We start from the raw sequence: 46,627 nt of genomic DNA on the forward strand, positions 1-46,627 counted from the left end.
AAGTTTCATTATCGAACCGCCGTATACGAGACCCGTACGTACGGTGGTGTGAGGGGTGCACTCCGTCATTAGATGGCGGAGCCATCCACTCGATTGTGTGTTCGTGTTTTATCTAAATGACAGTAAACTTTCCATTTTTTTTCTAAACCAATCAGTTGAAGAAAGTTCCTGCTGTTCCAATTGAAGTTTCGATATAATTGTTCTATCAAATTCAGTTTTTAAACTAAAGGATTTAAGAAATTCTTCGATTTCATCAGATTTCAAGTATTTACAAACGATTTCATCACTCTCTCTAAATTTATTATCGGGTACTTTAAATTCTTGATAACCATTTCTCGAATTCCTTAATTTTATTAGAATTGAGTCATATTTTGAATTTTTCTGTTTTATAAGTTCTTCAACATAAAGTTCTTTATTAAAACCTTCCTTATTCAGTTCTTCAATGTTATTTGGATGATATAAATAATTTTCAAAACAGTAATATTCAAGAATTATGTAGTTGCTATATGAATTTTGAATTTTTTTAATCTCATTATCTGTTAAAAAATCTCTGTCTCTGATTCCAAAATGAATTTGATTTGCCACCACTTTAATAAACACACTATTGCTATTGTTTTCAGCTATAAAATGAATATTTTCAAAGTTTAAGTTGTTAAAAAAAACAGAATTTTGATTTTCACAATAAATAATTATTTTTTCATTTACTTCTGGCACATTTAACCTTTCTAGTTCTTTTACTGTATCATCAAATTCTTTTTTTACTTCCTGATATTTGGAAGGGTTGTAGTACTTATTGTGAATTTGAACTTGTAAGTCATTTATGTATTTAGTTTTACCTATAAATGCTGATTTTATAAATGAGCCAAAGGTTTTTGAACTCTGTTTAAATTCGATTTCGGCTTTATTGATTTGTTCATTAAAATCATTAATACGATTTTTGAGTTGGTCTTTTTTAGTTTTTAAGAATTCTTGCTGTCGTTTAATCTCTTGGATTTTATTTTTTCTTACAAATTCAAATTCTTTTACAATTTTGCTGTTAGTCTCTTCTCTAAACTCCTCAATTTTCTTTGTTAAAGCACCTATTTCATTCTTCACTAAATTTAACTCTCCTGATAAGTTTTCTTTTTTCTCCGTTTCTTCTGATAGTAGCTTTTTAGCAATCTCATATTTTTTAAATAACTCTTCTTTAATTAATTCAGCATTTTCCTCAATTGTGTTACTAACTTTAATTTTTTGTCTTAATGCTTTATTTGTTAAAATTTCAGTTACTAGTTCACTATTAAATTTCTCACTGTCTTCATACTGGGACATAGACCTTAAAATTTCCATACTTATTTTCTCAGAGTCTCCATCAATTTCTCTGAATAGAAAAGGTAATCTAAAATTCCCAAGAATCGCATTTTCAAATTTCTCTGTTCTAGGAATCCAAAATTGAAGCATTGAAATAAACTCATTGGGGTGAAGACAAACACTTATTTTTGTGTTTACGTCATTATATTGTTTGAATTTGTCGTATTCAAGGAAGCTAAAATCTAGCGTTAAAATCCAATTCTTGACATCTTTGGGTGAATCTATGTAAGTTGGTCTTTTGTCTTTTACGTAATGCCATAATTGACAATCATGATTGAATTTATCGTATATCTTTTTTTTATTTATTTCCTTTTCCTCATTAGAAAGCCCTTTATATCTATCTGCTTTATCATTACGTTCAAAACGATATTCTACTTGTTCAAGCAAATCATCAACTACTCTTTGGTCAGTTGAGTAATTATCCATATTATCTTGCTGAATCTCAAGGCCTTTTTTTCTGATGTTAACAGTGAAATTATCAAGATAGGGGTCGAAATAATCATCTATATTGAGCATTGTTTGCTTTTCATGACATTTTTGGAAGTATCTTTTAATTATACCCGAAAAATCATCAGTGTTTTCAGCTGCAATTGCTTGGTTTAGTGATGGTTTTGTTCTTTTTAAATAATCTTTAAATCGTTTTATTAAATTCTGAAATTCAAAAATTGTTACTGGAAGTACATAGAATTTCACTTTTACTTTGTTCTTAATCTCATTGATTAATTCGATAAGTGAAAATGCAGCTTCATTGGAAGGGTTGTCGTGTAAATCAAGTAAAGTGAGTAAAAAATTTGTATCAACAAATATTTTCAGATTAACTTGTGATTTGGATAAGGCATATATTTCTTCTACAGCAGATGTATTTAAGTTTGCAGATTCAATAAAAAAATAGGCATTTAATTGGTGTAAAATATAATTTTTTACAAATACATTTTTAAAGTCGAAATAGTTTAAAAGTAAAGCGTGAACTAATGATTTATTTCCGTTATATCTATTTACAAATTTTTGAAATTGTCCATATTGCTCAATTGAAATAGTATCTTTTCCACTAATTAATTCATATGTTTTTGCTCCAATTTCTCGAATAAGAGGTATAATTAAGTACTGATTTAAATCATCCCATAATTTCTTTGCTGACGTCTCTGGGTAAAGTTTATAACAAAGTTCATTAAACCTTTTTTCTGCTTCGAATTCAATCTCTTTTTGTTTTACAAAAGAGGCTTGAAATTCAGAATAGACTTCCTCTGATAAAATAAATAAATCATCAAAAGCAGGTATTATTTGCCTTTTACTTTTTAAGCTTTCTATTTGAGTGGAAATTCTGTTTTTATCAAAACTGCCATTTAGTTCTGATTTTAAGTTTTTAAAAATATCACTTTCATTTTGAGGTGAATTTTTATTTACGCCAAAAGTTGAGATAATAATATTTTGAATAGATTTTTCCCACCAACCACTTTCATTTAGTTTGACATGATGTACAAGTGAAATTATTTCAGAGGAAAGTATTTTATTCATATTTTATCTTTTATTTAGTCGGTTTTGTACATGACACACAACGGTCAGCGGTATGATTCAGTAGGCGGTAACGGTTTTCCAACCGTTATGGCGCGTGTTTTTGCAACTATCTTTGCTAAATGAAATGGTTTCCAATCGTGCTGACACTGTCTTGGTTTAGTTTTGGTTATACAGATTTTTCTTGGTTCTAAGTTATTAATTATTTTACTCTTACACTATCCGTGGAATGGTGCAAAAACCGTGACACAGCCTATTGATTATACCGCATGTTACCGCCAGTTTATTTTATACGATTAAATTATCATCATCTTTTTTATCACACATAATCCAAACTAGTCATAGTAAACTGATTTTTCGCCATTTATTACTTTACTATATAATTGTTGAATCTGAGATTTCAATATTCTGTCCTCTGATAATTCAGGTAAGTTATCAATCTCAAAGAATGCAACATCCTCAATATCAAATCCCTTTGCAGTTTTGTAATTCTCAAGCTTACATAAGAAAACAATCTTATAAACGTAGAATGGCTGTGGTGGATGCGGATGATTTCTCTTGTCGTAGATAGCTAGGATTCTTTCGGGTGAAGCAGTCAGCCCAGTTTCTTCTTTGATTTCCTTAATTGCCACTTCTGATGGTGTATAGCCAATATCGCCCCAGCCACCAGGTAAAGCCCATTTCCCATCATAAGACTCTTTAACTAATAGAATCTGCTTCAGTTCATTTAATGCAAAAGCTCTAATATCTACTTTAGGAGTTGGATAATCCTTTTCTGGTTTAATAAATGACCTTAGTGATTCAATTTCTTGAGAAGAAATGTCACTTAACAATTCCAAACTTATTTCCCTAAGTTCTGTATATCTTTCCTCATCATACTTGTTCTCAGAATATACTAGACCTGCATCTGCAAGACTCTTTATTCTTTTGATAAGGTTTAATTGTTTTTCTTGTTTTTGAGTACTCATTTTCTGTAAATTGGCGGTAACAATTGTATATAATTACTAGTGTGTATATTCCTATTTTGTCTACACCACTAATCTAGTGGATTTTTTATATTTCTAAAAGTATTTGTAGCTACATGGGTATATATTTCCGTCGTCTTACTGGATCCATGTCCCAATAGCACTTGTATTTGTCTTAGGTCCACACCAGATTCCAATAGATGCGTCGCGAAACTATGTCGTAAAACATGTGGGGTTACGGATTGTTTTATTTTAGCTTTTATTGCTGCTTCTTTAACGATTTTAAGTACACTTTGAGCACTGTACCTACCGCCTCTCTGGCCTTCAAACAAATATTCGCGAGGCTTCCACTCCCTAAAATATATACGCAGGTCTTCCAAAACAGTCTGGGATAAAAGGGTATGTCGGTCTTTATTACCTTTCGAGCCCTGTACTCGGATCAACATACGTTTACTGTCTACATCTGCCAGTTTTAAGTTTAGCAATTCACTGCGACGGAGACCTGAACTGTACAATAATTTAATGATACACTTATGTTTTATATTATTGGTACTGCCAATTATGGACAGCACTTCTTCCTTGGAAATAACGGTTGGCAGTTTAGATTCTTTTCTCGGTCGCTCTATCTCATAAAACCGATTGGGCATGCCTAAAACAACCTCATAGTAAAATTTAATAGCGTTTATACATTGATTGAGATAGGAATTGGAAACATTCCGATGAACAAGTTTTTGTAGGAATGCCCTAATATCGCTTTCGTTTATTGCACTTAGTTCTTTGTCCTTGTAATGATTTATGAACATTTCGAAAAAGGAAACATAGGTCCGCACAGTACTATTGGCGTACCTTTTAAGTTCCAGTTTTAATAAATATTCTTCAGGACATAGTCTGTATTCAGGTATAGGATTTCTTTTCCTGAACCACTCAACATCTACTTTGTCATTATGGGTGTTGATAGGTTTATTTAACAAAAACCTGTTGTAATTGATCCAGACGATTCCTTTGAAAGTATTGAAAATTATACTAAGATTGGTCTTGGTATTGGGGATATAGGCCATATTATGTTCCTTGCTCCATTTTGGATTGGGAAGGCCCTTGACCAATCCTTGTATGAGCTTATCAGGCAAAAATTTAATTCCGATCATCTTTTCATTCCTGATCATCAGATGGTAAAGCGTTATGGATTTAGCCGGATTCATATAGCAAGTTTAGTGAAGAATTAGATTTTAAACGGTATATTATACCTATAATATACGTTTACAAATGAATAATGATAGATCGTGTCCCGTATGTGGTATAGTGGTAAAAGGAAGATCTGACAAGATATTTTGTTCTCCAAAATGTAGATCTATAGACCAATATGAACAACGTCAGAAAACCGAAACTTTTTATATTAGGGTGGATAGGCAATTGAAAATAAACAGAAAACTACTCAAGAAATATAATAGGTCCGGGATTACTACCATAAGAAAATCTGAATTGATCATGGAGGGATTTGACCCCCAATTTTTCACCCATTATTGGAAGAACCAAAAAGGAGATGTCTACCTTTTTGTTTACGAATATGGTTTTTTGAATAAAAGACATAATGGAAAGGATAAATATATTCTGGTAATCTGGCAGGATTATATGGAATCTTCCCAAAAATAAATATGATTGGCACATTGAACATAATAGGGCTTATTTGTCAACCGAAATGGTCAGGAGAACATGGTGCCAAGTTGATTTTTCGCTTTAATTACCGCAACTGTTAAAGGAAGGGTCAACCAAAAGAGCTTATAGCAGAAGTTCGACAGCTTTATCCAAAACATTGCTTCCCAGCTCTTTTAAGTACACTTGGGTCGTGGTCAAATCTTTATGCCCCAAAGATTCGCCGATAACATCCGTAGCTACTCCTTTTTGTTTTAAACAATTGGCAAAACTATGCCGTGCTACATAACTGGACAAGGATTTTTTTATACCACATAGTCTGGCTATTTCTTTTAAGTCTCGATTATATTTGGCCAGGGTTTTCTTTTTGCGATGTTCGATCTGGGACGGGGTAAGACCGTCCTTTAATATGATGGGAAATACATATTTAGTGGGCAACGAATGTTGTTGATAATAATCTAGGATTTCTTTTACCGGTGGAAGAATGGTTATAACAAACCTGCCCTTGGTTTTGTTACGAATATAAGAAACTGTGGTTGCATCAATATCTTGCCATTTGAGGACCATCATATCCGTATAGTTCATCCCTCTGGTATAGAAGCTGAATACAAAATAATTTCTGGCATCTGTGAGATGGGGATATTTGGATACGTTGAATTTGATGATTTTGGTTACCTGATCATAGTTCAATGCCTTTTTAATGCCCTTGCCCTTTAGTTTTGATATCTTATAGGTCTTGAAAGGATGGTCAATGTCCTTTATGATGTTACGTTCTATGGCCTTATTGTACAAAGCTCTCAAAGTGCGTTGCTTAATGCTGATTCCTCCATCCGTTCCGCCTCTTGATCTTAGCCATGCTTCATATTTATTCAAAAAGGTATTGGTAATGTCCTGGAACTTTATTTTTCTATGGCCGCAAAAGTTTTTGACCGATTTCATGGTCTCTTCATACATGGTGGCATTTCCCATTCTTCCTGCGAGTTTCAATTCAGAAACTATTTCTTCCCAAAAAGGAAAAACATTATCGTTTGCAGGATTGCTGTCGACCCGGAAGCGCTGACCAAAATCGTCCAAGTTGAAAAATTCTCTTTCAAATTCAAGTTCTGCATAGACCTTTAGTGCCCGGTCTTTTATTTTCAACAGCAGCCTATTGTTTTGAATGTAGTTGGTATTGTTTTTATTAAAACAACCAGTATGGGTATCCCATTCCCTTTCAGTGCTTTTAAAAATGGTGTTGAAGTATTTTGTTTTTCTATCTTTAGTGATTCTTAGGCAGACAGGATAAGTGCCATCGGCAAGGCCTTTTTTCCTCAAAACAATCTTGATACTGGACATAGCATTTAGTTTAATGGGTACAACATAGGTACAACAAATTGGATTTTAGAACCATATTTGATGACGACCGATATAAAACTACAAATTATAACTAACTGATAATCAATCTAAATGAAAGTTAAAAGCACTAAATGAAATGCAATTTTAATCGTCTGTCACGCAGGGGGTCGCGGGTTCGAGTCCCGTCCGGACCGCTAAAAGCCTTCAACGCAAGTTGAGGGCTTTTTTCGTTTGTAAATATTCGGTCATTTTCTTTAGGTTATTGCGGGATCAAGGGATCAGGAACAATTGTTGTCAATCTGTATAGGAAGAATTGTTTACTTGTGTCGCCATTGCTGACTTCTTTTATATAGTAGTTTGATTGTAATTAATCATTATCCTCAATTTAAGTCGCGCTATTACAATGTGATGAAATATTTGTATATTGAAATGACAGAATTTTCAAATAAATGTTTATTAGACTACCATTCAAATTTAGCAGTAATATTTTATCCCATTGGTTTTTCTTAAAATGAGATTTGATGCACATGTACATTTCAATACTTTAAATGAAGCGTTTCTCAATTATGGAATCGAGAACGGGATGCGCTTTCTATCCATTGTTACGGATATGCCGTTTTTTCCTTCCATTAAAGATCAGCTTACCACCATTTTAAAAATAAAGAAGATTTATCCGGACCAAATTGATTTTGCTACTACTTTTTCATGCAACGGTTGGGGAGGTTCCAATTGGCTCTCTAAAAGCCTTGATAACATAGACAGATCCATGAATTTGGGGGCAGTCGGAGTTAAGGTTTGGAAGAATATAGGAATGTCCTTAAAAGATGATAAAGGTAATTATGTAATGATAGACCATCCATCTTTTGAGCCGATCTTTCAATTTTTAGAAGATAATGATATACTTCTTTTAGGGCATAATGGAGAGCCTAAAAATTGTTGGTTACCAACGAAGGATATGACAGTGGAGTCGGATAAGGCTTATTTTATGGCACATCCTGAATATCATATGTATCATCATCCAAAAGTACCTAATTATGAAGCGCAACTTAGGGCCAGGAATAATCTACTAAAAAGACATCCAAATTTGCGATTTGTTGGGTTGCATTTGGCAAGTCAGGAATGGGACACCAACGAAGTAGGCGCTTTTTTGGATCAATTTCCCAATGCTATGGTAGACCTTGCCGAAAGGATATGTCATTTGCAGTACCAGACAATAGACCATAGGAAAAAGATATATGATTTTTTTATCACTTATCAGGACCGTATTATTTACGGATCTGATATTGTAGTAGATAATAGTCTCACAGATGATGTTCTGATCCAGCACATGAATGAAAGATACCATAACCACAGAAAATATTTTACGGAAAATGAATGGATGACGGTTCAGAAGGTAAATGGAAAGTTCAAAGGTTTAGGGTTGCCAGTTTCCGTAGTTGATAAGGTGTATAGTGGTAATGCCTTAAAAACATACAAATAACATATCTCAATAAGGAATTAAAACCTAAAAGCACCTTGGAATGAATTTATATATTTGAAATTATCCTATTATTTTGGAAGTTGGACTATCAACTCACCAATTCGTTCCGAAATTTCGGCAAATTTATCTTCTTTGGTCAACCAATACAGATGTTGGGAATCCTCAGAGGTATCCCATAGGTTATAAAAATATCGAATGCCGTTGGGCTCACTATGTAACCCTATTTTTGGAGTGCCATCGGTTCCCAAAGTAAAATATTCCGGCTTTTGATCTCTGTAAATGGCATAGTACACCGTTTCCAAATCGGCAAGATGATGGTCCCAATCTCCATATCTTTCTCGGTAAATTCTATACGCCTCCCTGACTGGGTTGTTTTCAGGTGTATTCATCAATTCCTTCCCCCTATGATAAGGTCTGGGGATAAAGTTACCGGCAACATGGATTGGCCTGGGCCAATGTTCAAAAACTTCCATTGAAGCCATGGCCGCAGTATGGTTAATCTGCTGACCGCCCAAGTTCATGCTAAGTGGTAACATAGTGTCTTTGGGGAACCAGGTCCTACCAATAATTATTAAATCCTTCACTTTTTTCCGGACCAATTCCATCCCTTGGTCATCCTTGATAAGATTTTTGAGATTCAGAAGATAACCAACGGAAATGATAACTACGGAGTTGTCCGGCTGTTGTTGTAATATTTCTTTGTAAAGGTCCACAGCATCAGGTACATCCTTTCTTGTGTCAACATCATGTGCAAAGCGAGTATCCTTTACAATAGGCTGCGTATAGTCTGTGCAGCAATTCAAAAGGATTGCTATGTCCCTAGAATAAGTATCATCTTTTTTATAGGATCCAATTGGCAAATCAGGGTGGCCGTAATATGTGTTTACTGCATCAATGTAGCCCACACTGTAATCGTCGGAGGTATTATGCATAACGGCAAGTAAATCGACCTCGCCGTTGTCTTGAAATGCATGTAACATTGCAAGAGCCCCTGCATCGTCACAGTCGGTTTCCATATCCGTTTCGTAAATGATCTTAATCTGTCCAAAACACAGTGAACTTATTAAAGGGAAGAGGAAGAAAACGGCTTTCTTGAAAGGGGTATAGGAGGTTGATTTCATTGAATTGGAATTAAAGCTAAAATAGTACTATCCTGAAGGAATTTGATCAAAGGAATCCAAACTGTCCAACAATCCACATATTGAAAGCATCAGCGGATTTTTGAGAACAATTGCATATTTTTAGATGCGTTCCTTCTTTATAAATATACGAAAATTTAATACCTGGAAAATTGAAGGTAGCTCCCTATTCCGAACTTTGGCCAGCAGAAGAGACTACATAAGCTTAAATGGGTTTATGTATGATGTAAAGACTGATGGTATTCTTGCCAGGATAGGACTCTTAATTCAGTTCGAACATAACTTTTGGGAAAGATCCTTACTCGGTTTTGTCCACAGGATAAAACGGCTTTTCAATTACTCCTTCATCACTAAATAAGGAAGATTTCTGAATGTCTTGTAGGACCTTTGTAATAAGATGGACTTTGTTATTGATCAAGACACTATCCTGTACCAATCGGATTCCGTGACTGTAATCGGCATATGTTTCACCATGACCCGCGTAGACCGGCTGAATTGGGGTTCCATTTTGGTAATGCCAACCGTAAATAACAACTGGCTTTGACGATTTTTCATAGATTTTGTTGGAGATTATAACATCCTTTTTATGTCCAGCCACCAAATCTCCCAAAGGTGCCTGTTTAAGGGTTTCTTTCCTTTGCCCTTTTAACCTAGTGTTGTGTTCCCACATAACGGGAATGGTTGTCATTTGGGCACTGGGAGGAATGGGGGAGGGAGGCAGTTTTACCGAGGCGTTGCTCCATATTTGATCTACCATTTTTTTGGTCGGGAGGGTAAAACCGATAGCTTTGGCTATTTTCTGGGCGAGGATTGGGGTCATTGGAATCAGGAAATAATCGGTATCCGAGCCAACTGACAAATAATCTGGAAGTACATAATAGGTTACAACATAAGCGGAATCCTTGATGGTTTTTGAATATGAAATCGGAACCAAGTCACGTAAATAGGTTGGGATATTTCCATTCAATATCTCTTGGTAAATTTGATTTTCCCTGTCTTCCAGGCTTAGGGTATCGATCTGATTTTTAAAAGTACTACCGGAAATAGCGTCATTGGCACGTGGAGGGAGGGGTAATTTTTGGGCCTTTAGTATCCCCGAAACAGTCATTGCTAAAAATAAAAGCACGACTGTTGACTTATTTAGTACCGAATAATAAGATTTACTCATTTTTTGGATGTTCCTTATTTACGAATGTATTTGCTTGAATTTGTTTGTTTTAAACAGCCTGGTACATATTGTAATAATAGGTAGCCGCAGCCAGATCTTCCAAGGCATGTCCGACCGACTTAAACATCGTAATTTCCGCAGCACTTTTCCTACCTCCTTTATTTTGGGATGCGAGTTCAAATAAATCGGCCTTAATGTCCGGCTCTTTCAAAATTCCACTTTTTAAAGGAATGACTATATCTCCACTTTCCTTTAAACCACCTTGATAGGTATCAACATACACTTCCGCCTTTTTAACCGTTTCGTCATCTGCCTCCCTCATATTCGGTTTATACGCCCCTACCAAATCCACATATTGACCTGGTCGCAGATATTTTCCCAAAACAAGAGGCGTTTTGGATAAGGTGGCCGAGGAAATAATATCGACTTCAGATATCTTATCCTTAATCGCTTTAATGGGTTGGACGTGGAAGGATGCGTTCTTTAGATCTTCACAAAGTTTAATAGCCTTGGAATAATCCCTGCCCCAAACATAGACTGTTTCAATGGGACGTATACTGGCATGGGCCTGTATTAAATTGGGAGCGAGGGCACCCGTACCGATCATTAATAGTGAGCTGGAATTTTCCCTCGATAAATATTGTGATGCCAAAGCGGAGGCAGCGGCAGTCCTTTTTACGGTTAAACTCTTAGCCTCCAAAAGTCCAAGGACTCTACCCTTTAGGGCATCCAGATAAATATACGTACCCTGAATGGCCGGTAAGTTAAATTGACCGTTTTTGGGACTCACAGTGGCAATTTTTACCCCAGCCTGTTTGCCGGGCTTCCAAGCCGGCATCAATAGCAAGGTGGAATCTTCTTGGACTTCGGGATTGGGAAAATCGTGATGATGTCTCATGGGCACCAAGGTGTCCTGGGCAGAAAATGCAGTCCTCAACGCATTTATAAGATGGGGAAAATTGGTGTTTTGCTCTATAAAATTGGCCGGAATTTGGGATATGTTGTCCATACGGCCAAAGTTATAAAAATAACGGAAAGGTCATAATGGTTTGCACTTGCTGTGCAAGCTGCCGGGATGTTTAGCGGCTGGTTTAGGGGATGTGCCAGGGCTATTTGGATTTGCTGATATGGGTTTGTACATAAAGGCCTTGCCTGCCAAATTGGATAGTTCCCCCGAATACCTTTTCGGCAAGCTGGCCAGTTTGCTATTCAATTACAAATTGTTATAAATAGAAGGAAATTTTGTTCATTAGGCTAGGCTATATCTTATTTCCTCCGGCAAACCTATCCCTTTAAAAAGACAAAGCCTTACGGTTTTCCGCAAGGGGTTGAATTTTGTTCTTAGGCATCATATTTCTAACTGCAGGGGACAAAGCATTTTATTTGGAATATAGGCTTTGCTGTTTATTTGACTCCTGGTGCACTGGCCAGTGTTGTTGCTTAAAAACCACCAAAAAAGAAATAAGGATAGTCTTTTTTGTATCTTGTTGGGAGGTATATGGTAAAAAGTATGTAGGTAGCCCTATGAATAATGGGAGAATGGCCATTGAAAATGCGGTTTTTGATTTTTGCATGTGATTGGACTTACTATGGACGGTTTTATGGCCGTAGATTATATAATTTCTATCCGGCTAGCTTTATTTATAACAATATCAATAATAGATGCAACAGAACTTCGTTAATAAAGTTCAAACATTCGGAACCGCTCCCGTTTTTTTTACGGCCATAGCTACCATTTTGGGAGCCATTATGTTTCTCCGATTCGGTTTCGCTGTGGGACAGGTAGGATTTTTTGGGGCTATTGCCATTATTGTAATAGGCCATGCAGTTACTATTCCAACGGCGATGGCCATTGCTGAGATTGCTACCAACCAGAAAGTGGAGGGAGGAGGGGAGTATTACATTATTTCCCGCTCCTTTGGCTTGGTCATTGGTTCAACCATTGGTATTGCCCTTTATTTGTCCCAGGCCATTAGTGTAGCGTTTTACGTTATGGCGTTTTCCGAAGCTTTTACAATCTTTTTTGAAGATTTGATCGCTTCCCTATCCATGCCAGACTGGCTTGTATGGTTGTTGGGACAGAAACAGACCGTAGGTATCCCCGGTCTAATATTGCTTACTTACGTGATGTTGTCCAAGGGGGCCGATTTAGGGGTAAAGCTGCTTTATTCCGTGGTTGCGGTCTTGGCCATTTCCCTAATTGCGTTCTTTATAGGGACTACTGAATATAGCAAGTCCCATGATTTTAATGCCTTTGAGACCATAGCCGATGTCTTGGAAAGGCCTGATGCCTTTAAAATGGACCCTTCGGCGTCTGAAAAAAAAGACATTCACGTATATGACAGTATTTCGGGAAATAATTCGTTGAAAAATGATCGAGGAACGGAAATTGGTCAGCCCTCATCTAGTAATAGCGACAATGGACTGCCAGAGGCAATAGGTTTTTTCATTGTTTTTTCAATTATATTTCCGGCATTTACGGGTATGACCGCGGGAGTAGGACTGTCCGGTGATCTCAAGAATCCAGGCAAATCAATTCCTTTGGGTACCCTGGCGGCCACGCTCTGCGGAATGATCATGTATTTTTTAATTGCCTGGAAATTAGCTATATCGGCCCCGCCACAGGAATTGGCTGATACTTCCAGATTGATTATGGCGGACATCGCCTGGCAAGGGTGGTGGATAATTCCGCTGGGACTTGCAGCAGCAACAATATCCTCGGCATTGGGAAGTATTATGGTTGCCCCTCGCACTTTACAGGCCATTGCAAGGGATGGTATTTTTCCCACGCCAAAATTTAACCATTGGTTGTCCAGGGGAAAAGGGAATAAAGATGAGCCATTCAATGCCTCTATTATTACCATTTGTATTGCGGGCCTTTTTGTTCTTTTGGGGGCATTGGATAGCGTAGCGCAGATTATTTCCATGTTTTTTATGGTTACCTATGGATCGCTCTGTCTAATTTCTTTTTTGAACCATTTTGCGGCGGACCCCTCGTACAGGTCCAAATTTAGATCCCGTTGGTATGTTTCCTTGTTTGGAGCACTTAGTTGTTTTGCGCTTATGTTTTTTATGAATACGGCCTATGCGCTTTTGGCCATTGCCATGATATCTATCTTGTTCATTTGGGTGGTGAAGAATAATCCCGACAAAAGAAATCTGGCCGTGATATTCCAGGGGGTTATTTTTCAGTTGAGTAGGCAGATGCAGGTTTTCCTTCAAAAATCCAAAAAGGAGCAGTCCCAAAGTTGGAGGCCATCGACCATTGCCATATCACAGGATAGCTTTACCAGGTTTTCCGCATTTCAATTATTGCGTTGGATTGCATACAGGTACGGCTTTGGGACTTATATTCACCATATAAAAGGATATTTGTCCAAAGAGACCAACCAAGAAGCGGCACGCTGTAAGAAACAATTGATTGCCATGGCCGATGTTAGTCATAGTAATGTTTTTATTGACACTTTGGTTTCCCCTTCCTTTACATCAACTGTTGCACAAGTCATACAACTTCCGGGAATTGCCGGAAAGGAAAATAATCTCCTTTTGTTCGAATACCATAAAAACCATCCGGACAACTTGTTGGATATTGTGGATAATTTGGGACTTATCAAATCTGTGAATTTTGATCTTATAATTCTGTCCAGTTCGGAGAGAGGGTTTGGTTTAAAGAAACAGATCCACCTTTGGATTTCCCCTTATGATTTTGAAAATGCCAACCTTATGATACTGCTTGCTTATATTTTGCTGGGACATCCGGACTGGAAGGAGGCTACGATCAATATATACGCGGTTTTTCCTGAAGACTCCATTAATGAGGAACGGGAACGACTGTTTCAGCTCATTCAAGCGGGGCAATTGCCTATTTCCCCTAAAAACATAGAGTTCATCGCCCAAAAATCAGCAATGAGCATAAAACATATTATTAACGAAAAATCCAAGGAAGCCGATTTAACCATTGTAGGTTTTTTAGAGAAGGCGGTGATCCACATGGGAGCCAAGGCATTTGGAGGTTATGGGGACATAGGTAATGTTCTTTTTGTAAATGCGGCTGCATCAAAGGAAATAAAATAAATTTTCTGGAAAAATGCGCTTTTTCGACAGAGATTATCTTTACGAAGGTAACCGATGCCTTGGGTCGGGCATTAACTTCTAGTAGGTTGATATATTGTTTTTTGTACTGTAAAAATACTTTAATCTCAATTAATATTTGAACAAATTTGTTTAGCTTAGGTGGTACGGTGTAATATGGCAATTATGTATTTGTTGTTTTAATTCGGACCATTTACATTTCCACATTTATTAGGTTAACATTCATTGTGGTGCTTAAAAGAAAATAAATTGTAATGGCAGTTCTCTTTCGCTTAAAAATAGTCCCTTCTCTTCTGCTGATTGCAGGTACCCTAGTTCAATGCACAAAAGAATTGCCCCCGGGAGACGCGGATAATGGGGGCTTAATACTCCCAGAAGGGTTTGAAGCGGTTGTAGTGGTAGATAGTATAGGTCCGGCTCGTCATCTTGCGGTTAATGAGAATGGTGATATCTATATAAAAATGCGGTTTGCCCATGAGGAAGGTGAAAATATAGGTCTACGTGATACTGATAATGACGGAAAGGCCGACCAAATAGAACGATTCGGGGTCTTTGATCCAAAAGGATACTACGCCACAGGAATGCGGATCTATAATGATTTTTTGTATTATAGTACGGCAAGTACGGTATATAGGCAAAAATTGACAAGGGGCAAGTTGGTGCCAGAAAGTGAGCCAGAAGTCATGCTTACGGATGATTATCGAAATTCGCCTTTTGGCTATTCGCATATTGCAAAGCCTTTGACTTTTGATGGGGACGGCCATATGTATGTTCCTTTTGGTTCACCAGGAGATGTTTGCCAGTCAAAAGAACATAATAGAATGCCTGGTGCTCTAGGGCAAGATCCGTGTCCAGAGCTGGAGTGGCATGCCGGAATATGGCAATTCGATGCCGATAAACCAGGTCAAACACAGAAAGACGGCTACCGCTATGCCACAGGTATTAGGAGTGTTGTTGGGATGGATTGGAACCTTTACGATAATACCTTATATGCCCTGCAACATGGAAGGGATAACCTGAACCGCAATTGGCCGGAATACTATTCCCCATGGCAAAGTGCAATGTTGCCTTCGGAAGAATTTCTTAGGATAAAGGAGGGGACCGATGCCGGTTGGCCATATTACTACTACGATCATATGCAGGGCAAAAAATTACTTAATCCGGAATATGGTGGGGATGGTAAAAAGGAAGGCAAGGGAAAGGATTACGAGCAACCAATTATAGGATTTCCGGGACATTGGGCACCCAATGACCTACATTTCTATCGTGGGGATCAATTCCCTGAGCATTACAAAAATGGGGCGTTTATCGCCTTTCACGGCTCTACTATCAGGGCTCCTTTTCCTCAAGCTGGCTATTTTATTGGTTTTGTCCCCTTTCACAACGGAAAGGCTGGTGAGTGGGAGGTTTTTGCCGATGGTTTTACCCAGGTCGATAAAATCGTCGATACGGATGATGCAGGATACAGACCTATGGGGATTGCCATGGGACCCGATGGTTCGTTATATATAAGCGAAAGTGAGCATGGTAAAATTTGGAGGGTAATGTACAAAGGGGATAAAAAGAATTTTGGCCCTGGGCAACTTGCCCAAATGGAAGAACTCAAGAAACTTCCCCATATCAAAACGCCCGATGAAGAAAGAGATGATCTTACTCCTCTCAGGGCAGAGGCAGGGGCAATATTATATAATAAATACTGTGGTTCCTGTCATATGGCCAATGGTATGGGAGACGGCAGTAGGTTTCCGCCGATCTCCGGTTCAGAATGGGTCAAAGGGGATCAACAAAGACTTATAGATGTTGTGTTGAGTGGCTTAAGTGGGCCTATCGAAGTGAATGGCAAGGCCTTTGACGGTGTAATGCCACCGGTAGATTATTTGGAAGATGAAGAAATTGCCCAGATTTTGACGTATTTAAGAAGGGAATTTGGGGATAATTCCCCTCCCGTTGGGTCCTACTATGTGAAGCAGGGCAGGTACTTCGCCAAGAAAAAAAAACAGGAAAGTGGCATTTAGATTTCTAAATGTTTTTAACGTAGATGATATGAGTTGGGGGCAGGAAAGAAAGATGAATGGGGTTTGTGTCCAGGCATATTGAACTATAGGCCTTTCAGGGACCAGAGATCGAAGAATTAAAGTTGAAGGTGGCAAATATCCTTGGTATGGATTAACTTTAGGCCTCGAACAAATCAACCACGGAAAATGAAAAAATTAGTACCCTTTCTATTTTTTATTCCAATTCTTTTATTTGGCCAAAAGCAACCGACAGTTGTGAAGCCACTTTCAAACCCTAGTTCAATTTATTTGGACAAGCCTTTTGTTCAAGAATATCACGAGGGGTTTAGTGTTGATGAAAATAATGATGATGCCAATAACGTTAGAGCAATTCAGCCAACTTTGGACGGTACTATCTGGATTGCCACAAAAAATGGAGTCTATCACAAAAAAGCCAACTCCCGGGAATGGAGCATAGCTATCAGCGGGGAGAATCAAGGCCCGGCCTATGACGTTGAAATCGATAAGGATCAAAATATTTGGATGGCTACCTGGAACGGGGTTTATAGGTATAAATTAGAGGCCACTGAAAAAATGGATGGGCCTAAGCCACCTATTGCTAGAATAGCAATGGCAAAAGAAGGTATTTATGCCCTTGGGCCACATGGAATATGGCAGTATAAGGACAATAAATGGTCGAAAAAAGAATATAAGACTGCGAGAAGTATTCGTACCGTGTTGTCCGACAATAAGGGTGGACTTTGGATAGGGACTGATGTTGGTTTATACCATTGTAATGATGAAAGAACTATTGCGTATCAGAAAAATGAAGACCTTATCAGCGCCTACCTAAGGGGAATGGATTTTGATGAAAATGGTGATCTTTGGATTGGAGGTTTAGGTGGTGTTACCATTAGAAACCTAGAAGCCAAAATAGGAGAAAAAGGGCCTAAGGACGGTATGCCCAATGCCAATGTAAATGCCGTTGTAAAAGCCCCCGATGGCAAGATGTGGGTGGGTACGGCGTACGGTATTACAAGATTTGTTCAAGGAGAAAAAGAGTATTCCGTTAGATTGGGCAGGCGTTGGCTGGTATCGGACGAGGTGAGGGATATCGCTTTCGACCAGCAAGGAAATGCCTGGATCGCAACCGCAAATGGGGTGAGCGCCATAAAGAACAGGCAGATGACCTTAGCGGAAAAGGCAGATTATTTTTATGATAAGTTGATCCGTCGTCATGTAAGGGAACCTTGGATCATAGCCAGGTCCAAACTAGTTGTACCAGGAGATACCACATCCATTGAAGCAGACGATGACGATAATGATGGTGAATTTACTTCCAACTATCTGGCCATGGAGTCTTTTAGATATGCGACTACCAAAAATACGGAGGCCAAGGAACGAGCTCGGAAAGCCTTTGATTTTTTACATTTTTTAAGGGAAGTTACCGATGGTGATGGCTTTTTTGCAAGGACCATTGTTCCTGTTTCATGGGACCAAGTGCATGACATGAACATAACTTACAACGCACGCGAATTGGCCGAGGCAATTATAGAAGACCCTAGACAAAAGCCAGTGGAAAAGCGGTGGCATGTTTCCAAGGATGGCAAATGGAAATGGAAGGGGGATACCAGTAGTGATGAAATTTCCGGACATTTATTTGGCTATTATTGTTACTATAACTTAGTGGCCGATGATAAAGAAAAACGTCGTGTAGCGGATCATTTTAGTAAAATAATGGATCATTTATTAAGGAACGATTTTAATCTGGTAGACGTAGATGGGACGCATACCAGATGGGGCGTATGGTCCCCGAATCGTCTAAACCATGACCCTGATTGGGCTCCGGAAAGGGCGTTAAATTCATTGGAATTGCTCGCATTCCTAAAATTTACCCATCATATCACCAAGAAAAAAAAGTATCAAAAAGAATATTTAAGATTGATAAATGAAGAGGGGTATTTGGAAAATGCAAAGACCTTGCACAATACCAACCCGGCATGGGAGACTTATTTTGATATCTTCTTGTCTCTTTACATGTACCCGACCCTTATCAATTATGAAGATGATCCGGCGTTGAAAAAAGAGTATCAAGAGCATTTGGAGCAATGGTTCAATAAGCATAAAAAGGCTAAAAGTCCGATGGTGAATTTTACCTATAACATGCTGACAGGGAGTGCCGAGGAGTTGGATAACTCCATCGGATTTCTAAAGGACACCCCCTTGGACTTGGTAGATTGGCATATAGATAATGGAAAGCGCGAAGACCTTAAGGTTGCGCGGGAACCCATTTTGGAGGATCTTCAAACGGCATTGCGCCCGCCAAGTGAGTACCGGACCATGCGCTGGGATCGGAACCCATATGTCGCTGTTACGGGCGACCCAGCACAGGAAAAAGAACCTGTATTTTGGCTCTTGCCTTATTGGATGGGACGCTATTTGAATTTGATAAAAGCCGATTGATCAATTCTCCAAATGAAACAACGCTCTATAGTTTGTTGGAGCTTGCTTAAAAGAGGGTTTTTTTGACCAATTCAAAATATCTGGCGCTGACGGGAATCGTAGCTTTTTCAATAGTCAAATCCTTTCCCTTTAGTGCGCTTACCTTATTTTTGTTGATGATATAGGATCGGTGTACCCTCATAAAAAATTCTGCGGGTAGTTTTTTTTCCAAAGCCGTTAAGCTCTGATTGCTCATGATTTTTCCTTGGGTAGTGTGGTAAATAACGTATTCGCTATCGCTTTCAATAAAAAGAATGTTATCAAAGCTAAGTTTATGAAGGTCGTATCCGGATTTCACCACGATGGAATCCTCCAATTCTTCATTTTTGGTCGTAACTTTATTTACCGCCTTAAGAAATCGTTCAAAGGTGATCGGTTTAAGAAGGTAGTCCAACGCATTCAGTTCAAAACCCTCCAAGGCGTATTCGGAATAGGCCGTAGTAAAGATAATCTTAGTGCTGTCCTGAATCATTTTTGCAAAATCGGTACCCTTAATTTCGGGCATTTGAATGTCCAGAAAAAGAAGCTCTATTTCTTTTTGCTTTAGAATGCCTATGGCGTCCAATGGGTTGTCGAAATCGGCCACCAATTCCAAAAAAATTACTTTTTCAATATAGGTTTTAAGCAGGCTTCTTGCCAATTCCTCATCATCTACGATTAAACATTTAATGGTTTTCATCCAGACCTATGTGTAGTTGTACTTTAAAAGTAGTCAATTCTTTTTGAATCGTTAAGGTATGCTTTTTGGGATATAGTAGCTCCAATCTTTTTTTTACGTTTTCCAGACCAATTCCTCCAACCTTATCCTTGTTCAATGGTTCTTTTGGAGTGCTGTTTTCAATTTCAAAATCAATTTTTCCGTCATCGGAAAAGATGCTGATTTTTAAAAATGCATCGGATATCTTTTCCAAATTGCCATGTTTTAAGGCATTTTCAACAAAGGGAATGAACAACATAGGAGCCACTTGCACCGCAGGGTTTGCTATCTGAAATTCAGTATGTATAGGATAAGTTTTACTGCTTTTTAGGGTGTACATCGCTAAATAATCCTTTATATAATCTATCTCTTTGCTTAGGGGAACAAAGGGTTGTTCACATTCGTACAAGACATAACGAAGCATATTGGACAAGGTGCTGATACCTTTTTGGGTCTTATCGGAATTGGTAACCGAAAGCGCGTAAATATTGTTTAACGAATTGAATAAAAAATGTGGGTTGATCTGCGATTTTAACAGTTTCAGTTCAGTCTGTAAATTCTCATTCTTATTACGGATGGTTTCTTCTTCCTTCTTTTGGGCAAACAAAAAAGTCTCCACAAAGGTAGCCAGCACGTATGCAATGGACAAAACTAGGAAGTTGATCAAAAATTGAGGTGGCGCAATGGGGCGCATTTTAGGGGGTGGGCCCATCTCTCGGGGAGGAGGTCCTTCAACCAGCCCTCTAAAGGAATCCGAAATAACGGCGGCGCAGATAACGATCAGAACCATGGAGACTATGATAAAGGAAACATACTTTTTTTTGAACAAAAGTGCGGGCGCGGTATAATAGATCAAAAATGCTACAACCAAAATTTGCAGAAGAAAGGAAGGTGCGTTCCTTTGAGCAAAGCGAACATCATCTGTTATTAGCAACCAGGCCATTAGCCAAACTGCTAGCCATAGCATAGTGTGAAAAAGAAAGCGTTTTGTTTTGTCCATGGTACAAATAAACGGAAATATTTTTCATCCCGAGGTGAAAATAGGCCTTCCATAACGGTCCAAACTAAAAGTTCACTGACCCAAACATCCCATTCGCTTAAAACCTGTATTGATTGGCTGAAACGAGCCGTTTTGCATTCAACCATTGGCCATCTTTGTAGTCCAAATAGTGAACTTTAAAAACAATAATAATGAAAAAGATGATATTAAAATCAGCAGTGTTAACCACAATGGTAACCTTATTTTTTAGCGCTAATGTTAGTGCGCAACGGTCTCAGGGGGGACAGGGACAAAAAGAACCACCCTCTGTAGATGAGATTTTTGAGGAAATGGACAAGGATGAGGACGGAAAACTTTCCAAAGAGGAATTAAAAGGACCCATTAAAAATGATTTTACCAAGATAGACACCGATGAGGATGGTTTTATAAGTAAAGAGGAGTTAGAGAAAGCGCCAAAACCTAAAGGACGTAAACGTGAATAGGACTACGACCCAATTGTAAAATTTAAAGCAACAACAATGAAAAACATACTATCACTTTTAGTTATAAGCACGGTGATTCTCGTTTCTGGGAGCAACTGTAGTAATGACAGTGCACAGGGAACCGTCGAAGCCGAAGACAGCGGTACAATTGATATGTCTATGGTTGTAAATGTTGATGCTTCACTGTTCCTTACAAATGATGGGTCCGTTACCATTACTACGGTACCTTGTACCTTGTCCGATGGTACCGAGACCGATTGCTATCAAATTGTTACCGGTAGTTTGCCTTCGGATCATGCCATGGGTCCTTGGTGTCCAGATAATATTGCAGATAACGCAGAAGCAGGAGGGATTTGGCTTGAGGGTGGGGAAGTATATGATGTGGATGGAGCCTTTATTGAAAATATGGCGACATTTTACAACGATTCCAATTGGTTAATGTATGATACCAACGGTGATGTTTATGTGACAGATACGGAAGAAGATTGTATTAATGCGGCCAACCCGAATGTGGGTGCTGAATACGAAAACTTTTGTGTAGAGTGCCTTCCTTCGTATATAATCGATCTAGCCCAAACCTGGACAATACCAATAACTCCTGTAATCCAGGACAATGCTGTTATGTTTACTACTGCGGGAGGAGGACCCCCAGGAGCAGGCAATACGGCTCCATCGACTCGTGGAGTAGCTTTGAACGGTATTGAGTTTTCCGCTCCCGCACCTGTCGATAATATTTTGGCGGCTTACACCCTTGCGCCTTTTGATGATGCCGGTGGACATATCAATGTACATCAGGGCTACCACTACCATGCAGCTACAGGATTCAGTACAAACGTGGAACAGGAAGATGGGCATTCAGCTTTAATAGGGTACGCTTTGGACGGGTTTGGAATATATGAATTGGTTGATGCCGAAGGCAGTTCGCCCTCGGATTTGGATGAATTACGGGGTCACGAAGATGATACCAGAGGATATCATTACCATGTAGACGAGGCAGGTAATAATAACTTTATAAATGGGTTAAAGGGAGCTTACGTCAACTGAAAAACAGTAGAAAAGAGGCATGGGCATACATGCTTACAAACTGAAGGGGTTATTGGTGAAATCGCAGATGCATTTAAAAAACTGAAATCAATTATTTATGATGTTAATAATTTCTTCAGTCACTTAAAACAAATAAATATAGTCAGATGAAAAAATATAGGTTTTTGCTCTTGGCAGTATGGTTGTCAATGGCAAGTTTTGCCCATAGTCCCGATGTATCGACCACAATGTTGGTAGAAACGGAAAATAACAGTTGGGTCTTGCAGATAAGTGCTTCCTTAACTGCTTTTCAGCAGGAAATACGGACGCATTATGCTGAAACTCCTTATCAAACACCAGAGGAGTTTCAACAAATGGTATTGGAACATATCAAAAATAATTTTCAAATTAGTTTTAATGGGGGAGAACATATTTCTTTCAAGAATGGAACTGTAAAGTTGGGTCATGAAACCATGGTGGTTTTTGAAGTCTTGGGTATTCCGTCGGAAATAAATTCGGTATTGGTGAAAAATACAGCCTTTAAAGACATCCATAGAAACCAAAGTGCCCTAGTTCTGATAAAGGAAGGATTAAGCAAAGAACACTTTGTTTTAAATAATGCCAATAATCATAGCCTGTCATTGACGGCAATTGGAAACGAGTTTGTGGAAGTAGGCAAAAATGAGGCCGGCTTATTCTCGAGCAGTACAGGAATAATTTTATTGGGTGTTGCAGCGATAGTGGTTTTGGGAATGCTTGTTTTGGGTGTAGGCTATTTAATGAAAAAGCCCAATCGCTCCAAAAAAGTGGCACTTACCATACTTCGCTGATTGCCAATTGTTGAACAAAATGCTTTGTTGCAATAGTGGGTGGAGGGGGAATTAACAGGTAAATTTTTATGTTTCCCGTATCACTTCGGAAATAAGAAAATCTATAAATAAATCAGTTGATATGAAAAAAGAAGTAAGAGTGAATAAAAATTTTATGACAATAGTAATGGGTGTGGCCTTGTTGTTAATGGCCATTGTTGCATGTAGCTCTGATAGTGTTGATGAGGTGGGGCTTGAAGAGGAGGTGGCAACAGAATTGCACGCAGCCTTTTCTGCCTTTAATTCAGATGCTACCACCATTTATTTGGACGGATCCAATGTAGTAATAGAAACTACGGGTTTACCCGATCATGAAACGGTGTATTGGGGAGAAGGCAATTCCCTTTATAAAGAGGAGCCAGATGTCGATAGGACCCCAAGTATCATGTCCAGCAATAATAATGCTACTACTATTACCGTCGATGCCACTCCCAACCTAACGGGAAATACAGTAGCTACACAATTGAACACTATTGGCATAGCAGTAAGTGGGGCTTCCATTTTCAATGATCAAGAAGGGGGAGGCCCATTAAACCAAGCAGCTGCTAGTTTGGATTGGACTGGAGCCCATATAGGCCCTGGGGTTTATCATTATCACTTGGAGCCAAAGGCTTTCACCGATGACGATGAGAAACTGGTGGGGATACTCTTGGACGGGGTTTTTCTTTACGGCAGAAAGTGTACTTCCACAGGGGCCTACCCAACAGATTTGGATGCTTCTGGAAGACACACAACTGCAACCCAGTATACCGATGGTGAGGAGGAGTATCATTACCACATCATTAATGAATTGTATTCAACGACAGGATCTTATCTGGCTTTTGCCGGTCCATATCAGGGGTATTAATAAAAGACGATGCGACCATTAATCCTATTGTTCTATACGGCCTTCTTTCTGTTAAATTGTAAGCAGGCACCTAGCGGTACTCGTGAAGGGGGAAAGCCTGTGGCAATCAATTCTGTTGAGGTGTTAAAAAAGGACCTGGTCCTTAACCAAATAGAAGGCAAATGGTATTATAAAAACCAGGCTTACAATGGCTATTCGCTCAAATTTCACTCCAATGACACCTTGGCCGAAAGATTGGGTTTTCTAAATGGTAAAAGGGAAGGTGTGGCAAGAAGATGGTCCGAAAATGGAGTGCTTAGGGTAGCATCTACCTATCGTCAAAACAAGTTGGTAGGGGTGTATAAAAGCTGGTGGGAAAACGGGGTACTGGCGGAAGAATCCAATTACGTAAATGGTTTAAAGCAAGGTGAGGAAAAGCAATGGTATGCTACCGGGCAATTGTCCAAGGTAAGGCAATTGGTGGAAGGGAAGGAAGAAGGCTTGCAAAAGGCCTGGTTGCCGAACGGAACCTTATATGTTAATTATGAGGCCAAAAACGGACGCATTTTTGGTATGCTCAGGGCTAATTCATGTTATAAATTAGAAGATGAAGTTGTTGTTAGGGATTAAGAAGATTGGGGTGGTTTTATTTTGTTTGTTGGCACTTCTTGTTAGTTGCAAAAAACAAGTAAAAAAGGAGACCGTTGAAGTGGTGGAGACCAGTAGGGTGGAATACCTTCCCTACTACAGCGATGAATCCTTTACCCCATATTGGATAACGCCCGATAGTGAGGAGGAAAAAAGTTTTCATAAAATCCCGGATTTCCAACTGCTGAATCAACTAGGGGATACTGTTTCCCAAACGACTTTTGATGACAAGATCTATATAGCGGATTTCTTCTTTACTACCTGTCCCGGTATATGTTTAAAGATGACCGGGAATATGGAAAAAGTACAGGAAGCATTTAAGGATGACCCGGAGGTATTGTTGCTATCACATTCGGTAACCCCTTCTGTAGATTCGGTTCCGGTACTTAAAAACTATGCCGAAAAAAATGGGGTAAAGGATAATAAATGGCATTTGGTTACGGGAGACAAAACGGAAATTTACAATTTGGGAAGAATTCAATATTTTGTAGAAAATGATATGGGGGTACCAAAGGATATAAACGACTTTTTACACACGGAAAACTTTTTGCTTATAGATAAGAACAAGCATATTAGAGGTATTTATAATGGGTTGAACAGGGCTTCCATAGCCCAGCTCATTACGGATATCAAAGCTTTAAAATTGGAGTAATTGCTATGCGTTTATTTGCAAAAATTCGACGGGGCTTCATATTTTCTGGAAAGTTCAAAAGCTATCTGCTCTACGCTTTTGGAGAAATATTCCTGATCGTTATAGGTATCTTGATCGCATGGAAAATCAACGATTTAAATGAAATCAGGAAAAACCGGATAGTGGAGATGAAAGTCTATCACAGTTTGTATGAAGAATTGAACATCAATTTGAAAGTTCTTAATGAGGGCATTGTCAAGTACTCCAACAATGTTAACAGATTGGAAGCTACCTTAAACTATGTTGGGCTGGCTCCCGAAAAAATTACAAGAGGGGCCAAGGATACTATAGTGCACATTAATTATGCGCCAATGGTCTTGTTGGATGGAGCCTTAAATTCGGTTATAAGTACTTCTAAATTTGAGATTATAGAAAGCGATTCTTTAAAAACCCTTATCGCCAATTACCCCACGGAAATTGCGGAATTTAAGATAACAGACGCAAAGATCAACGATATAGTCGTCAATCATTTGCAGCCGGTATTGGAAAAGCATCTTGCCTTGGTAGATATACTACCACAGGAAAACCCTAAGTACAATAAAATTAGAGACTTTGGAAGAGTGTCCAATTATTTCACATTACTTAATACAAAGGAATATCAAAACGCCTTGGTGGATAGATTGCTGCAAACTGAAAACCTTTTGATCCAGGCCAAAAAATTAAGGAATAGGACCTAGGTCATGGGCATAAAATTAAGACAGGAGCTAGGGTATCCTTCTGAAAATTTATAGTAGTGCCACTTTGTTGACCAGTAAGCGGTAGATGATATAATTACCTGCCTACAGCGCGGATTGCTTAAGGAATCCAGAAAGCGAGGATTTAGTAAGTGATAATCCTATTAAAGAATAGTGGTTTACTCCCCTTAGTAAATTTTGTTAGATTTAAAAGGGAGGTCGTTTCTCCCTTTTTTTGTGCATTTTGATGTGAATCCGGAAAAATCAAGAAGTCATTTAAAAAGGACCCATGGCATTTTACAAATTTGATCCATGCATTCGTTCTTGGAATGAAGTTCAGATGGCTTAAAACTTTCCAGAACATGGACATCAAAAACAGCTTAATTATGTCATTAATTAATGCTAAAAGCTATCTTTTGGTTTTAAAAGTTAATTTTACGGAATTTAAGTTTTAAAACTAATAAAACATGATGAAAATGAAATTCTTTGTAGCTGTTCTAGGCTTAGCATTATTAACCATCACCAGTTGTAAGAATAAGACAGAAGATAAAAAAGTGGTTAGTACGGAAAGAGCTAATATTCTTTTTATAATGTCAGATGATCATACCGCACAGGCCTGGGGTATTTACGGTGGAATTTTAAAAGATTATGTGCACAATCCCAATATAAAGCGATTGGCAGCCGAAGGCTGTGTTTTGGAGAATTGTTTGGTGTCCAATTCCATTTGCACTCCCAGTAGGGCAACAATCCTTACAGGGCAGTATAGTCATATAAACGGGGTTACTACATTGGGTGCAGGTTTATCCCCAAACCACAATAATATTGCTAAGGAGTTGCAAAAAGGGGGTTATGCCACCTCCGTAATCGGGAAATGGCATTTAAAACAAGAGCCGGGAGGATTTGATTATTATGCCGTACTTCCAGGGCAAGGGGATTATTGGAACCCAAGATTGAAAACAGCGGACAATTGGGAGGACTACTACGGAGGAGGTAAAGTAGTGGAAGGTTTCAGTACCGATATCATTGCCGATAAAACTATGGAATGGATAGAAAATAGGGACAAATCCAAACCCTTTATGGCCATGTGCCATTTTAAGGCGACCCATGAACCCTATGATTACCCGGAACGATTTAGTCATCTATATCGGGATGAGGAAATCCCTGTACCCGATTCTTTTTATGATCAAGGAGCTGAAACTACTGGGCGTGTCTTTAAGGGGCAATCTATAGACAACCTACAAAAACGCTATTTGGCCGCCACTGCCGATCCTGAATTGAGAAAGGATTATATGGCTTATCCGGAATTGCCTTTCTCCGTAGATGGGTTAAGTGCGGATGAGGCAAGAATGAAGACCTATCAGAAACTTGTAAAGGATTTTATGCGCTGTGGAGCTGCCATTGATGACAATATTGGCAGATTGTTGGATTATTTGGAAAAATCTGGGTTGGCAGAAAATACCATCGTTATTTATACCGCCGATCAGGGTTATTTCTTGGGGGAACACGGTTGGTTCGACAAGCGTTTAATTTATGAGGAATCTATTCACATGCCCTTTGTAATAAGGTACCCAAAAGAGATTCCAGCTGGTACCCGAAATGCCGATATCATAGAAAATGCCGATTTCTCGGCCCTCTTTGCCGATTATGCTGGCATAGATTATCCTGATACCATGCAAGGCCATAGTTTTCGGGAAAACCTAAAAGGTAATACCCCGGCAGATTGGCGAAAGCATGGCTATTATAGGTACTGGGACCATAGCAAGGACAGGCCAGGCCATTTCGGAATTAGGGGAGAGCGCTATAAGCTTGCTTTCTATTATGGAAACGGACTTAAGGTGAATGGATACAGTGAAGAGGAGCAACCGGATAAATACTGGGAATTTTTTGACTTGGTAAAGGATCCCAATGAACTTTATAATGCATATGCCGATTCAGATTATCAGGATATTATTTCCGAAATGAAAACCGAAATTCTTAAACAGCGTAAAATGCTTGGCGATCTTGATGAAGGCAATGAGGAAATTCATCAAATCATTGCTGACCATTGGAATGATTAGTAGAATTCTAGTTATTCAGACCACCTAATAGCTATCAAAAGGCTGAATCCTATTTTGATAAGTTATAAGCCCAAAAATGAAAAGAATTGGGTCTTATGGCTTTCTCCTATAGGAATACGGGTGTCGTTGATTACGATTCGGTTCCTTTGTATGGTCTTGATCACATTAACGTTGACGACGAAAGATTTGTGTACTCTTATGAATTGATATTGCGGCAGTTTTTCCATAAGATCCTTAAAGCTTAAAAGTGTTAAGATGGTCTTATTGGTACCTGCAATATGTATTTTTAAATAATCTTTTAGTCCCTGGATATATTCAATATCATCCAAGTTTATTTTAATATTCTCGTGTTCGGATTTTACAAAGATAAATTTTTGGGAATCATTGTTGTTCCCCCCAAAGGAAGGAAAAATATTGGCCACGGCCGGTTTTTCCTTTTTTGACAAAATTTCTTTGGTTCTTGAGATGGACTTTATAAATCTATGATAGGGAATCGGCTTCACCAAGTAATCAACTGCGTTAAGTTCAAAACCTTCCACGGCATATTGGGTATAGGCTGTAGTAAAAACAAATAATGGCCTGTTTTCCAAAGCGTTTATAAATTCCAGACCGCTGATTTGGGGCATTTCAATATCACAAAAAATTAAATCAACTTTTTTTTCCTTAATAACTGTTATGGCATCCAAAGGATTGGTATAAGTGCCTACTACTTCGGTAAAGTCTATTTTTTTGCAATAGTCTGTCAATACATCTATAGCCAAAGGCTCGTCATCAATTATTATGCAATTCATAGTTCTTGAAATTTAAGGTTAAATTTACCTCATAGGTCTTTCCATCATCCGCTATAAGCAATACGTGGGCATGGGGATACAAATAGTTTAATCTGTTTTTTACATTTTCGAGGCCTACTCCGCTACTTTTTGATTTAGCTTTAAAAGTTCCAATTATGTTCGTTACCTGTAGATGTATAGACTCATTATTTATGGAAAGGTTTATTTTAACAAATGTTTTTCCGTTATAATCGGTCCCGTATTTGAAGGCGTTTTCAATAAAGGAGATAAATAAAAGTGGAGGGACAAATTTCCCCTTTTCCTCCCCGGATATTTTGAGCGTCACATTTTCACTACTGGCCAGTCGAAGTCGCTGCAATGCTACGTAGCTCTTAATGTATTCCAATTCCTTGGCAAGGGGCACTAGTCTTTTGTCCGCCTCGTAGAGCATATACCGCATAAGTTCCGATAGATTGATAACCGCTTCGGAGGTATCGGGAGATTGTTTTACAGAAAGCGAATAGATAGTATTTAATGAATTAAAAAGAAAATGCGGGTTTAATTGGGTCTTTAAAAATTGAAGTTCTGATTGTATTTTTTCTTTCTCCACCAATTTCCGGAGGTCTTCGTTTTTTTGCCATTCCGTATACACCTTCAACATTGTTCCGAAAATATAGGGAACGGCGAAAATAATGGTCGTCATCAATAAAAAACGAAAAGCTCTAGGGCCATTATCCGTAAATGGGCGCATACGGGCCGCCCGTCTGGGAAGGTCGTCGGGTCCCATAGGGGGATGTACTAAATTGGACAAGATACCTGCGGCCAATAACAGTAGAACAGATAGGCTAATATAGGTCCACATACGATCCTTCAGTAATAATTTTGGTGCCAGATAATAATAATTGAGGTAGAAGAGTGCTATGGCCAAAAGTAATTTTGCACCTAAGCCGTATGGAATTGTCTTAGACTCTGATAGGAAAGGAAAAAACAGCAAAATGGATAGTGTGGACCATAATAGGGTATGAACAAGCCATTGTGGGATATTTTTCTTGTCAAAAGCCATACGCTGCTTTATTTTGAGTTAAATTCAGGAATTTGCAGTTCCTTCAATTCTGAAAGTGTCAAGATTGGACTCTCTTTTCTTAATAATTTGGTGATAACCCTATTGGCGGTAAGCTCTGCATCCTCAGCTGTTGTAAACGGCTTTTTTCCTTCTAAAATTGGAATATACTCCTGTATAATAAGTACTTTGTCCTCTAGTGCTATTTGATATCCGTAGCCATTCCCTACCTTAAATGTTTCGGAATGGAGCTGCATTTTACTTTTTGTTGAACCTAAAGAATAATTTGATAGGCTCAAAAACAAAAATCCGGATACCACCGCTATCAAAATGTATATTACTAGAATTCTTTTCATTTTTTTAAACTTTAAAAGAGCTATGCTAAACAGCACAGCCCTTTTTGCTAATCAATAAGTAAACAAAATCAAAATCACTAATCTTCGTCGTCGTATTCGTCATAAGGTAAAAATTCCTCCAAATCATCCAAATAAAGGCTACCTGTACGGCCTAGGCCTATAAATGCCCGTACGTTATTGGAGAATACCACTGCATCCTGTCTGGATGTTCTTTCAAAATCTGTTTTGGATTCCCAAGTATCTGTACTAGGGTCATATTCCCAAATAGATTGTAAGGTTCCCCCATAGGTTCCTGTGGCTATATATCCATAGTCATTTAGGGTAAAACCCAAGGCATTGCTTCGAACAATACTATAATCATCCTCTTCGTCCAAATCCAATTTCTGTGTCCAACTTTCTGTGGCGGGATCAAAAGCCCAAAAGTCATTCAAATAAATTCCATTGGAAACCCCAGTTCCCATATATGCAGTTTCACCTATGGTAAAGGTGGTTGCAGCCCTTCTTTTGTCACCACCAAAGCCTACTAACTCGGACCAGCTATCGGTAGATGGGTCGTATTTCCAAAAATCCTTCCTATCGTTGTCACCGTCAAAACCGGTACCAAAATAGCCATAGCCGTTTATTCCAAATGCAATAGCACTTCGTCTTGGGGTAGATGGGAAGGATGCGATTGCCGTCCATGTATTGGTGCTTGTGTCGTAAGAATAAAAATCCGACAGTTCGTCAAGACCATCATAACCAGATCCTATATATCCCTTGTCATTTATGGCAAAGCCTACTGCGGCATTCCTTGCTGTTCCTGGGAAATCGGCTTTTTGTGACCAATAATCACCATCCATATCATAGGCCCAAAAGGAGGTTAGGTAATCATCGCCATCATAACCTACACCACTATATCCAATGTTTCCAATGGTGAAATAGGCACTACCACTACGGGGACTCCCATCAAATACAGATTTGTCTATCCAGTTTCCTAGATCTTCATCCTCATCGTCGCTAGAGCAACTGGCCATTAAGCAAAGTGTTAAGCTAGCCATAGTTAACATTCTAATGTGGTTTACCCTTTCCTTCATATTATAAATGTATTTCATTAGTTATTTTTTTTTCAAAACTAGATGGGGAACATGGTGTTTGAAACTTAAATAGATAAAGTCTGCTATTTAACATATGAAAACGGAGATTTTATCTACGAATGGAGGAGGGTATTTAATAGCTAAAATTCCCCATTTGGTCTTATAAGTTAATGGGTTGGTCTATTGGGGTTTCCGGGCTAGGGAAACGCATTTACTTTTGGTATCAAATTAACGAACGAATGAGAAAACTCTATGGACTAATAGCCTTGCTGACATTAATGGTTTCATGTAGTGATGATACTATTAATGATTCGGATTTTGTGGCCGGCGGGACATTTACAGACAGTAATGTACGTGTAGTACTAATAGATACCATGAACGTGGAAACCTACACCACGAAGTTTGATAGTCTTGTAACTTCACAGGCCTCCCGCATGCTGATCGGTAAATATATCGATCCCGTTTTTGGAGCCGTTAAGAGTTCGAGTTTTGCCGAAATACTGCCCAATAGCTATTATATTGATCCCGATGCGGTATATGACAGTATTGGCTTCTTTCTGAAATATGACAATTACTACTATAATGACACTCTTAAAAGCAATACCATCCATATTAAGGAATTAAGTGAACTATTATATCCTGCCGATGGGAGTGATTTCTATAATACTAGCAAGGTAGGTTTTTTGGAGGAGGATTTAGGGTCATTAACCTATACCCCAAGACCCTTTGAGACAGATTCACTGTATATTAAATTGAGCGACATCCTAGGGGCCGACATTTTTGAGCAGTTGCAACAAAAGAATATTACTAATACCGAGGAATTTAGGGATTACCTTCACGGGATAACCTTACAACCGGGCGAAGACGATGATGGTTCCATAGTAGGTTTTTCCTTTGCTACCAGTGTAATGAGGATGTACTACTCTATTTCCGAGGTAGAAAGTCGTACACAGTATACCATAGATTTTGCCATAAATACGACTAGTATTCCTATCCCATTTTTTAACCAGATGTCAGTGGTTGAAACCAACGAGTACTTAAAGACGCTAACAGATAGGGAAGTAGCCCTCAATAGTTCCGAATCGGATAACCAAAGTTTTATACAATCCGGAATTGGATACACGACCAGGATAGAATTTCCAAATTTAAAAACGCTATTTGATATCCAGGGACAGGGTACCTTGTTGAATGCTGTTCTTAAAATTAAACCAGTTTTGGGATCCTATAATGATGAACTGGCGCTAAGGGACAATTTATCCCTCTTTGTGGTGGATCAGAACAACGATTTAACGGAGCAATTGATGGGGTGGGATAGTTCTGCAATACAAGCCACTTTGAACCGTGACGGTGAAGAATACAACGATATTTATTATGAAATACCACTGACCACCTATATAGAAACATTATTGTTGACAGAAAGGGAAACCGGGGATGCCATTATTCTTTTACCAGAGAATTACAATAGCACTGTGGACCGTTTTGTGATAATGGGAAATGAGGGCTCTGACAAAGGTGTAAAATTGGAACTTACCTATGCAATTTATGATGAAGATGAATAAACTTTTTGTAATTTCCCTATTGGTAACTGTTTTATCCGCTAGTCATGTTTTGGCCCAATCCGAAGGCCTCACCAGTTCACCCTATTCCCTGTACGGTCTTGGCGTTATCAATCAGACCAGCATTGGACGGACCAATGGGATGGGGTATTCCGGGATAGCGATGAAATCGGACACCGAAATAAACAATTTAAATCCTGCCAATTTTGCCCTGACACCCCAAAATTCATTTTTTTATGATATTGGGATAAGGGGGAAATATAACAATTATAGCAATAGGACCAATGATGAGGCAAAAACCACGGTCAACTTTTCCAATTTGGCCCTTGCTTTTCGGATAGCGGACAGGCTAGGTGCTGGTATTGCCATGGTTCCATATACCGATGTAGGGTATGCCTTGTTGGGAGTAAAAACCAATATTGAGGGTACAGAAGAATCATTTGAAAGTAATGTTACTGGCCTGGGAGGAATGAGCGATTTAAAGTTGAACCTGGGATATGGCATAACCGATAAATTAAGATTTGGAGCCAGTTTCTCCGTGTTATTCGGAAAAATAGAAGAGAAGGAATCCTTTCTGATCTACAATAGTGCCTTTGTCTCTACGGAGGATACCAATTACAGTGGCGCCCGGTTTGGACTCGGGATGCAATTTGACCTCACCAACAATATCAACATTGGAAGTACTATGCAATTCCCAACCAATCTCAAGGGTAGTGTAAGACGTTCTGTGATCAAAAGTCTTGACGGTGTTGAAATAGACGTGGAAGAGGATGAAAGTGATACAGTTGCGGATTTTAAGATGCCTTTGGAACTGGGGATGGGCTTAAGTACTAATTTTTTAAAGTCCTTTACCCTAAACGCCGATTATAAAAAGAACTACTGGAGTGATACCGAACAAACCGAGAGTTTAGGAGAATATGTTGATCAGGATATCTATGCGCTTGGCTTGGAATTTGTAAAAAACCCTGCCAGTTATAAGTATCAGCAGCGTATTCGTTACAGAGCCGGTTTTAATTATGACACTGGTTATCTGGCCATTAACGACTCTAAAATAGACGGCTATAATTTTACGGCCGGGGTTGGCTTTCCAATTGGTCGGGGTAATAACTCCATGCTTAATTTATCGTATTCCTATGGGTCTAGCGGACAAATAGAAAATATACTTATTAAGGAGAATTACCACACGCTTACCCTGAATTTTAGTCTGGAGGACCTGTGGTTTAGACAACGCAAGACCGACTAATAATGGTCAATTGACTTTTGATAGTTTATTACGTTTTTTGTGGGAATGTTATCAGGTCGAGCAGGTCTTTCGGCCAAACTGTCGCAACCCGGGAGAGGCCTCATTTTAAAGATATAAGTGTCCAAAACCTCTCGTATACGCTCCAGGAGACAGAAACAGTAACTTTGATTAATTGATAATTAGTTATTTGAATTTCATTCAAAGTTGAACCGACCTTAACTACTGGCAGGTCACAATGAAGAATAAACATGGCACGGAATTGTTATGACGGAACCAACCACGCTTTTTTGGCGGGGTTTATGTTTGATACTCCCAACCTATACCTGGTTTCTTCAGGAGTCTAGAACTTACACCGGAGTTAAATGTTATTCTTTGGGAAAACTGGAATGGCGGTTTCTTAAGTGAAGATTTCAAAGTAAAAAAATCAATCCAAGCTATTTTTGGCAATGTAGTTCAAAAAGTCGGGCTTATAATTTTCCGAAACCGTAATCCGTTGGTTCCCAATTATGATCTGACTGCGTTCTATAACATCGATAGCCTGTAAGGAAACTATAAAAGAGCGGTGGACACGCATAAATTTATCTTTTGGAAGTTCCTCCTCCAAGCTTTTGAGGTTCATTAAGGTTAGGATGGCCTTGGGCTGGCCTTTAAGCCAAATTTTGATATAGTCTTTCAATCCCTCAAAATACAAAACTTCATCCAGATTGATCTTTAGTTGCTTGTATTCGGATTTAACGAACAGGAACTTTTTGTCGGCGGAGGTGGCTTCCTTGCCGCTACCCTTTGCCAAGGCAAACCAATCCTTGGCCTTAGTTGCGGCGATCAAAAATTCCTCGTAGTCGAACGGCTTTAGTAAATAGTCCAAAGCTTCAACCTTATAACCTTCAAGGGCATACTCGCTAAAGGCTGTGGTAAAGATGACGCGGGTACTTTTGGGGATTAGTTTCGATAATCCAATCCCTGTGAGATCTGGCATTTGTATGTCCAAGAAAAGTAGGTCAACTTTCTCTGTTTCCAGGATACCTAAAGCTTCTATGGCACTATCGCATTTACTTTTTAGTTCCAGGAAGGGTGTTTTTAGAACGTATCCCTCTATCAGCTGCAATGCCATGGGTTCATCGTCTACAACAATACAGCTTATCTTATTCGGGTTCATTTCAATTAAATTTCAAGGGTTAACACGGCGGTAAAGATTTCGTCCTTGACTTGATAAACAAAGCTATGACTATCTGGATATAACAATTGCAGTCTTTTTCTTAGATTTTCCAATCCAATGCCGGAACCGCTTTTATCCGAATCGCTTTTGGGCAGATTATGGTTTTTTGCTGTAAATACTAGAAAGGTATCCGTTATTTCCATTTTAAAGGACAATGAGGCCTCACTACTGGCAGGAATACCATGTTTAAAGGCGTTCTCTACCAAGGTAATAAATAATAGTGGTACTACTTTAATATTTTGTGGAACTTTGGGAAAGGAATAGGATATGGTTATTTTATCAGAAAATCTTAGTTTCATAAGTTCGATATACTGCGTCATAAAATCAATTTCCTTTTGTAACGCGACTTTCTCGGTATCCGTATCGTACAACAGATACCGCATTAATTTGCCCAAACTGTGAATGGTTTTTTTTGCAGTTTCAGGGGAACTATCTACCAAGGCATAAATGTTGTTAAGGGAATTAAAGAAGAAATGCGGCTGCAATTGATATTTTAGGTGCTGTATCTCTGCTTGTAAATTAATAGTCTGTGCTTCCTTGCGTTCGTTCTCGGATTTGTACCAGCGTTCAGTGGTTTTTAGGGCAACGGAAAATACAATGGGCACCATGGATGCAATCATGTCCACATAATAAAATAGATTTTTCGGAGGTCCTTTGACGTTGGTACGATTAGGGATTAGTTGATCCATTAGTAAACCTTTTAGTTCATGGTTGGTAAAAACGAAAAAGGCAATTAAGCCTAAGTTGATCAATATGAACGCTAAAGCGTTATTCTTAAAAAGAAATTTATCTATAAGATAAAGGTAATTGAAGTAAAAAATAATGGCATAAAAGCAAAGTGGAATCCATGAGTGTATCAGGGTGCGATTAAAGATTTGTTCCTGATCTTGCCCTAAAGAAAGCAAATAGGGCAGACCAATTAATATCACCCAAGTTAAAAGGTGGAGTAAGGGGATTAAATTCTTTTTTTTATTCACTATCATCTACTTTGTACTTATTCATAACGCAATGCGGTGATCGGGTCTAAGGCAGCTGCCTTTCTTGCTGGGTACCATCCAAAGAATATTCCCGTTATGGCACAAACAGCAAATGATATCACAATTGAATAAAGGGCTACACTTGTTGGCCAATGTAAGAATTTCTCAATAAATACAGTGGAACCAAGACCTAGGATTACCCCTAGTAGTCCGCCGGTAATACTAATCAAAATGGCTTCGATCAAAAATTGCATCAATATATCGGAACCTTTGCCGCCTACTGCCATTCGCAGGCCAATTTCCTTAGTCCTTTCTTTTACAGACACATACATGATATTCATGATGCCGATACCTCCTATTAATAATGAAATACTTGCAACTGCCACCAACAGAATGGTTAACATTTCGCTGGTAGAACTAAAAGTAGAAATTAATTCTTCCATAGAACGTACACTAAAATCATCATCTTCATTATCCATTAATTTGTGTTGTGTGCGCAAGATTTGAGTGACTTCTGTTACTGCATCGGGAGCATCATCTTCGCTCACGGCAGAAGCCATGATTTGATTTAAATAATCGATAGCCAATATACGTTTTTGAACTGTTGTATAAGGTGCAATAACTACATCATCCTGATCCTGACCAAAGGTGTTTTCACCTTTTTCCTCTAAAACACCAATGACTTTAAACGGAATATTATTAAATCGAATCATTTGCCCTACAGGTTCTTGACCATCAGGAAAAACATTGTCTACAACAGTTTGCCCAATTACGGCCACTTTTGAAGCCGATTTCACCTCGGCATTCGTAAACATACTTCCACTTTGTAGATCGACCACTTTAATGTTTAAATAGTCTGGATTTACACCATAAATTGTTGATGGCCAGTTATTGGAACCATTAATAATTTGTCCTCCGCCATTTACTACTGGTGTAATATAACTTAACAAAGCAGCTTGTTCTTTTAATACTTCATAATTTTTTAGTGTGAGTGTTTGTACATCACCACCACTACCTCTTGCAGGACCTCTGTCATCTGCCCCAGGTCTAATGGTAATCATGTTGGATCCCATAGCTGAAATGGTAGTTCGAATACTTTCCTTGGAGCCTTCACCAATGGCCAGCATGGCAATTACAGAAGCAACACCAATGATAATACCAAGCATGGTCAACAAGGTTCTCATTTTGTTGAGAACAATAGCCTTAAAAGCGATTTTTATTAGATTTAGTAGTCTCATAATTAATTGTCTTCTGTAGGTAATGAAGCTAATTCAGTAGCCGCTGATTGGATTTTATGGTTAAGATTGTCCTTAATGATGCTCCCATCCTTCAGGACTATAGTTCTATTACTAAAAGAGGCTATGTCAGGCTCATGGGTTACAAAGGTGATAGTAATGCCCTGCTGGTTCAGTTCTTGAAATAAAGACATAATTTCATAAGAGGTTCGGGTGTCCAGATTACCTGTAGCTTCATCAGCGAGGATCATTACAGGATTATTCACTAAAGACCTGGCAATGGCAACCCGTTGCTGTTGTCCTCCAGAGAGTTGAGATGGGGTATGTTGCATACGGTCTCCCAAGCCAACTTTTTCCAAGGCCTTAATGGCTCGTGCCCGGCGTTCTTCAGTGGACACCTTGCTGTTGTACAATAGGGGCAATTCTACATTCTCCAATGCCGAGGTTCTTGCCAGTAGGTTGTAGGACTGGAAAATAAATCCAATTTTTTCGTTTCTAATGGTGGCTAATGCGTTTTTGTCCAAATCTTTTAGCTTAAGGCCATCAATTTCATACGTTCCAGAAGTGGGGCGGTCCAAGCAGCCCAAGATGTTCAACAAAGTACTTTTGCCTGATCCACTAGATCCCATAATGGTTACAAATTCACCTTCCTTAATGGTAAACGAAATGCCCTTTAAAGCGTGGACGGTTTCGTTTCCCATAGTAAACTCCCGCTTTAAATCTTCAATTTTAATGATCTCTTTACTCATGGCTGTTTACTTTTTTTTGTTGGCTCCCGGGGGTTTTGGCATAAAGGGACTTTCACTAGCGCCCTCTGGCGAGGAAAGCTCTGTGTTGCTCTGGGATTTTAAACTATATACCAGCAGATCACCTTCATCAATGCCGCTGACAATCTGTACGTTTACCCCGTCACTGGCTCCTAAAGTGACTTTTTTAGGTGAAATGGACCCGTTTTCTCCCAGGACCCAAACCATGCTGCTGTTTTCATCGTCTTGCCTTGGTTGCCCTTTTGGAGGTTCAACGGTTAAATTTTGTTGTTCATTATAGGCCATCATTACTGGGGGAGTGGGTTTAAAATTGATGGCTTTGGCTTTGGCAGTCAAGACGTCCTTTAACTCCAAGGTATATATGGAAATGGTGGCCGTAAGACCTGGTTTTAATTTTAAATCAGGATTGTCCGCTTTGATTACTACAGTGTAAGTAACTACGTTTGAAGTTACTGTTGGGTCCAATCGTATCTGGGTTACGGTTCCTTCAAATGTTTCCCCCAAATAGGCATCTACGGTAAAAGCTACCCTTTGGCCATCCTTTACTCCGCCTATATCCGCCTCATCTACATCTGCCTCAACCTGCATTTCTTTTAAATCCTGGGCAATGGTAAATAGTGTTGGGGTGCTAAAGCTTGCCGCTACGGTTTGCCCTTCGTCTATGGCCCTGGAGAGCACTACGCCATCTATGGGTGAATAGATATCGGCATAACTTAGATTGGTTCTTGCCCTTTCAAGGTCGGATAAGCGTTGGGTTACGGTGCCTTTTGCTGTTTCAAAATTATATTGGGAGTCATCAAAATCCGACTTACTGATCACCTGATTGTCATATAGTGTTTTTTGTCGGTCATAGATGGTCTGCATGTAATTCCTTTGACTCAAGGCATTATCATAGGCTGCCTGTGCCTGGGTAAGTGCGGCCCTGAGGTTTGTTTTATCCAATTCTGCAATAAGCTGTCCTTCGGTGACCACACTGTTGTAATCCACATATATTCTCTCTACTACACCCGAGACTTGTGTACCTACTTCCACCTGGGTAATAGGTTCTATGGTGCCTGTTGCCGTAACCATAGTGGTAACCTCACCTTTTTTGGCCGCAATAGTCTTGGCTTCTATTACAGCGCTGTTATCGTCTTTTATAAAGCTGTATGCAGCAATAGCTAGTATTACAGATGCGATGCTGCCCAATATGATACTCTTTTTATTTTTCATTTGATTAAAGTTTAATGTCGTTTCCTTGGTAAAATTGAAGCAATTGGTCGTATAGCAGGCTAAGGTATTTGGCCTGGATATAGTTTTGTTCCGTATTGGTATAGGTGTTCTGACTTAAGATGAGGTCCGTAGTGCTCAAAGCACCCAATTCATATTGTTTCTGTGCCAGCCTGAAGGATTCTTTTGCAGCATTTCTGGCGATATCAGCGGCTTCCATTTCACTCTGGGATGTAATGGCATTTTGCCAGGCCGTTTCTATTTTCTTATACAAGTCTTTTTCCTCTTGCGCCAATTCCAATTTGGCCATGTCAATATTGATTTTGGCCGTTTGCACCTCGGATTTGGTCTTGTTCCTGTTAAAAATGGGTACGTTCAAGGAAAGCCCCAATCTTTGGTTGAAATTCAGATCCAACTGATCGGTAAAATCATAAACCTGTGTGGAGGTGTAGCCAGAGCCTAGGCTTCCCGCTAGGGAAAGTGTGGGGAGGTAACCTCCTTTGGCGATATCCAAGTCTTTTTCAGAAAGGGATACGTTTAATCTACTGGCGTTTATTTCTGGAAGGTTTTCCAGTGATGTGGAATACACTTCATTTAGATCGGGAACAATGTCAAGAATAATGCCATCTGCCTCGGCAATCTCAAAATTAGTGTTGGGGGGCAGTTCCAAGAATTGTTTTAATGATAAAAGTTGAAGGGCATAATCGTTTTTTGTATTTATAAGAAGGTACCGGTTCGTGGCGGTTTGCGACTGCGCATCCGTATACTCCTTAATGGCAATGGAACCTGCATCCAACCTGGCCTTGGCCCTTTCTTCTTCCTTTTGGGATACCTCAAGGTTATTTTCGGCGATTAGTATGTTCTCTTTGGCATATAGTAATTGGATATAGCTTTCTGTAATGCTTAAAGTTATGTTGTTCTTGGCCTCTTCCTCAAAGAGCGTATATTGATCCACAAGCAGCTTTCCCTGTTTTATCTGATTATTGATCTGGTTTCCCTGGAAAAGTGTTACTTGGGAATTTAGCCCCAGACTGGTGGAATTGATCTGTTGGGAAACGAAATCACTTGTGATAGGGTCTATGGAATTCCCGTTCGTGAAATTTTGGGAGGCATTGCCACTTAAGTTGGGCAGTCTTAAAGATTTCGTGGCCAAATAGGTCGCTTCGGTCCTTTTCACGGATAGTTCGGCCTGTTTTACGGTAATATTGTTGTCAATGGCATAGGTGATACATTCTTCCAAGGTCCAAATTTTTTGGTCGGAATCAACGGGGGTTTGGCCTTGCACAAACTGAGCAATAGAAATGATTGCTATTAGGATATATTTTTTCATGGATATTAACCTTTCAAATGAAAATTCATTTCAAATATCTATTGAATGTCAGGCGGAATAAACTGAAATAGATGGAAACGGGAATTCACTATACCAATTCCCCTTTTTTATCGATGGAAATTTTTGGAATAGAGTTTCAGTATTTCAAGAACTGGAATTTAAGAGATAGGTTCAAAATGACTTTTCATTTAAAGATATTGGAAGATAATATCCTTTGCATTTACCGATATTAAATTGGGTTTGTGAACGAAATTCTGGAAAGCTTTCCGAACATATCCTAGAGATATAGAGTTAATCTTTAAGGAACGGGGTTATAGTATTGTTATCTTTTTAGTGTGAAGTGACCGCTCAAGGAATTGTTATTGCCTAAATCCAATAGGAACCAATAATCCGATGAGGGTAGGGGAGTGCCATCAAGGCTGCCGTCCCAACCTGGATCATCAAATTCCAATATACGTACCAATTTTCCATATCGGTCATAGATAAATACCGGTGATTTAGCGGATATATTCAGTGCAGCCCTGTTAGGTTGCCATACATCATTGATACCATCGCCATTAGGTGTGAAGAATTTAGGGAATTCCATGATATTGGCCTGTCCATTACAGGCATTAGGGTCAATGATAATATTGAAACTGGATTGTTCCATGCAGGAACCAACCTGGTTTATAATATAAATTAGCTGACTGTTGACAACCCTAATGCCAGCTTGGAGCTCGTTGCCAGTACCATCGGATTCGGTAAAATAACGGTTATCGGCACTAAGAGCGGGAAGAGTAAAACTTTCACAAACCACTACATCGTCCAGTACATCGACATAAGGAGGGCTTACCAACCTGAGGCTAAATATAGTCTCCTTATAGCACCCCTTAGTGTCCGAAGCCCTAACCAAAAGAGTATATGGGCTCGAATTTGGGTTGGGCATAAGTTGATTAAGATCAATAGTATTACCGATTAAATCATGGTAAGTTAACAAAAGATCTTCCTGTGTTCCAATAAGTTCCCGTTCAATACTGGCAAAATCTACAAGAATGCCTGTGGTCCCTACGTTTTCTGCATAACAGACCGATATATCCTTTTTTGGATTTATATAAAAGTCACATTCCTGAGGGGTGCTAAATGACCATTTTGGGCAGCCGCTGGCAATTTCCATATCGTTGAAAGGAGTAATGGTTACATAGATGGTGGCATTGGTTGGAAAATTGATTTCTTCGCTATAATTCACCATATATACTGTTTTGCTCAGGATATCGTCCGAAGTAGGGGAGCTTCCTAGAGTTAAAAGGTAGCCCGATGCCGAAGGGGTTTCCGACCACGAAATAATTGTAGGGGAACTAATGTTTGTGGAACCGTCCGCCGGACTTACCAAGGTGGGGCAATCCAATTGTCCTTTGGCAACTAGGCTGCACAGAAATAAGGTTGTGTAAAGAAGTATTTTTCGCATTCCACATCGTTCAAGCTATACAAGATACCACAAATACCTCATCATAATTATGATTCAGGTCAGTAAATCAGCTAGTTGCCTTAAAGGGGTGAAATATGTCTGATTTAATTCCTGCAATTTTTTTGGAGTTCTATAACCTTCGCTGGTATATTCATACTTTATCGTCAAATAGTTATTTGAAGATCGGTTATTTCTTGCATTGTTATTATTTATGACGTGGTACATTTTGGCTTTTAATTTCAATTTATCTTCAATATTTTATTTCGAATTATTACCATGATGCAACTATATTAACTAAATTAGTTATATTTATGTTCTTTTTGGGGTAATTTACTGTATTTTTAAGGCGATAGGGTATCAAATATAAAACCCCTTTTCTTAAGTGAGCTTAATTATGCTTGTTTTTGCAGGGGTGTTAACGAGCTTGATTGCCATAGATATTAGAAGATGAAACTAACATATAAACAAACTGAAAAGAGACCGGAGAATTCCTTCTTGGCTAGACAGGATAGAATGCCATACATTGGACAGGATTGGCATTTTCATAAGGAATTGGAACTGATTTACTTTATCAAAAGTACTGGTACTCGTTATGTAGGGAACTCCATAGGTAATTTTGGTCCAGGGGAAGTATATTTGATAGGGAGCAATGTTCCACACTTGTTTAGAAATGATAGGGAGTATTATGCCGATAAATTGGAGGATGAGGCAGTAGATCTAGTGGTTATTAAGTTTGAAGCTGATTTTTTGGGTGCTGCCTTTTTGGACTTGACGGAAGCCAAGAAACTACATGCACTATTTCAAGTGGCGAATAAAGGAATAAAATTCTCCAAAGCAGCGACTTATTTGGTGCATAACCATATTCTGGGTTTGGTCGGTAGCAAAGGCCTTTCAAGTATTATAGGTCTTTTGAAAATATTGGATATCCTATCTATAAGTGAGAATTACAAGACGCTTTGTCTTGAGGCTATCACGAATACCTTTAATCAAAATGAAAAAGACAGGATGGCTAGGATAGTCTCCTATCTCAATGAAAATTTCGAAAATAAAATTGAATTGGACCAAGTTGCCGAAATAGCTTGTATGACTCCCAACGCGTTTTGTAGATATTTCAAAAAACGTACCCATAAATCCTTTACCCAATACTTGAATGAGATACGCCTAAGGCATGCCTGTAAGCTTTTGATTGAAGGCGAAATGCAGGTGGCCACGGTATGCTATCAATCTGGGTTCAATACGCTTACCAATTTTAACCGGCAATTTAAGGCACTAATGAAGATTACCCCTTCTGAATACATGGATAGATATAACAAAAAAATGGAGACCGTTTAAGCAAATTTAATTGTCATAAGCTGTTGCTGCAACCTCTATCAGGGTTCAAGGTTTTTGAGTGCGTATTGATCGTATTGCCATATACTTTGGTATAATAGTGCCGATTATTGTTAAATAATGGATAGTAACCTCTGGATCTTTTAAATAGTTTTGTGGATAACAACAGTTTAATTTTGAAAAAATATTGGATTTCTATCTGCGGATAGGTACTCCAATTGACAAAAGGAATTAAAACCATTTCCCTTCTTCATGACCAGTCTTCTTATATTGTTTTTGTGCATAATTTTGCTAGTTGTAGCAGTAACGGTTTTAAAAGTACATCCTATTCCGGCATTGCTTATTTCTGGGCTAATACTAGGGTTGGCCTCTGGTGGTTCGGTAACAGTCGTTACGGAAAGTTTGTTGAACGGATTTGGCAATACCCTTAAATGGATAGGTCTAATTATTCTCTTTGGTACTTTATTGGGGGAGATTTTGGCAGAAACTGGCGGGGCCGATGTTATTGCCGACAGTATCATCAATTTATTCGGGGTAAAATATTTGCCATTGAGCATGGCAGTGATAGGGTTTCTTATTGGGATACCGGTCTTTATGGATGTGGCCTATTTAACCCTCTTGCCTACTATAATGGTGTTGTCGCGAAAATCGGGACATTCGGTCTTGGTCTTGGGGCTGTCCCTTGCCATGAGTTTAACCGTGGCCCATGCCTTGATTCCACCTACTCCCGGCCCCTTGGCCGTAGCCGCAATTCTTGAAATGAATTTAGGGGATATTATTCCCTTCAATGTGCTTGTGGCTATTGGGGCAGTAGCTGGTGGAATGGCTTGGATATATTTCAATAAGAAGGGTCTCAATGACAAACCAGAGTCCGACTATTCAATGGAGTCTACGGATAAGAAACAATTGAAGGGTTATAAAAGGGTTTTACCGTTTGCGGCCTTATTGGTGCCTTTGGTATTAATGTCTATGGGGACCGTATTTACTGGGGATAACCCAATTCTTGAATTTGTCAAAAATCCTGTATGGGCATTATTGATTGGGGTGGTTATTGCCTTGCCCTTAATGGACACCGATAATTTTTCCGTTACCTTAAATAAATATTTTCAAACCTCTGGGGCCAAATCGGCCATTGTTATATTGATTACAGGGACCGGTGGTGCTTTTGGACAAGTAATAAAGGATACTGAAATTGTAAATTCCTTGTTTGCGGATGTAGGAAACATTGCCGCCATGGGTATTGTTGTTCCTTACCTAATTAGCTTTTTGTTTACCACTGTTACAGGTTCCATCACGGTTTCCTTAATTACAACTGCCTCTATAATTGCACCCTTGGTTTCCAATGGGGCCCTGGACCCCACATTCACCGCGGCCGCCATTGGTGCAGGATCCTTAGGGGTTATTCACGTGAACAGCAGTTTTTTCTGGTTATTTAAAGAGGTACATGGTTACTCGGTAACAAAACTTCTAAAATCATTTAGTTTTCTTACCGCCGTGGTATCCCTTAGCGGCGGACTATTGATCCTTGCTGTCTATTTGTTGAAAGGTTAAAAAGTAACTATTGTTGGGATCTGTCCAAATATTTTTTAGGCCTTAGGGTAAATAACACATTTTCTTCAATTAAGATCGGGGGCGGGTAGTTAAGAACTTATCAAACCTTCGAAAATTAAACTATACATTCAGATCTCCAACTGATTTTTATTTTAGGTTATGTCTATTCCTATCCCAGTTATAGGCAGACCAAGGACATGGTAAAATAATGTTAGTCCTTGGTAAAATCCATTTACTCCTTAGTCACTTATTAAATTTTCTTTGTAGGGAAAGATCTTGGTTATACACTACCAGTCTTCTAAACTTTAAAATTCAATAATTAATGGATACCTATTTTTGGGCAATTACACTGGTCATTTTCGCAAGTTTTTTTCAGGGAACCTTTGGGCTGGGAATGAAATATATGGCTCCCCTTAAATGGGAAGCCTGGTGGTTGGTACATGCTTTTGTGGCTATGATTTTGGTTCCCATGGTTTGGGCCTTTATTGCCATTCCGGATTTGATAGCGGTAATCTCCCAGACCGACAGTGCTACCTTGTGGCTAGCTGCATTTTATGGTTTTCTTTGGGGTGTTGGAGGTATTCTTTTTGGAGTCAGCGTAGAGAAAACGGGAATTTCCATTACGTATGGCATTGTTATGGGCCTAGCAGCATCTATGGGGTCTATAATTCCTTTGTTCCAGATTGAAGGGGCATTATCGCAACCTTCCTTTCCGATTATTCTCATTGGGGTGGCATTGCTTCTGGTGGGAGTTGCCATTACTGCTGTCGCCGGAGTTCAGCGGGACAAACTAAAGTCAGGCGCTGCATCTTCCAGTAAGGCCATAAGAATGGGAGTGTTGATTGCCGTGGCCTCGGGAATCCTCTCCGCTTTTTTGAATGTAGGTTTTGCAAACGCCGCCCCAGTGGCACAAACTGCGGTCAATGAATTTGGGGTTGGCACACAAAATGCCAGTTTGGCTTCGTGGGTGGTAGTTCTCCTAGGTGCTTTTACAATGAACGGGGGGTACGCTATTTTTCGATTGGTAAAAAACAATTCATGGAATTCCTTTAAGGTAGCGGAAAGTAAAAAAGCCTACCGCTGGGCTATATTGGCCGGAATATTTTGGTTCGCCGCCTTGGGGGTATACGGACAGGGAGCAGCGTTGATGGGGAATTTGGGGCCAGTTATCGGCTGGCCAATTCTTTTGGGACTAGCACTTATTATAAGCAACATTTGGGGGTACAGGGCAGGTGAATGGAAGGATTCCGGTAATTCTTTTAAGGTATTGTGCCTGTTGCACAAGTTATGAAAAATTAATATTGGCTTAATATTAAAAAGAGGTCGATTTCGTAACTTAATGTATGCAAGGAAAAAA

Annotated in this window: 38 protein-coding genes; 18 read left to right on the top strand and 20 right to left on the bottom strand. The window is 39.1% G+C overall.

Annotation, left to right across the window (positions count from 1 at the left end):
* Window positions 1–108: 108 nt before the first annotated feature.
* The 3 genes from MWU84_RS20130 to xerA form a co-directional block, all read right to left on the bottom strand.
* The gene (locus tag MWU84_RS20130; RefSeq protein WP_246905038.1) at window positions 109–2,865 is read right to left on the bottom strand and encodes a hypothetical protein; all 2,757 of its coding nucleotides are present in this window, start codon (window positions 2,863–2,865) and stop codon (window positions 109–111) included.
* 332 nt (window positions 2,866–3,197) lie between these two features.
* Window positions 3,198–3,830 (bottom strand): NUDIX hydrolase, encoded by a 633-nt coding sequence (locus MWU84_RS20135; protein WP_093978189.1) that lies wholly within the window; start codon window positions 3,828–3,830, stop codon window positions 3,198–3,200.
* Between the two features lie 68 nt (window positions 3,831–3,898).
* Entirely contained in the window at window positions 3,899–5,026 is a 1,128-nt protein-coding gene (xerA, locus tag MWU84_RS20140; RefSeq protein WP_246905040.1) for a site-specific tyrosine recombinase/integron integrase, read from the bottom strand.
* A gap of 64 nt (window positions 5,027–5,090) precedes the next feature.
* Between xerA and MWU84_RS20145 the strand changes: the two genes are divergently transcribed.
* Window positions 5,091–5,477 carry a DUF2116 family Zn-ribbon domain-containing protein gene (locus MWU84_RS20145; RefSeq protein WP_093978207.1) on the top strand — a complete coding sequence of 129 codons (387 nt, stop codon included), beginning with the start codon at window positions 5,091–5,093 and terminating at the stop codon, window positions 5,475–5,477.
* Window positions 5,478–5,603: 126 nt separating this feature from the next.
* Here the strand turns inward: MWU84_RS20145 and MWU84_RS20150 are convergent, their stop codons facing one another.
* On the bottom strand, window positions 5,604–6,812 hold the full coding sequence (locus tag MWU84_RS20150) for a site-specific integrase (RefSeq protein ID WP_246905042.1): 1,209 nt from the start codon (window positions 6,810–6,812) through the stop codon (window positions 5,604–5,606).
* A 511-nt stretch (window positions 6,813–7,323) separates the two neighbouring features.
* Here MWU84_RS20150 and MWU84_RS20155 point away from each other — a divergent pair.
* Window positions 7,324–8,292, top strand: a complete 969-nt coding sequence (locus tag MWU84_RS20155) for an amidohydrolase family protein (protein WP_246905044.1) — start codon at window positions 7,324–7,326, stop codon at window positions 8,290–8,292.
* Window positions 8,293–8,360: 68 nt separating this feature from the next.
* Here MWU84_RS20155 and MWU84_RS20160 read toward each other — a convergent pair whose 3' ends face one another.
* From MWU84_RS20160 to MWU84_RS20170, 3 genes are all read right to left on the bottom strand, one after another.
* Window positions 8,361–9,413, bottom strand: a complete 1,053-nt coding sequence (locus tag MWU84_RS20160; RefSeq protein ID WP_246905046.1) for a hypothetical protein — start codon at window positions 9,411–9,413, stop codon at window positions 8,361–8,363.
* Between the two features lie 316 nt (window positions 9,414–9,729).
* Window positions 9,730–10,599: a hypothetical protein gene (locus MWU84_RS20165; RefSeq protein WP_246905048.1), complete on the bottom strand. Its 870-nt coding sequence runs from the start codon at window positions 10,597–10,599 to the stop codon at window positions 9,730–9,732.
* A 49-nt stretch (window positions 10,600–10,648) separates the two neighbouring features.
* On the bottom strand, window positions 10,649–11,608 hold the full coding sequence (locus MWU84_RS20170; RefSeq protein WP_246905051.1) for an ornithine cyclodeaminase family protein: 960 nt from the start codon (window positions 11,606–11,608) through the stop codon (window positions 10,649–10,651).
* A gap of 653 nt (window positions 11,609–12,261) precedes the next feature.
* Here MWU84_RS20170 and MWU84_RS20175 point away from each other — a divergent pair.
* The 3 genes from MWU84_RS20175 (at window position 12,262) to MWU84_RS20185 (ending at window position 19,148) form a co-directional block, all read left to right on the top strand.
* Window positions 12,262–14,673, top strand: a complete 2,412-nt coding sequence (locus tag MWU84_RS20175; protein WP_246905053.1) for an amino acid permease — start codon at window positions 12,262–12,264, stop codon at window positions 14,671–14,673.
* Window positions 14,674–14,945: 272 nt separating this feature from the next.
* Window positions 14,946–16,706 carry a c-type cytochrome gene (locus MWU84_RS20180; protein WP_246905056.1) on the top strand — a complete coding sequence of 587 codons (1,761 nt, stop codon included), beginning with the start codon at window positions 14,946–14,948 and terminating at the stop codon, window positions 16,704–16,706.
* Between the two features lie 186 nt (window positions 16,707–16,892).
* The gene (locus MWU84_RS20185) at window positions 16,893–19,148 is read left to right on the top strand and encodes a two-component regulator propeller domain-containing protein (protein WP_246905059.1); all 2,256 of its coding nucleotides are present in this window, start codon (window positions 16,893–16,895) and stop codon (window positions 19,146–19,148) included.
* 46 nt (window positions 19,149–19,194) lie between these two features.
* On the opposite strand, the gene MWU84_RS20190 is transcribed toward MWU84_RS20185, so the two are convergent.
* Together MWU84_RS20190 and MWU84_RS20195 are read right to left on the bottom strand one after the other, a co-directional pair.
* On the bottom strand, window positions 19,195–19,866 hold the full coding sequence (locus MWU84_RS20190) for a LytTR family DNA-binding domain-containing protein (RefSeq protein WP_246905060.1): 672 nt from the start codon (window positions 19,864–19,866) through the stop codon (window positions 19,195–19,197).
* The gene (locus MWU84_RS20195; protein ID WP_246905064.1) at window positions 19,853–20,884 is read right to left on the bottom strand and encodes a histidine kinase; all 1,032 of its coding nucleotides are present in this window, start codon (window positions 20,882–20,884) and stop codon (window positions 19,853–19,855) included. Before MWU84_RS20195 ends, MWU84_RS20190 begins: the two co-directional genes overlap by 14 nt.
* A 191-nt stretch (window positions 20,885–21,075) precedes the next feature.
* Here MWU84_RS20195 and MWU84_RS20200 point away from each other — a divergent pair, with 191 nt between their 5' ends.
* The 8 genes from MWU84_RS20200 (at window position 21,076) to MWU84_RS20235 (ending at window position 28,154) form a co-directional block, all read left to right on the top strand.
* On the top strand, window positions 21,076–21,366 hold the full coding sequence (locus MWU84_RS20200) for an EF-hand domain-containing protein (RefSeq protein WP_246905066.1): 291 nt from the start codon (window positions 21,076–21,078) through the stop codon (window positions 21,364–21,366).
* A 36-nt stretch (window positions 21,367–21,402) separates the two neighbouring features.
* Window positions 21,403–22,410 carry a YHYH protein gene (locus tag MWU84_RS20205; protein ID WP_246905067.1) on the top strand — a complete coding sequence of 336 codons (1,008 nt, stop codon included), beginning with the start codon at window positions 21,403–21,405 and terminating at the stop codon, window positions 22,408–22,410.
* A gap of 146 nt (window positions 22,411–22,556) precedes the next feature.
* Entirely contained in the window at window positions 22,557–23,219 is a 663-nt protein-coding gene (locus tag MWU84_RS20210) for a DUF6702 family protein (RefSeq protein ID WP_246905068.1), read from the top strand.
* A 121-nt stretch (window positions 23,220–23,340) separates the two neighbouring features.
* A complete protein-coding gene (locus MWU84_RS20215; protein WP_246905069.1) occupies window positions 23,341–24,105 on the top strand; it encodes a YHYH protein in 765 nt (254 codons plus the stop codon).
* Window positions 24,106–24,114: 9 nt separating this feature from the next.
* The gene (locus tag MWU84_RS20220) at window positions 24,115–24,714 is read left to right on the top strand and encodes a hypothetical protein (protein ID WP_246905070.1); all 600 of its coding nucleotides are present in this window, start codon (window positions 24,115–24,117) and stop codon (window positions 24,712–24,714) included.
* On the top strand, window positions 24,692–25,384 hold the full coding sequence (locus MWU84_RS20225; RefSeq protein ID WP_246905071.1) for an SCO family protein: 693 nt from the start codon (window positions 24,692–24,694) through the stop codon (window positions 25,382–25,384). The genes MWU84_RS20220 and MWU84_RS20225 overlap by 23 nt, the downstream gene beginning before the upstream one ends.
* Window positions 25,385–25,389: 5 nt before the next feature.
* Window positions 25,390–26,100 carry a hypothetical protein gene (locus MWU84_RS20230; RefSeq protein ID WP_246905072.1) on the top strand — a complete coding sequence of 237 codons (711 nt, stop codon included), beginning with the start codon at window positions 25,390–25,392 and terminating at the stop codon, window positions 26,098–26,100.
* A gap of 464 nt (window positions 26,101–26,564) precedes the next feature.
* A complete protein-coding gene (locus tag MWU84_RS20235; RefSeq protein WP_246905074.1) occupies window positions 26,565–28,154 on the top strand; it encodes a sulfatase in 1,590 nt (529 codons plus the stop codon).
* A 62-nt stretch (window positions 28,155–28,216) separates the two neighbouring features.
* Here MWU84_RS20235 and MWU84_RS20240 read toward each other — a convergent pair whose 3' ends face one another.
* The 4 genes from MWU84_RS20240 to MWU84_RS20255 all read right to left on the bottom strand — a co-directional run bounded on the left by MWU84_RS20240 (window position 28,217) and on the right by MWU84_RS20255 (window position 31,431).
* Window positions 28,217–28,945, bottom strand: a complete 729-nt coding sequence (locus MWU84_RS20240; RefSeq protein ID WP_246905076.1) for a response regulator — start codon at window positions 28,943–28,945, stop codon at window positions 28,217–28,219.
* A complete protein-coding gene (locus MWU84_RS20245; RefSeq protein ID WP_246905078.1) occupies window positions 28,926–29,987 on the bottom strand; it encodes a sensor histidine kinase in 1,062 nt (353 codons plus the stop codon). The genes MWU84_RS20240 and MWU84_RS20245 overlap by 20 nt, the downstream gene beginning before the upstream one ends.
* Window positions 29,988–29,995: 8 nt before the next feature.
* Entirely contained in the window at window positions 29,996–30,340 is a 345-nt protein-coding gene (locus MWU84_RS20250; RefSeq protein WP_246905080.1) for a DUF4907 domain-containing protein, read from the bottom strand.
* A gap of 77 nt (window positions 30,341–30,417) precedes the next feature.
* Window positions 30,418–31,431: a kelch repeat-containing protein gene (locus tag MWU84_RS20255; protein ID WP_246905081.1), complete on the bottom strand. Its 1,014-nt coding sequence runs from the start codon at window positions 31,429–31,431 to the stop codon at window positions 30,418–30,420.
* 221 nt (window positions 31,432–31,652) lie between these two features.
* On the opposite strand from MWU84_RS20255, the gene MWU84_RS20260 reads away from it, so the two are divergent.
* The gene (locus MWU84_RS20260) at window positions 31,653–32,972 is read left to right on the top strand and encodes a DUF4270 family protein (protein WP_246905084.1); all 1,320 of its coding nucleotides are present in this window, start codon (window positions 31,653–31,655) and stop codon (window positions 32,970–32,972) included.
* Entirely contained in the window at window positions 32,965–34,212 is a 1,248-nt protein-coding gene (locus MWU84_RS20265) for a hypothetical protein (RefSeq protein WP_246905087.1), read from the top strand. The genes MWU84_RS20260 and MWU84_RS20265 overlap by 8 nt, the downstream gene beginning before the upstream one ends.
* Before the next feature lie 424 nt (window positions 34,213–34,636).
* Here the strand turns inward: MWU84_RS20265 and MWU84_RS20270 are convergent, their stop codons facing one another.
* The 7 genes from MWU84_RS20270 to MWU84_RS20300 all read right to left on the bottom strand — a co-directional run bounded on the left by MWU84_RS20270 (window position 34,637) and on the right by MWU84_RS20300 (window position 42,390).
* Complete coding sequence (locus MWU84_RS20270) at window positions 34,637–35,368, bottom strand: LytTR family DNA-binding domain-containing protein (protein WP_246905090.1); 732 nt, start codon at window positions 35,366–35,368, stop codon at window positions 34,637–34,639.
* Between the two features lie 5 nt (window positions 35,369–35,373).
* Window positions 35,374–36,117: a histidine kinase gene (locus MWU84_RS20275; protein WP_246905093.1), complete on the bottom strand. Its 744-nt coding sequence runs from the start codon at window positions 36,115–36,117 to the stop codon at window positions 35,374–35,376.
* 305 nt (window positions 36,118–36,422) lie between these two features.
* A complete protein-coding gene (locus tag MWU84_RS20280) occupies window positions 36,423–37,643 on the bottom strand; it encodes an ABC transporter permease (RefSeq protein WP_246905095.1) in 1,221 nt (406 codons plus the stop codon).
* 2 nt (window positions 37,644–37,645) lie between these two features.
* Window positions 37,646–38,389, bottom strand: coding sequence for an ABC transporter ATP-binding protein (locus MWU84_RS20285; protein ID WP_246905097.1), 744 nt, complete (start codon window positions 38,387–38,389; stop codon window positions 37,646–37,648).
* 6 nt (window positions 38,390–38,395) lie between these two features.
* The gene (locus MWU84_RS20290; RefSeq protein ID WP_246905099.1) at window positions 38,396–39,619 is read right to left on the bottom strand and encodes an efflux RND transporter periplasmic adaptor subunit; all 1,224 of its coding nucleotides are present in this window, start codon (window positions 39,617–39,619) and stop codon (window positions 38,396–38,398) included.
* 4 nt (window positions 39,620–39,623) lie between these two features.
* Window positions 39,624–40,946, bottom strand: a complete 1,323-nt coding sequence (locus MWU84_RS20295; protein ID WP_246905101.1) for a TolC family protein — start codon at window positions 40,944–40,946, stop codon at window positions 39,624–39,626.
* Between the two features lie 322 nt (window positions 40,947–41,268).
* Entirely contained in the window at window positions 41,269–42,390 is a 1,122-nt protein-coding gene (locus MWU84_RS20300; RefSeq protein ID WP_246905103.1) for a T9SS type B sorting domain-containing protein, read from the bottom strand.
* Between the two features lie 447 nt (window positions 42,391–42,837).
* Here MWU84_RS20300 and MWU84_RS20305 point away from each other — a divergent pair, with 447 nt between their 5' ends.
* The 3 genes from MWU84_RS20305 (at window position 42,838) to MWU84_RS20315 (ending at window position 46,561) form a co-directional block, all read left to right on the top strand.
* A complete protein-coding gene (locus tag MWU84_RS20305) occupies window positions 42,838–43,722 on the top strand; it encodes an AraC family transcriptional regulator (RefSeq protein ID WP_246905105.1) in 885 nt (294 codons plus the stop codon).
* A gap of 249 nt (window positions 43,723–43,971) precedes the next feature.
* On the top strand, window positions 43,972–45,270 hold the full coding sequence (locus MWU84_RS20310) for an SLC13 family permease (protein ID WP_281502595.1): 1,299 nt from the start codon (window positions 43,972–43,974) through the stop codon (window positions 45,268–45,270).
* A 322-nt stretch (window positions 45,271–45,592) separates the two neighbouring features.
* Window positions 45,593–46,561 carry an L-rhamnose/proton symporter RhaT gene (locus tag MWU84_RS20315; RefSeq protein WP_246905110.1) on the top strand — a complete coding sequence of 323 codons (969 nt, stop codon included), beginning with the start codon at window positions 45,593–45,595 and terminating at the stop codon, window positions 46,559–46,561.
* Window positions 46,562–46,627 lie beyond the last annotated feature (66 nt).

This window comes from Arenibacter sp. F20364, from assembly GCF_023015905.1.
In the GTDB taxonomy this organism is placed as follows: Bacteria; Bacteroidota; Bacteroidia; order Flavobacteriales; family Flavobacteriaceae; genus Arenibacter.

Bases quoted from the DNA above. Each gene is read 5' to 3' on its own strand.
- MWU84_RS20130 (WP_246905038.1), bottom strand. From the start codon at position 2,865: ATGAATAAAATACTTTCCTCTGAAATAATTTCACTTGTACATCATGTC.
- MWU84_RS20135 (WP_093978189.1), bottom strand. From the start codon at position 3,830: ATGAGTACTCAAAAACAAGAAAAACAATTAAACCTTATCAAAAGAATA.
- xerA (WP_246905040.1), bottom strand. From the start codon at position 5,026: ATGAATCCGGCTAAATCCATAACGCTTTACCATCTGATGATCAGGAAT.
- MWU84_RS20145 (WP_093978207.1), top strand. From the start codon at position 5,091: ATGAATAATGATAGATCGTGTCCCGTATGTGGTATAGTGGTAAAAGGA.
- MWU84_RS20150 (WP_246905042.1), bottom strand. From the start codon at position 6,812: ATGTCCAGTATCAAGATTGTTTTGAGGAAAAAAGGCCTTGCCGATGGC.
- MWU84_RS20155 (WP_246905044.1), top strand. From the start codon at position 7,324: ATGAGATTTGATGCACATGTACATTTCAATACTTTAAATGAAGCGTTT.
- MWU84_RS20160 (WP_246905046.1), bottom strand. From the start codon at position 9,413: ATGAAATCAACCTCCTATACCCCTTTCAAGAAAGCCGTTTTCTTCCTC.
- MWU84_RS20165 (WP_246905048.1), bottom strand. From the start codon at position 10,599: ATGAGTAAATCTTATTATTCGGTACTAAATAAGTCAACAGTCGTGCTT.
- MWU84_RS20170 (WP_246905051.1), bottom strand. From the start codon at position 11,608: ATGGACAACATATCCCAAATTCCGGCCAATTTTATAGAGCAAAACACC.
- MWU84_RS20175 (WP_246905053.1), top strand. From the start codon at position 12,262: ATGCAACAGAACTTCGTTAATAAAGTTCAAACATTCGGAACCGCTCCC.
- MWU84_RS20180 (WP_246905056.1), top strand. From the start codon at position 14,946: ATGGCAGTTCTCTTTCGCTTAAAAATAGTCCCTTCTCTTCTGCTGATT.
- MWU84_RS20185 (WP_246905059.1), top strand. From the start codon at position 16,893: ATGAAAAAATTAGTACCCTTTCTATTTTTTATTCCAATTCTTTTATTT.
- MWU84_RS20190 (WP_246905060.1), bottom strand. From the start codon at position 19,866: ATGAAAACCATTAAATGTTTAATCGTAGATGATGAGGAATTGGCAAGA.
- MWU84_RS20195 (WP_246905064.1), bottom strand. From the start codon at position 20,884: ATGGACAAAACAAAACGCTTTCTTTTTCACACTATGCTATGGCTAGCA.
- MWU84_RS20200 (WP_246905066.1), top strand. From the start codon at position 21,076: ATGAAAAAGATGATATTAAAATCAGCAGTGTTAACCACAATGGTAACC.
- MWU84_RS20205 (WP_246905067.1), top strand. From the start codon at position 21,403: ATGAAAAACATACTATCACTTTTAGTTATAAGCACGGTGATTCTCGTT.
- MWU84_RS20210 (WP_246905068.1), top strand. From the start codon at position 22,557: ATGAAAAAATATAGGTTTTTGCTCTTGGCAGTATGGTTGTCAATGGCA.
- MWU84_RS20215 (WP_246905069.1), top strand. From the start codon at position 23,341: ATGAAAAAAGAAGTAAGAGTGAATAAAAATTTTATGACAATAGTAATG.
- MWU84_RS20220 (WP_246905070.1), top strand. From the start codon at position 24,115: ATGCGACCATTAATCCTATTGTTCTATACGGCCTTCTTTCTGTTAAAT.
- MWU84_RS20225 (WP_246905071.1), top strand. From the start codon at position 24,692: ATGAAGTTGTTGTTAGGGATTAAGAAGATTGGGGTGGTTTTATTTTGT.
- MWU84_RS20230 (WP_246905072.1), top strand. From the start codon at position 25,390: ATGCGTTTATTTGCAAAAATTCGACGGGGCTTCATATTTTCTGGAAAG.
- MWU84_RS20235 (WP_246905074.1), top strand. From the start codon at position 26,565: ATGATGAAAATGAAATTCTTTGTAGCTGTTCTAGGCTTAGCATTATTA.
- MWU84_RS20240 (WP_246905076.1), bottom strand. From the start codon at position 28,945: ATGAATTGCATAATAATTGATGACGAGCCTTTGGCTATAGATGTATTG.
- MWU84_RS20245 (WP_246905078.1), bottom strand. From the start codon at position 29,987: ATGGCTTTTGACAAGAAAAATATCCCACAATGGCTTGTTCATACCCTA.
- MWU84_RS20250 (WP_246905080.1), bottom strand. From the start codon at position 30,340: ATGAAAAGAATTCTAGTAATATACATTTTGATAGCGGTGGTATCCGGA.
- MWU84_RS20255 (WP_246905081.1), bottom strand. From the start codon at position 31,431: ATGAAATACATTTATAATATGAAGGAAAGGGTAAACCACATTAGAATG.
- MWU84_RS20260 (WP_246905084.1), top strand. From the start codon at position 31,653: ATGAGAAAACTCTATGGACTAATAGCCTTGCTGACATTAATGGTTTCA.
- MWU84_RS20265 (WP_246905087.1), top strand. From the start codon at position 32,965: ATGAATAAACTTTTTGTAATTTCCCTATTGGTAACTGTTTTATCCGCT.
- MWU84_RS20270 (WP_246905090.1), bottom strand. From the start codon at position 35,368: ATGAACCCGAATAAGATAAGCTGTATTGTTGTAGACGATGAACCCATG.
- MWU84_RS20275 (WP_246905093.1), bottom strand. From the start codon at position 36,117: ATGGATCAACTAATCCCTAATCGTACCAACGTCAAAGGACCTCCGAAA.
- MWU84_RS20280 (WP_246905095.1), bottom strand. From the start codon at position 37,643: ATGAGACTACTAAATCTAATAAAAATCGCTTTTAAGGCTATTGTTCTC.
- MWU84_RS20285 (WP_246905097.1), bottom strand. From the start codon at position 38,389: ATGAGTAAAGAGATCATTAAAATTGAAGATTTAAAGCGGGAGTTTACT.
- MWU84_RS20290 (WP_246905099.1), bottom strand. From the start codon at position 39,619: ATGAAAAATAAAAAGAGTATCATATTGGGCAGCATCGCATCTGTAATA.
- MWU84_RS20295 (WP_246905101.1), bottom strand. From the start codon at position 40,946: ATGAAAAAATATATCCTAATAGCAATCATTTCTATTGCTCAGTTTGTG.
- MWU84_RS20300 (WP_246905103.1), bottom strand. From the start codon at position 42,390: ATGCGAAAAATACTTCTTTACACAACCTTATTTCTGTGCAGCCTAGTT.
- MWU84_RS20305 (WP_246905105.1), top strand. From the start codon at position 42,838: ATGAAACTAACATATAAACAAACTGAAAAGAGACCGGAGAATTCCTTC.
- MWU84_RS20310 (WP_281502595.1), top strand. From the start codon at position 43,972: ATGACCAGTCTTCTTATATTGTTTTTGTGCATAATTTTGCTAGTTGTA.
- MWU84_RS20315 (WP_246905110.1), top strand. From the start codon at position 45,593: ATGGATACCTATTTTTGGGCAATTACACTGGTCATTTTCGCAAGTTTT.